This is a genomic window from Modestobacter sp. URMC 112 (assembly GCF_053502575.1).
This window is the reverse complement of sequence record NZ_CP199957.1, coordinates 2,101,454-2,156,620: the sequence shown is the minus strand read 5'-3', so window position 1 is coordinate 2,156,620 and position 55,167 is coordinate 2,101,454. Positions and strand designations below refer to the sequence as shown.

Sequence of the window (55,167 nt, the reverse complement as noted above, 5' to 3'; positions counted from 1 at the left end):
CGGCATGGCCGACAGGTCCTCGGTGGCATAGCCGAGCAGGTCGGCGGCCCGGTCGTTGCTCCAGACCACCGTCCGGTCGCGGTCCACGACCTCGACGACGACCATCGCGCGGTCGCTGACCAGGGCGGTGTGGAACACGGCGGTCAGCACCTCCGGGGACACGGGTCCACCGGCCGGTGCGCTCACCCTCAGGGCCACGCTGCCCACCTCTCCGTCGCGCGCACCGGTGACCCGGTCCGTGCTGCCACCATCGACGGAGGCCGCGGTCCGGTTCACCCGAGCGCGTGGGGCTCACCCCTCCGGGTGGGGAACGGGCGCCACGCCGCGCACGACCCTGGGGATACTCACCGGTAGCCCGTGTGGGATGTTGCCCCCGGACGCCCGGCAGGGCGGTCCGGAGACCGATCGAGACGGCGGCGCCGCCGCAGAGACGAGGCCCGATGCGCTTGCACCTGTCCCCCGAGGACCAGGCCTTCCGGGAGGAGATGCGCACCTTCTTCACCACCCAGGTGCCGCAGTCCCTCCGGGACGCGGTCGCGGCACGCCGCGAGCTGTCCAAGGACCAGATCGTGGAGGCCCAGCGGGTGCTCAACGCCGCCGGGCTGGCCGTTCCGCACTGGCCGGTCGAGTGGGGCGGCCGCGGCTGGACGCCGCTGCAGCGCCACATCTGGCACGAGGAGATGATGGCCGCCTGCGTGCCGCCGCCGCTGGCGTTCAACACCTCGATGGTGGGCCCGGTCATCGCGGCGTTCGGCGACCAGGAGCAGAAGGAGCGGTTCCTCTCGCCGACCGCGAACCTGGACATCTGGTGGTGCCAGGGCTTCTCCGAGCCCGACGCGGGCTCCGACCTCGCCTCGCTGCGGACCAGCGCCGTCCGCGACGGCGACACCTGGGTCGTCAACGGGCAGAAGACCTGGACGACGCTGGGCCAGCACGCCGACTGGATCTTCTGCCTCGTCCGCACCGACCCGACGGCTGAGAAGAAGCAGCGGGGCATCTCCTTCCTGCTCTTCCCGATGGACTCCCCCGGGGTGACGCTGCGGCCGATCGAGCTCATCGACGGCGGTCACGAGGTGAACGAGGTCTTCTTCGAGGACGTCGTCGTCCCGGCGGAGAACCTGGTCGGCGAGGTGAACCGGGGCTGGGACTACGCCAAGTTCCTGCTCGGCAACGAGCGGGTCGGCGTGGCCCCGGTGGCGATGATCAAGCGGCTGCTGGCCTCGGCCAAGGAGCACGCCCGGGAGGTCACCGCCGGCGGGGTGCCGCTGTCCCGCGACCCGCTGATGGCCGCCCGCATCGCGGAGCTGGAGAACGAGGTGCTGGCGCTGGAGCTCACCGCCGTCCGGGTGGTGGCCAACTCCGCCGACGGGAAGCCGCACCCGGCGTCCTCGGTGCTCAAGCTGCGCGGCACCGAGCTGCAGCAGGCGGCCACCGAGCTGCTGATGGACGTCGCCGGCCCGCTGTCGCTGGCCTCCTTCGCCGGCGAGGGGTCACAGGTGCCCGAGTGGGCTCGGGTGTCCACGCCGTCCTACCTGAACTACCGCAAGGCCTCCATCTACGGGGGCTCCAACGAGGTCCAGCGCACCATCATCGCCGGTTCGATCCTGGGGTTGTGACGTGGAGTACAGCTACGACGACGAGCAGATCGCGCTGCGGGAGGCCGTCAACGGCCTGCTGAACCGGGCCTACGGAGGTGGGGACCAGCGGCGCGCCGTGGTGGGCGCCGACCCGGGGTTCGACGAGAAGACCTGGGCCCGGCTGGCCGAGATGGGGGTGCTGGGCCTGCCCTTCGCCGAGTCCGACGGCGGCATGGGCGCCGGCCCGGTCGAGGTCTCGATCGTGGCCGAGGAGCTGGGCCGCGTGCTCGCGCCCGAGCCCTTCGTGGAGTCCGTCGTGCTGGCCGGCGGTCTGGTGTCCGCCGTCGGGACGCCGGAGCAGCGCGCCGAGCTGCTCGGCCCGCTGGCCGAGGGCGCCAGCGTGCTGGCGTTCGCGCACGCGGAGCCCGGCAGCCGGTGGGAGCCGGTCGCCCGCGGCGTGCAGGCGACCTCGGACGGCGACGGGTGGCGGCTGACCGGGGTCAAGGAGCCGGTCCCACACGGTGCCCGCGCCGACGTGCTGGTGGTCAGCGCGGTCGCCGACGGGGCGACCCGGCTGTTCGTCGTGCGCGGCGACGCCGACGGCCTGTCCCGCACCGGGTACCGGACCCACGACGGCGGCCGCGCGGCCAACCTGACCTTCGACGGCACCCCCGCCGACCTGCTCGGCGAGGGCGACGCCGACCGGACGGACGAGGTCGCCGCGGCCCTGGCCCGGGCGATGGTCGCCTACGGCTCGGAGGCCATCGGGGCGATGGAGACCGCGCTGGCCACCACGTCGGAGTACCTGCGGACCCGCAAGCAGTTCGGGGTGACGCTGAACAAGTTCCAGGCGCTCACCTTCCGCGCGGCCGACATGTACGTCTCCCTCGAGCTCGCCCGCAGCACGGTGCTGTGGGCCACGCTCGTCGTCGACGCCGGCGGCGACGTGGTCACCGCGGGCCTCCGGGCGCGGCTGCAGTCCAGCCGGGCCGGCCGGCACATCGGCAAGGAGGCCATCCAGCTGCACGGTGGCATCGGCATGACGGCGGAGTACACGATCGGCCACTACACCAGCCGGCTCACCGCCATCGACCACCAGCTGGGCGACGGCGACTGGGCGCTGGCGCGGCTGGCCGCCGGGGTCGACCGGTACGACACCGTCGACCCGCTGTCCTGACGGGCGGCCCGGACGGCGTCGCCGTCCGGGCCCTCCGTGCGTCAGCAGCCCCCGCCGTCCCCGCCGCCGCAGCCGCCGTCGCCACCGCCCCAGCCGCCGCCCCAGCCGCCGCCGTCCCCGGCGGTGAAGCCCCAGGCGGGGTAGGGGGCGACGTGGACGTGGCCGTCCCGGCGCCGGGCGGACTGGTGCGGACCACCGGAGGCCGCACCCCCGTCCTGCACGCCGAGCAGGGCCTCGCGCAGCACCCGGTCGCCCAGCACCGCCGGTCCGCGCAAGGCCACCGCCAGCGCGTCGGGCGTGCCGACCGCGGGGGGCGGCGCGCTCTGCCACTGCCCCAGCAGCCTGCGGCCGGCCGCCGTCCGGACGAGCCGGGGCCATCCCTCGTGCAGCCGGGCGAGCCGGTTGCGGCGCAGCAGTCCCTCGGCCACCAGCCGCTCGCCGACGGCCACGACGGCCGGGTCGTCGGCCAGCCGCCAGCGCAGCGTGGCCACCGACCGCAGCGGGCGACGCCCCAGGACGGCGAGCACCGCCGCCTCCACGGGGTGGCCCGTGCCCGGGCGCGTCGCCGACAGCCGGCCGGCGGGGTCGACCCGCACCAGCCCACGCGCGGCCAGGACGGCGACGGCCGTGTCGACGACCCGGGCGGGCCCGCCGGCGAGATGGGCGACCTCGTGGAGGTCGAGGTCGGTGTGCAGGAGGGTGCTGGGTCCGGTCATCGTCGTCGGTCCCTTCGATCGGGGCTGGGTGGGGTGCCGCTGCCCGAACGGTGACAGCTCCGCCACGGCGGCGAAAGCATGATTGCAAGATTGCACGGCAGCGGTACCCTGCGGGCATGCTGGACCGGGACTCACCGTCGGTGCGCGAGCGTCGGCTGGCGCGGGAGCTGCGCCTGCTGCGCGAGGCCGCGGAGCTGCACGGCAAGGAGGTCGCGGAGCGGCTGGGCTGGTCGGCGTCCAAGGTGTCCCGCATCGAGACCGGGCGCACCGGCATCAGCGGCGTGGACCTGGAGCGGCTCGTCGGGCTCTACCAGGTGCCGCAGGAGCAGGCCGGCCACCTGCGCCGGCTCGCTCCCTCGGCCCGGCCGCGCGGCTGGTGGGACGCCTACGCCGACACCCTGTCGGCCGGCTACGCGAACCTGATCCGGCTGGAGTCCGGCTCGCAGGCGCTGCGCTGCTACGCCGCACTGGTGCCGCACGCACTGCTGCTGACCACGGACTACCTGCGCGAGCTGATCCTCTCGACCTGGGAGACGCCGTCCCCGGCCGAGGTCGAGCGTCGGCTGCAGATCTGCCGGCGGCGACAGGAGCTGCTCGACCCCACCCGGGCCGACGGCGCCCTGCGGCTGTCCGCGGTGGTCGACGAGTCGGTGCTGCGGCGCTGGGCGGTCCCCGGCGACGCGGAGCGGGACCGGGAGGTCCGGCGCGGCCAGCTCGAGCACCTGCTGGCGGTCGCGGCCCGGCCGAACGTCACCGTCCAGGTGCTGCCCTTCAGCGCCGGCCTGCCGCCGGTGACGGCCGGCTCGTTCTCGGTCCTCGAGTCGATGGCGACCGGGACGCCGGACGTCGTGTACCTGGAGAACAAGACGCGGATCTTCTTCATCGACGCCGAGGCCGAGGTGCACCGCTACACCCAGGCTTGGGAGCTCATCGGCGACACCGCGCTGGACCCGGCGGACTCCCGGGACCTGGTCGAGGCGGCGCTGGCCGACCTCTGACCACGCCGGTCCGGGGCCGCCCGGCGGACCCGGTCCGGCCCCGGCCACGGCTCAGTGCCGGCCGCCCTCCCGGCGTCCGGAGCCGCCCGGCTCGTCGCCGCTGACCGGGAGCACCCAGGCCAGCAGGTCGGAGAAGTGCGGGTGGGTGTCCGGCGGCGGCTTGGGCTGCGTCCGGGCCCGGTGTCGCGGCTCCGCGTGGCCCCGGTGGCCGGTCCGCGAGCACGCCTCGGTGCAGCGCTCGTGGGTCAGGTACTCCGACACTCCCGGCCCGACGACCCGGCGGCCGGCCGCGGTTGCGGCGTGCCGCGCCTCGAACTGGGCCATCAGCTTCTCGGCGGTGGCGAACGGGTTCTCGGTCGACCCGGGCACCCGCGCCTGCGACGATCCCCGGCTGTCCGGAGTGGTCATGACGCCTCCTCACCTGCAGGACACCCGTCATGATCGACCCGCGCGCCACCCCGCGACGAGAGCACAACGACCCTGCCGGGAATGCTCCCGAGTGCCCTGCGGTTCCCCGGTACAGTAGTTGCACTCTCAACCAACAGGAGCGCGAGATGCAGTTCGGTGTGTTCACCGTCGGCGACGTCACCCCCGATCCCACGACCGGCCGGACGCCCACCGAGGCAGAGCGGATCAAGTCGATGGTCGCCATCGCGCTCAAGGCCGAGGAGGTCGGGCTGGACGTGTTCGCGATGGGCGAGCACCACAACCCGCCGTTCGTGCCCTCCTCCCCCACCACCGCGCTCGGCTACATCGCCGCGCGGACCTCGACGCTCCAGCTGTCCACGTCCACGACGCTGATCACCACCAACGACCCGGTGAAGATCGCCGAGGACTACGCGATGCTGCAGCACCTCGCCGACGGCCGGGTCGACCTGATCATGGGCCGGGGCAACACCGGCCCGGTCTACCCCTGGTTCGGCAAGGACATCCGCGACGGCATCCCGCTGGCGGTGGAGAACTACGCGCTGCTGCGCCGGCTGTGGCGCGAGGACGTCGTGGACTGGCAGGGGAAGTACCGGACGCCGCTGCAGGGCTTCACCTCGACGCCCCGGCCGCTGGACGGCGTCCCGCCCTTCGTGTGGCACGGCTCGATCCGCAGCCCGCAGATCGCCGAGCAGGCCGCCTACTACGGCGACGGCTTCTTCCACAACCACATCTTCTGGCCGCCGGAGCACACCCAGCGGATGGTCGAGTTCTACCGCTCACGCTTCGAGCACCACGGCCACGGCTCCGCCGACCAGGCGATCGTCGGCCTGGGCGGACAGGTCTTCATGCGGAGGAACAGCCAGGACGCCGTGCGGGAGTTCCGCCCCTACTTCGACGTCGCCCCGGTCTACGGCCACGGCCCGTCGCTGGAGGAGTTCACCTCCCAGACCCCGCTGACCGTCGGCAGCCCCCAGCAGGTCGTCGAGCGCACCCTGGGCTTCCGCGACTACGTGGGCGACTACCAGCGGCAGCTGTTCCTCATCGACCACGCCGGCCTGCCGCTGAAGACCGTGCTGGAGCAGCTGGACCTGCTCGGCGAGGAGGTCGTCCCGGTGCTGCGCCGCGAGTTCGCCGCCCTCAAGCCCGCCCACGTCCCGGACGCGCCGACGCACGCCTCGCTGCTCGCCGCCCGGGCGCCGGCCGAGGAGGTGTCCGTCCGATGACGACCCGCACGCTCGCCGTGGTGAGCGGCGGGCTCGGCAGCCCGTCGTCCACCCGGCTGCTCGCCGACCGGCTGGCCGCCGCCACCGGGGCGGCGCTGCGCGCCCGGGGGGAGGACGCGACCCTCGAGGTGGTCGAGCTCCGCGAGCACGCCCGCGGCCTGGCCGACCACCTGGTCACCGGCTTCCCGGACCGGTCGCTGCGGACGGCGATCGACACGGTCGTCGGGGCCGACGGGCTGATCGCGGTCACGCCGGTGTTCTCGGCGTCCTACAGCGGCCTGTTCAAGACCTTCTTCGACGTGCTGGACCAGGACGCGCTGACCGGGAAGCCGGTGCTGCTGGCAGCGACCGCCGGGACGGCGCGGCACTCCCTGGCGCTGGAGTTCGCGATGCGCCCGCTGTTCTCCTACCTGCGGGCGGTGCCCGTCCCCACCGGGGTCTTCGCGGCTGCCGAGGACTGGGCGGGCGGCGGCACCGAGCAGGCACTGGCCGCCCGGGTCGACCGGGCGGCGGGCGAGCTGGCCGACCTGGTGGCCGCGCGGCCAGCCGCCGTGCGGACGGCGGACCCGTTCGCCGGCACCCCGTCGTTCGAGGAGCTCCTCCGGGGCAGCTGACCCCGCGCGCCGCCCTCCCCCGACGATCATGGCGCCGGGACCGTGGGTCACCGGCGTGTCGCGTCCGCGGCGCCATGATCGCGAGCGCGTGGATCGCCGGGAACAGCAGCGGGTAGGGGCTGCGGGTGGACGGACTCCGGGGCATGGCCGACGCCGGCCGGGACGAGGTCGGCGCGCTGGTCCTCCCCGCCTGGGACGCGTTCTGCGCCCAGGCGGCGGCGGTGGACCTGCACCGGCCGACCCGGCTGCCGGGCTGGCGGGTGCAGGAGGTGTGCGTGCACCTGGGCGTCTGGCCCGAGCAGGCCGCGCTGGCCGACCTGGTCGCCTCGGCCCGCGACGGGGCCCGCGGGACGCCCCCCGACGTCGAGGCGGTCAACGCCCGGGTCACCGCCGCCCACCGGGACGCGTCCCGCGAGGAGGTGCTGGCCGCGCTGCGCCGGGGCCGGGAGGCCACCGTCCGCTACCTGGCCGACGAGCCGGCCGCACTGGACCGGGCGCCGGCGGTCTCCACCGTCGGCCGGCTGCCGCTGCTCAGCATCGTGCTCGGCCAGGCCTACGAGCTCGCCGTGCACGGGCTGGACCTGGCCGCCGCGGGGGCACCGGCGGTCCCGGCGGACGTGCTGCAGTCCGGGCTGGCCGCGCTGGCCGACGTGACCGGCGCGCTGGCCGCCGCCGCGGGGATCACCGGCGGGGCGACCCTGGCCACGCCGGACGGCGGCTGGCGGTTCTCCGCCGACGACGGCGGTTGGACGGTCCGTCGGGTGGCGGCCGGACCGGTCTCCGGCACCGCGGTCGAGGCACCCGCCGACCTGCTGCTGGAGGCGGCCTCCGGCCGGGTCAACCCGGTCGCGGCGCTGGCCCGCCGGCAGCTGCGGGTGCACGAGCTGGGCGGCCTGCTGCGGCTGGCGCCGATCGTGGCGGCCGCGCCGGCCATCCCCGGGGGGCCGATCCTCCAGCTGGCCGCGCGCAGCCTGGGCGGCGCCGGCGGGCTGGTCGGGCGGCTGTTCCGCGGCTGAGCGGGCACGCTGCGGGGATGGACGTGCTGAGCAGCCGGCTGCTCCTCCGGCCGACCGACTGGCACCGCAGCGCCGCCTTCTACCGGGACACCCTGGGCCTGGCGACCTTCCGGGAGTTCGGCACGCCCGACCACCCGGGCGTGGTGCTCTTCCTCGGCAACGGACTGCTCGAGCTCTCCGGCTCGTCGACCGAGCCGCCGCGCGGCCTGGCCCTGTGGCTCCAGGTCCGGGACGCCGCGGCGGAGCAGGAACGGCTGGCCGGCCGGGGCGTGCCGGTGGTCAGGCGGGCCCGGCGGGAGCCGTGGGGGCTGGTCGAGGCGTGGGTGGCCGACCCGGACGGCGTCCCGGTCGTGCTGGTCGAGGTGCCGGCCGACCACCCGCTGCGCCGCGACCCCCGCTGACCGGGCCGAGGGCCGGTGGTGGGGGTCGGAGAGGCAGGTCGGTCCGGTCAGGCGGGTCGGACCGGTCAGGCGTTGCCTGACTTGCCGGAGCTGCGCGCCGCCACCGGGGCGTCGGCGCCGGCCTCGCCGAGGTGCCGCTCGAACGCCGGTGGCACCACCAGGTCGTCGGGGCTCAGGTCGCGGACCGACCGGTGGCCGAGCCCGGTCAGCGCCGACCCCAGGCCGTCGCGCATCAGGTCCAGCACGTTCTCCACCCCGGCCTGGCCGTTGGCGGCCAGCCCCCACAGGTAGGCACGGCCGATCATCACCGCCCGGGCGCCCAGCGCCAGGGCCTTCGCCACGTCGGTGCCGCGGCGGATGCCCCCGTCCAGCAGCACCTCCAGCTGGTCGCCCACCGCGTCGGCGACCGCGGGCAGCGCCCGGATGCTGGCCGGGGTGCCGTCGAGGTTGTTGCCGCCGTGGTTGCTGACCGAGATGGCGGTGCACCCGACGTCCACGGCTCGCTTGGCGTCGTCGACCCGCATGACGCCCTTGAGCATGAAGGGGCCGCCCCACTGCTCGCGCAGCCAGGCGACGTCGTCCCAGGACGGCATCGGGGACTGCATCCACTGCCCGTAGGCGCCGAAGAACGTCGGTGCCGGGTCACCCGGGTCGGGGACCATGTTGGGGACGGTGAGGTCGGGGATCTTCCCGGTGCGGGCGAAGTCGAGCAGCCAGCGGGGCTTGACCAGCACCTGCGGCGCGTAGCGGCGGGCCGCCTCGAAGTTGATCTTCTCCGGGATGAACGGGCTGCCCCAGTCCCGGCCGTAGGCGAACGACCAGTCCAGCGTGGCGATGAGGCCGACGACACCGGCGCGGCGGGCGCGTTCCATCCGCGCCGCCATCGCGTCCCGGTCGCCGACCCAGTACATCTGGAAGAAGGTCTGCGGGTTGGCCGCGACGACCTCCTCGACCGGCTTGCTGGCGAACGAGCTCAGGCCCATCGCCACGCCGCGGGCCGCCGCGGCCCGGGCCACGGCCACCTCCCCGTCGGGGTGCACCGCCTGGACACCGGTCGGGCTGATCATCACCGGCAGCGAGACCTGCTGGCCCATGATCGTGGTGGCCAGGTCGCGCTCGTTGCTCAGCCCGGCCACGTGCGGGGCGAACCCCAGCTCGGCGAACGCCGCGGTGTTGTCGTCGACGGTGACCCCCCGCTCGGAGCCGGCGACCAGCGCCCCGTAGACGCCCTTGGGCAGCCGCCGCTTGGCCCGCCGCTGGGCTTCGGCCACGGTCTCGAACCAGGCGTTCGCCATCCCGGACCCCCTCCGCACTCGGTCACCGGTGACACTCAGTGCCACCCTAGCGGAGCACCGTGTCGCAGGACACATCTCCGGATGAACGGCCCCGGGGTCAGGAGTCCTTGATCACCGAGACGTCGAACTCGATCTGGATCTTGTCGCTGACCAGCACCCCGCCGGTCTCCAGCGCCGCGTTCCAGGTGAGCTGCCAGTCGCTGCGCCGGAGCACCAGGGCGCCCTCGAAGCCGACCCGCAGGTTGCCGAAGGGGTCCATCGCCGAGCCGCTGAGCGTGAAGTCGACCGACACCGGCTTGGTGACGTCCTTGATGGTGAGGTCGCCGGTCACCCGGTAGACGTCCTCGTCCACCTGCTCGACCCCGGTGGAGGCGAAGCGCACCTCCGGGAAGGTCTCCACGTCGAAGAAGTCGGCCGAGCGGAGGTGGGCGTCCCGGTCGGCGTTGCCGGTGTCGATGCTCGCCGCGTCGATCCGCAGGGTCACCGAGCTGGCGGCGGGGTCGGCGGTGTCCAGGTGGGCGGCCCCGGTGAACGACGTGAAGGCGCCGCGGACGGTGGTGACCATCGCGTGCCGGGCCCGGACGCCGATCCGGGTGTGCGCGACGTCGACGGTGTAGTCGCCGGTGACGTCGGCGAGCGCGCTGGTCGCGGCGTCGAAGTCACTGGCGTCGGGTTCTTGTGCGCGGTGTCTGGCCACGGTCAGCTCTCCTCGGGGAGGTGGTCCACCGCCCAATCCTCGCCGACGGCGGAACGGCACCGGACCGAGGGGGCGTGCCGGGCCCGCGGACGGCGACCGCGGTGACCCGACAGGACCGGGGTCACCGCCGTCCAGCGGCCGGTCAGTACCAGTTGTTGGCCTTCGAGTGCGACCAGGCGGCGCACGGCGACCCGTACCGGCTCTCGATGTAGATCAGCCCGGCGTCGATCTGCCGGTAGCCGTCGGAGGTCTTGGCGATCCCGGTGCCGGCCCACGTCGAGTTGAGGAACTGCGGGATGCCGTAGGCGGTGCTGGTGGGGTTCTGCGCGTTCGGGTTCCACCCGCTCTCCTTGCCCCACAGGCTCTCCAGGCAGCGGAACTCGCCCCCGTCGCCGCCCAGCTTGCCCAGCGCGTAGTCCTGGAAGGACCCCGACCCGGACGACGAGCGGGCGGCCTCGGCGGCGGCCGCCTCCTCAGCGGCGCGGGCCTCCTCGGCGCGGCGGGCCTCCTCCGCCAGCCGGGCCTCCTCGGCCAGCCGGGCCTCCTCCGCCAGCCGGGCCTCGATCGCGGCCCGGTCGGCGGCGGCCTGGGCCTCGGCCGCGGCGGCCTGCTCGGCCTCGCGCTGGCTGCGGGTGGCGGCGAGGTCGCCGAGCCGCTCGCCGAGCTGGGCGTCGACGATGGTGCTGGTCGACCGGGCCTGCAGCTCCAGCTGCTCGGCGACGCTGACCGGCTCGGCGGCGGCCGGCTCGGCGTGGGCGGCGGGCTCACCGGCGGCCACCACCCCGACGACCACGGCGCCGACCGCGGCGGCGGCCAGGTAGCTGACCGGGCGGCGGACGCCCGAGGGGGGACGGCGGTGCCGGCGGGGGGCGTCTCCGGACGGGGAGGTCGTGGCTGCGCTGGGCGCGGGGGTTCGCTGGTCCATGGGGTGCGGTGCTCCGGGGGCTCAGAGGCTGCGGTGGGCACGGCGCCGCAGGGCGGCGTCGTCCACGGCAGGGCGTACGGGATGACGGGGCTGCATCCGGCCGGGGCGCCGCGCGGAGGGGCGGCGGGGGCGTGCGCGCGCTGTGGCGCTCGCGGTCCCGGCGGGCGGCCGGGTCAGGTGTCCAGGTGGCGGGACCGGCCGCGGCGGGGCGGGCTGACCGTGGACGTGCAGGGGTGCGGGCGCGCCATGCGGCGGCTCTCCGTTCTTCCACAGCCGCCTACCGGGTTAGCTGACGGATTCGGGCGGGAAGGCGCCCTACCGGCTCGCGAGCAGGTGCTCGGGAGGCGGATTCACCCCAGTGCTGCGGTGGGTCCCCGGCCCGCCGCACCGGTGGTGCGGCGACTCGACGGCATCAGGCGCGGGCTCCCCGGGCGGGGACCGACGTCCGGCCTGACGTGGTCAAGGTAGAGGCCGTTACACGTCCGTGACAACGTGATGAAGGACATCCGTCCGGATCTGCGGCGTGTCGCGCTTGCGTCCGGACCCTTGGTCAGGGCAGTCGCCAGACCGTCGTCCGGCGCCACCGGTCCTCGTCGACCTCCGGGACGTCGTACTCCGCCACGGCGACGAGCCCTTCTCCGGGGAGGTACCGGCGGCCCGGGTCGCCCAGCAGCACGGTGCGGCCCGCGGTCCACGCCCTCCAGAGCCAGGGCAGCACTCGCTCGGTCATCTCCCGGTCGTAGCAGACGTCCCCGGCCAGGACGACGTCGACGTCCGGCGGCCCGCCGTCCAGGACGTCGCCCACCACCTCGATCCCCGGCACACCGTTGACCTGCGCGTTGAGGACGACGGCGGTGTGCGAGTACGGGTCGACGTCGCTGGCCACCGCGGAGGCGGCGCCGGCGAGCAGCGCCGCGACGGCGACCAGCCCGCTGCCGGCGCCCAGGTCCAGGACCCGGCGGCCGGCGACCACCTCGGGCGAGTCGAGGAGGTGGCGGGCCAGCGCCTGCCCGCCGGGCCACGCGGCCGCCCAGAACGGCGGCGCCTCCCCGGCGCCGCCGCCCTCGGTCTCCATCGCCTCCCACAGCGCGACGACGTCGTCGGCGACGTGCAGCTGCACCTCCGGCACGGCCGGCGGGCGGGCCAGCCGGGTGTGCGCCTCGACGAAGGACGCGGGGACCGATCGGGGGGTGGGCACCCGACCAGTGCACCACCCCGGCCGGTCCCCCGGCCGCCGCCCTCGGGCGGACGGTCCTCCCGGTTCAGTCCTTGCGCTGCGTCCGAACCACGGTCACCGGGCAGCTGGCGTGGTGCACGACCTGGTCGCTGACCGACCCCAGCAGCAGGCCGGCGAAACCGCCGCGCCCGCGCGACCCCACGACCAGCAGGTCGGCGTTCCGGCCCGCCTGGATGAGCGCCTTCACCGGTGCCAGGTGCACCACCTGGCAGTGCACCGCGCGGGCCCGCTCGGCGCCCAGCGCCTCGACGACGTCGGACCTCAGGTCCTCGAGCACCGCCTGCTCGTAGTCGGTCATCGGCGGGACGTAGCCCGGCTCCCAGCTGGCCGGCCGGGGGGCGGTGACCATCCGCCAGGACCGGACGACGTGCAGCGGCCAGTTGGCCCGCTCGGCCAGCGTCGCGGCCCACTGCAGGGTCTCCTGCGAGCAGCCCGAGCCGTCGTGGCCGACGACCACCCCGCCGGCCACCTCGACCTCGGTGCTGACGTCGCTGTCGTCGACCCCCTCGTCGAGGGGGGTCTGGCCGAGCTCCGCGGCGACCACCTCGTCCCGGTCCGTCGACGCTCCCTGCCGGTCGTCCTCGCGTGCGTCGTCCACGTCGCTGCCCTCCTGCTCGCCCACCGCCGGCGCGCGCCGGCGGCGACCCGGTCCGGTGCACGCCGTGCCCGGGTCCGGCCCGAACCTATGCCAGAACGCACCGGTGCAGGACGTGCGTCCGCCCGGCGGCACGTTGATCAACTCGGGTCGCGCGGTCGGGTGCGGTGCTCTTGACTGGGGACGACGGCATCCCGTGCGCCGCCGGGGCCCACCCGGCCGGCCGCGGCCCGACCAACGAGAGGCGAGCGTCCATGGAGCACTTCACGATCGCGACCGTCGCCGAGCAGAGCGCCGACTTCCGTCGCGTGCTGTGGACCGGCGAGCACACCCAGCTGGTGATCATGACGATCCCGCCGGGCGGCGAGATCGGCGAGGAGGTGCACGACGTCGACCAGATCCTCACCTTCGTCAGCGGCACCGCGCAGGCGATGGTCGGCGGGCAGAAGAAGAACGTGGCGCAGGGCGACCTGGTCGTCGTCCCGGCCGGCAAGAAGCACAACTTCGTGAACAACGGGGTCAACCCGCTGGTGCTGTACACCGTCTACGGCCCGCCGGAGCACGCCGACAAGGCCGTGCACAAGACCAAGGAGGAGGCCGACGAGCTCGAGGAGGCCGGCAAGGACGAGCCGCCGACGTCCTGACCTCCCCGCCGGTCACCGCCGGTCGCTGCCGCGCGTGCGACCGGCGGCGACCGGTCACCGGTCCGCTGTCCTCCACCGGCGGGGTCGACCTGATGGTCGGCTTCCGGCCGGAGTGCCGGCGCGACCGGGACCTCACCGGGTTCGTCGACGGCATCCGGCGCGACGTCGCCCACGGCGGGGCACCGACCACGGGACGGCGTTCGTCGGCTCCGCCCACCAGTGGCGGCTGGCCGAGACGCTCCGGCGGATGGCCGAGGCCACCGACGGCGTCCAGGACGGGCACACCGGTTTCCTTCCGCCGCTGACCGGCGCCTACTGCACCTGCCCGCCGATTGACGCGCTGGCCCGGTTCGCCCCGTCCGGGGAGGACCGAGGCGCGCGGGTCAGGCCGCCCGGCTCCGGCGTTCCACGGCGCCGTACCAGCCGGTGAGCAGGTGGCTGCGCACCGAGGCGGGCAGCGCGCCCCAGCGCAGCAGGGCCGCGCGGGCCGGCAGGGTGCTCGCCGCCGCGAGCTCGGCGAGCTCCCGGACCCGTTCGGGACGCGGGGTGAAGGGGCCACGCTCGGGCACACCGGCCGCGAGGTGACTGTCCAGGGCCGCCGAGATGTCGGCCTGGTGCGCGGGGTCGAACCACTGGGGGCTCCGCGGGGAGCCCTGCGGGAGGTCCTGACGGGTCACGTGCCCCTCATCGGCAGCCCCGGGCCGCGCCGGTACCGTCCCGCGGCCGCCGCCGGAGAGCTCAGCCGGGGAGCAGGGCCAGCAGCTGGGTCGTGTGCCGCGGCAGGTGGTCGTCGGTCAGGCCGGTGAGGACGGCCCGCAGCGGCACCGGCTGGTCGACGAGGACCTCGCCGCCGGACAGCAGCAGGGTCGGGACCGCCGTGTCCAGCTCCGCGTCGCTGAGCACGGCGCCGAGGGCGCACAGCGCCTCACCCTGGCGGCGGATGCGCTCCTGGAGGCCGGCGTTCCCGCCGGCGCGGGCGTGGACGCGGCCGGCGGTCCAGTCCTCGAGGGAGAGGCGGTTGTCGTAGGTCGCCGCGGCACCCGCCGCGACGGTGGCCGCGGTGGCGAGGGTGGCGGCGTCGACCAGCGCGACGTGGGCGAGCACCCGGTCGGCGTCCCACCCCCCGTCCGGGGGCTCGAGGGCCTCCTCCGCCCGGGCGGCCACGGCGGCCGCGGCGTGGAGCAGGGTGGCGTAGGCGTCCCGCAGGGGTGCGGTGTCCATGGTCGTCCTCCGTCGGCGTCGTAGGCTCAGTCGTGCACCGGCGACATCTCCCACGGCGCGCGCGGGAGGACCTCCCCGGTCTCGAGCAGCGACTTGAGGTTGGCCAGGACGGCGGGCCAGCCGTGCGAGATCTCGCGCAGCGCGGTCGGGTCGGCGAGCTTCTCGTGGGTGACCGTGAGCCGGACGATGTCGTGGTGCGGCTCGACGAGGAAGGTGACGACCGAGGCGTCGTCGGGCGCGTCGGCGGACTCGCCGAAGGTGACGACCAGACGGGTCGGCGGCTCGGTCTCGAGCACGCGGCCGACGCCGTCGACCTGGCCGGAGCCGTCGGTCCGGCGGTGCTCCCAGCGCGAGCCGGGCTGCCAGTCCGAGACGTTGGCGTGCCCCCAGTAGCGGGCGGTGAGGTCCGCGTCGGTGAGGGCCTGCCAGACCTGCTCGGCGCTCGCGCGGATGTAGGTGACGTAGACGTAGGTGGGCACCGACGGGGCGGTCTCGGTCATGGCGTGCTCCTCTGCTCGGGCCCTGATGGCGCGGAGCGCATCCAGGCGGGGCTTGTCGAAGGTGGAGATCCAGCGCTGCTCGATGTCGTGGACCGGCGCCGGGTTGAGGAAGTGCAGCCGCTCCCGCCCCCGCCGCACGACGGTGACCAGGCCGGCCCGCACGAGGACGTCGAGGTGCTGGGTGGCGGACTGCCGCGCCATCCCCAGGTGCTCGCAGAGCTCCCCGAGCGTCTGACCGTCCTGCTCGCGCAGCCGGTCCAGGAACAGCCGGCGGGTGCGGTCGGCGAGTGCCTTGAACACCGCGTCCATCGACGGCTCCGCGTCCACACGACAACCATGCAGGTGTTTGCCTGCATAAGTCAACAGTCCCGCGCTCCATACGCTGCAGCGGTGGTCCTGGGGCACGCCCTGCTGTCCGTCCAGCCCTCCCGTCGGCCGGGCGCCGCGGCCGCCTTCGTGGGGGCGACCGGGCTGATCTCCGGCATCCCCTTCCCGACCGTCGCGCACTTCAGCCGGTGGTCGGGGTCCCCGTGCCCGCGAGGGAGGACGGCGATCGTGCGCGGTGACCCGGGTGCGCCACCGAGATCGGCGACTTCCTGGTCAGCTCCCGGTCGCGGGTGCCCTGCCCGACCTCCCGTTCCCCGACGGAGCCGTGGACCTCGTGGCCACCGGGCCGGGAGCGGTCCTCCGGGTCGTGCGACGCCGGACAGGACCGGGCGCACCAGGGCAGGGCGACGAGCCCCCGGCTCAGCGCGGCCGCGCCCCGACGACCACGGTGGCGTCCAGGTCGTCGTCCCGCGCCACCCGCACGGTCAGCCCGGCGTCGGCCACCGCCGCCGCGGTGCGGGCGGCCTGGTCCTCACTGGTCTCGATCAGCAGGTGCCCGCCCGGCGCCAGCCACCGCGGCGCGACGGCGGCCACCCGCCGCTGCACGTCCAGCCCGTCGTGACCGCCGTCCAGCGCGACCCGCGCCTCGTGCTCCCGCGCCTCCGGCGGCATGAGCGCGATCGCCCCGGTCGGCACGTACGGGGCGTTGGCGGCCAGCACGTCGACCCGTCCGCGGAGCCCGGTCGGCAGCGGCTCGTCCAGGTCGCCCAGCACCACGCGCCCACCGCGCGGCTCGACGTTGCGCCGGGCGCAGGCCACGGCTCCCGGGTCGACGTCTGCGGCCACCAGCTCGACCCGCGGCAGCTCGGCCAGCAAGGCCGCCCCCACCGCCCCCGAGCCGCAGCACAGGTCGACCACGACCGCGGGGTCGGGCGCCAGCGACACGGCCTGCGCGACGAGGAACCCGGTGCGCCGGCGCGGCACGAACACCCCCGGGGCGACCGCGATCCGCAGCCCGCGGAACTCCGCCCAGCCCAGCAGGTGCTCCAGCGGCAGGCCGGCGGCCCGCCGCGCCACCAGGTCCGCCAGCTCCGCGGGCCCGGCCGCGGCGGCCACCAGCAGGGCGGCCTCCTCCTCGGCGAACACGCAGCCCGCCGCCCGCAACCGGTCGACGACGGCGGCGGGGACGTCGGGCACGCCAGCACGGTAGGCGTCCGCCCCCTGGGCGCGGGATCCTGGAGCGGCACGTGGCGACCGGCGGGATCGGAGGGACATGGCGGCGACCGCCGGCTTCCGGACGTTCGTGGCCGAGCACGAGGGCCCGCTGCTGCGCACCGCCTACCTGCTCACCGGCGACCTGCGGACGGCGGAGGAGCTGCTGGCCGCCGCGCTGGCCCGCACGCACCGCCGCTGGCGGTGGGGAGCCGCCGCCGATCCGGTGGCCGCCGTCCGCCGGGCGATGGTCCGCAACCGGCCGCGGACCCGGCACCGGACGGAGGACGCCGTGCGGGGCGGCGCCGACGCCCCGCCGCTCCCCGCGGAGGTGGAGGCGCTGCGCCGGGCCCTGGTGGACCTCCCGCCCCGGACCCGGGCCGCCCTGGTGCTGCGCCTGCACGAGGGCCTGACCGAGGCGCAGGCCGCCGACGTCCTGGGCTGCCCACCGGACCTGGTGGCCACGCTCACCGCCGAGGGGACGGCCGTGCTGCGCGCCCGGGGCCCGGTCGGGCAGCCGACGTCGGCGTCACCGCCGGGCCCCTCTCCCGCCGGGCCGACCTCCGGCGGCCCGGCGGCGACCGCACCGCCCGAGCCCGACGAGACCGACGACGACGCCATCTACCGGCGGCCGCGGTGACCGGGCCGTCGGCAGCCGGGCCGTCCGGAGCCGGGCCGGACCGGGCGCTGCGGGAGGGCCTGCGCCGGCTGGCCGACCACGCCCCGCCGCCGCGGGGCCCGGACACCGCCGACCGGGCGGTGGCGCACGACCGGGCGCAGCGCCGCCGGTGGGCGGCCTGGACGGCGGCCGTGCTCGCCGTCGGCGCGGTGCTGGCCGCCGTCCCCGCCGCGGTCAGCGGCCTGCCCGCCGACCCGGCCGACGTCGCGGCCGACGGCGCCCCCGCGGACCGGTCGCTGTACGACGTGCCGACCCGGGGCTCGCTGGCCGGCGACGAGGAGTTCCTGGCCGGCCTCCGGACCCTGGAGTGGGGCGGGCCGTCCGGCCCACCGGACGCCGGGGCGTCCGAGCTCCGGCTCCGCCCGCCGGAGGACACCCGGCGGGTGCTCTTCGCCGGCGACGTCCCGGGCGGCTCCCGCTGGGCCCTGGTGATGGGCCGGGTCGAGGACCAGCTCGTGCACGCCTGGTTCACCGGCCCGGCCGGCGCCGCCGCGCAGGAGCTGAGCCTCACCGGAGACCCGGTACGCACCGACGACGGCCGGCCGATCACCCTGATGGACGCCCGGTCGGCGACCGGCCCGCTGGTCGTGGTCGCCCGGCCGGGGCTGGGCGCCGAGTACTCCCCCAGCCTGGACCGGGACGCCTCCGGGCGGCTGCGCCGCGCCTACGTCGAGCTGCCGGTCGTGGACGGGGTGCCGCTCGGCGAGGTGGCCGCCCCGGTCGCCGACGGCTCCGGCCGGGTACGCCTGCTGCGGGACGGCCGGGACGGCACCGCGGAAGCGCTCGTCGTCCTGACCACGCTGGAGGACGTCTCCGCCCCGCGGCAGATCGGCCCCGGCGACCCCCGGTTCTGGGTCCGGCTGCGGGACTGCCTGGCGCCGCTGGGCTTCGAGGTGACGCTCGACCCGGGCGGGAACGGCCTCAGCGTGAGCGGCGGCCCCGCGCTCGCCCCCGACGTGGGCCCGCTGAGCAGCGCGGAGCAGGCGGAGAACGACGCCGCCCGCGACCGGTGCCTGGCCCAGGTGGGCGGGCGGTGAGCCGGCCGACCGGCCGGATCACGGCTGACGGTAGGCGGTGTCGGGCACGTCGGTGACGAACATGTGCCCGGGCGCGTGGGTGATCGCGAACGGCGGGCGGGAGGCCATCAGCGCCGCCTGCGGGGTCACCCCGCAGGCCCAGAACACCGGGACGTCGCCGTCCTCGAGCTCCACGGGGTCACCGAAGTCGGGCCGGGACAGGTCGGCGATGCCGAGCGAGGACGGCGCGCCGACGTGCACCGGCGCGCCGTGCACCTGCGGCATCCGGCCGGTCACCTGGACCGCCGTCGTCACCAGCTCGCCGGGGACCGGCCGCATCGACACCACCAGCGGGCCGGACAGCCGGCCGGCCGGGCGGCACGCCCGGTTCGTGCGGTACATCGACACGTTGCGGCCCTGCTCGATGTTGCGCACCGGCACGCCGGCGTCCAGCAGCGCGGTCTCGAAGCTGAAGCTGCAGCCGATCAGGAAGGCGACCAGGTCGCCGGTCCACAGGTCGGTGACGTCGGGAGGCTCGTCGGCCAGCTCGCCGTCCCGCCACACCCGGTACCGCGGCACGTCGGTCCGCAGGTCGGCGTCCGGGGCGAGCACGGTGCGGTACGAGCCGGCGTCGGTGACGTCGAGCAGCGGGACCGGCCGCGGGTTGCGCTGGCCGAACAGCAGCATGTCGTAGGCCCACTCCCGGGGCAGGACGACCAGGTTGGCCTGGGTGAACCCGGGCGCCTCACCGGAGCTGGGGACGGCCAGCCCGGCCCGGTAGCGCGCCCGGGCGTCGGCGGGCGTCCGGTGCGCGACGGGGTCGGGGACGGCGGTGGTGGTCAACGGACCTCCCTCGTATTGCCGGAGGACGCCGCCGACCCTACGGTCGGCCCCCTCAGGCGAACAGAGCCGTTCCCGGATCCACCGACGCAGGACCCCCGGAGCGCACCATGTCGCACCCCCCGGACTCCCCCGGCTCCGACACCGCGACGGCGCCGCCCGGCGGTCGGCTGGCCGCCAGCACCCGCTCGACGCTGCTCGGCGCGATGTTCCTCATGGCCACCTCGGCCATCGGTCCGGGCTTCATCACCCAGACCACCGCGTTCACCGTCCAGCTGGGCGCCGCGTTCGCCTTCGCGATCGTCATCTCCATCGTCATCGACATCGCCCTGCAGCTGAACGTCTGGCGGGTCATCGGCATCTCCGGGCGCCGCGCGCAGGAGCTGGGCAACCTGGTGCTGCCCGGCCTGGGCTGGGTGATGGCCGCTTTCCTGCTGATCGGCGGGCTGGTGTTCAACATCGGCAACGTCAGCGGCGCGGGCCTGGGCACCGACGCGATGTTCGGGTTGGACCCGAAGATCGGCGGCGGGATCTCGGCGCTCATCGCGATCGGCATCTTCCTCAGCAAGCGGGCCGGGGTCGCGGTCGACCGGATCGTCGTCGTCCTCGGGCTGCTGATGATCGTGCTGACCGCCTACGTCGCCGTCACGTCCGGGCCGCCGGTGGGCCGGGCGCTGCGGAACGTGGTGCTGCCCGAGCAGGTCGACTTCCTGGCCATCACCACGCTGGTCGGCGGCACCATCGGCGGCTACATCGTCTACGCCGGCGCGCACCGGCTGCTGGACTCCGGGGTGACCGGGCCGGCCCACGTCCGCGACATCACCCGGGGGTCGATCACCGGCATCCTGATCACCGCCGTCATGCGGATCGTGCTGTTCCTCGCGATCCTCGGCGTGGTCAGCGGCGGCGCCGCACTGGACCCGGAGAGCCAGGCGGCGTCGGCGTTCCAGCAGGCCGTCGGCGAGGTGGGGCTCCGGGTCTTCGGCGTCGTGCTCTGGGCCGCGGCGATCACCAGCGTGATCGGCGCCTCCTACACGACGGTCTCCTTCGTCACCTCCCGCACCCGGACCAGCGACCGCACCCGCGCGCTGCTGGTGGTCGGCTTCATCGCGGTGACCACGCTGGCCTTCCTGCTGATCGGGACCGCGCCCGCGACCCTGCTGGTCTTCGCCGGTGCGTTCAACGGGCTGCTGCTGCCGATCGGGATCGCCGTGATCCTCTGGGTGGCCACCCGCCGGACGGACCTGCTGAACGGCTACCGGTACCCGCGCTGGCTGCTGGCCGTGGGCTGGGCCGCGTGGCTGCTGACGCTCTACCTGGCGGTCAACTCCGTCCGTCCGGTCATCGACCTGTTCGCGTGAGGGAACCCGGGACCGTGGACCTGAACTCCGACCTCGGCGAGGGCTTCGGCCAGTGGACCCTCGGTGACGACGACGCCCTGCTCGACGTGGTCACCAGCGCGAACGTCGCCTGCGGGTACCACGCCAGTGACGCGTCGATCATGCGGCGAGTGTGCGCGCGGGCCGTCGGCGCCGGCGTGGCCATCGGTGCCCAGGTGGGCTACCGGGACCTGCCCGGCTTCGGCCGGCGGTTCATCGACGTGGAGCCCGACGCGCTGACCGCGGACGTCGTCTACCAGGTCGGCGCGCTGGAGGCCTTCGCCCGGATCGCCGGCGACCGGGTGCGCTACGTCAAGCCGCACGGGGCGCTCTACAACGCGATCGTGCACCACGAGGAGCAGGCCGCCGCCGTCGTGGCGGCGGTGGTCGCCTACGACCGGACGCTCCCGGTGCTGGGGCTGCCCGGGTCGGCGTGGCTGCGGCTGGCCGGCGAGGCCGGGCTCACGGTGGTCCACGAGGCCTTCGCCGACCGCGCGTACACCCCGGAGGGCACGCTGGTCTCCCGCCGGCTGGACGGGGCGGTGCTGCACGACCCGGACGAGATCGCCCGCCGGTGCGTGGCGATGGCCGCCGGCGAGCCGATCCGGGACGTCGAGGGGGGCGAGCTGGTGCTCACCCCCGACTCGATCTGCGTGCACGGCGACACCCGCGGTGCCGTGGACATCGCCCGCCGGGTGCGGGAGGCGCTGACCGCGGCCGGAACGGCCCTGGCCCCCTTCGCACCCTGATGCGGCTGCTCCCCAGCGGCAGCACCGCCCTGCTCGTCGAGCTCGACGACCTCGACGCCGTCCTCGCGCTCTACGCCTCGCTGGCCGGGTCCCCGCCCGAGGGCGTGGTGGACGTCGTCCCCGCCGCCCGGACGGTGCTGCTGGTCACCGATCCCGCCCGCACCACGCTGGACGCGGTGGCGGCGGCGGTCCGGAGCACGACGCCCCGGCCGGACGCCCGGGCCGCCGGCGACGTGGTCGAGCTCCCGGTGCACTACGACGGCGCGGACCTGGCCGAGCTCGCCGGGCTGCTGCGCACCGACCCGGCCGGGCTGGTGCGCCGGCACACCGGGGCGGAGTGGACGGTCGCGTTCTGCGGCTTCGCGCCCGGCTTCGGCTACCTCACCCAGGACGGCGGCGGCTGGGACGTGCCCCGCCGCGCGACCCCGCGCACCCGGGTGCCGCCGGGCTCGGTGGCGCTGGCCGGCGAGTTCAGCGGCGTCTACCCCCGCGAGTCCCCGGGCGGCTGGCAGCTGATCGGCCGCACCGACGTCGACGTCTTCGACCTGGACCGCGACCCGGCGGCGCTGCTGCGGCCGGGCGTGCGGGTGCGCTTCGTGGCGGTGGACGGGTGACCCGGGCGCTCACGGTGCTGGCGACCGGACCGCTGACCACCGTTCAGGACACCGGCCGGCCCGGGCAGGCGGCGCTGGGCATCGGCCGGTCCGGGTCGGCCGACCGGCACGCCGCGGCGCTGGCCAACCGGCTGCTGGGCAACCCGCCGGAGGCGGCCGTCCTGGAGGTGACCTTCGGCGGGCTGGCCGTCCGGGCGGAGGAGGAGCTGCTGGTAGTGACCACCGGTGCCCGCTGCGCCGGCGCGACCGCGCACGCCGCGCCGACCGGGCTCCGGGCCGGCACGGAGCTGCGGCTGGGACAGCCGGCCACCGGGCTGCGGACCTACCTCGGGGTGCGCGGCGGGGTCGACGTGCCGGCCGTGCTCGGGTCTCGCGCCACCGACGTCCTCGCCGGCCTCGGGCCGCCGGTGGTGCGGGCCGGCGACGTGCTGCCGGTCGGCGCGCCCGCGCTGGCGCTGCCCGGCGTCGACCTGGCCCCGGTCGCCGACCCGCCGGGCGGTGAGGTCACCGTGCCGGTGCTGCCCGGACCCCGGGCGGACTGGTTCGGGGCGGCCGCGTGGGACGCGCTGACCGGCAGCGCCTACGCCGTCACCAGCGAGAGCAACCGGGTCGGTCTCCGGCTGGACGGGCCGGTGCTGGAGCGCGAGCGGACCGGGGAGCTGCCCAGCGAGGGGATGGTGCGGGGGGCGTTGCAGGTGCCGCCGTCCGGCACGCCGGTGCTGTTCCTCGCCGACCACCCGGTGACCGGCGGCTACCCGGTGATCGGCTACGTGGCCGACGCGCACGTGGACCGCTGCGCGCAGCTGCGCCCCGGCCAGGTGCTCCGGTTCCGCTCGGGGTGAGCTCCCGGTGTGCGCGCACGCGGCCACCGGGCACCGGAGACCGCGCTGGGCGCACCCCGGCGGGGGCAGTGTCCTGCACCAGCTGCCACCCGAGCCCGCGCGCCGGAGGTGGCCGGCAGGCGCGGGAGCGGAGGAGCATCAGGGCACCCGTGCCCGCCAGGAGGCGACGATGTCCCCCTCCCCCGCCGTCAGCGGCACCCCGACCGCGGTCGCCTGGCCGCCGGGCGCCACGGCCGTGGTCACCGACCTCGACGGCCCCGTGCGGTCGCTGGACCTGGGCGGCCCGCCCGGCGCGCCGGTGGTGCTGTGCGTGCACGGGCTCGGGGGCTCGGCCCTGATGTGGGGGCTGTTCGCGCCGCTGCTCGCCGCGACCCACCGCGTCCTCGCCGTCGACCTGTTCGGTCATGGCGGCAGCGGCGTCCCCACCGGCCGGCGTCCCGACGCGGTGACCGCCGACCGCCGGATGGTCGACCGGTTCGTCCGCGAGGTCGTCGGTGCGCCGGTGGTGCTGCTCGGGCACTCGATGGGCGGCGTCCTGACCGTGCTGCAGGCAGCCGCGGCGCCGGAGACCGTCCGGCAGCTCGTGCTGCTCAGTCCGCCGGTCCCCGGCAGCGCAGGTCGGCTGGACCTGTCCATCGCGGTCAAGCGGGCGTTCCTCCGGACGCCCGGCGTCGCCCGGGCGGTCGCCCGGAGGCTCGCCGCGCTGACGCCCGAGCAGGTCGTCGACCAGCAGGTGCGCCAGGCAACGCCGCACGTCGACCGGCTCGACCCCGAGGGCGTCGCGGCCGTCGTGGCGGAGACCCGCGACCGGGCGGCCCGCCCGGACGCGGCCGCCGCCCAGGCGCAGCAGTGGGCCGCACTGGTCGGCACCATGGCCCTGCTCGCCCGGGCGCGCGCCTGGCGACGCACCATCGCCGGGGTCACCGTCCCGACACTGTGGCTGCAGGGCGGCGACGACCCGCTGGCCCGGCCGGGGCCGGCCCGCGCGCTGGCCGCCACCCGGCCGGACTGGACCTTCGAGCTCCGGCCGGGCGTCGGCCACCTGCTGGCCCTCGAGGACCCGGCCTGGACGGCGGATCGGATCAGGGCCTTCCTCGCCGACCCCGACCCCGACTCCACCCGGGACGCGCGGTGACCGCGCCGGGCCCGTTCCCGGGCCCGGCGCGGCCGCGCGACGTCGGTCAGGCGGCGGGCAGCCCCGCCCGCTGACCGGCCGGCACGGCGAGCCGGTGGGTGCCGGCCCGCCCGGTCGCCAGCACGTACCCGGCCAGGGCGACCTGGACGAGGGCCAGCAGCAGGCCGGCCCACGTGCCGGCCTCCAGCCAGCCGCCCGCACCGGTCCCCTGCCCGGCCCCGTGGCCGGCATGACCGGTGTGGCCGGCCGTCCCGGAGGCGGCACTGAGCAGCAGCAGGTGCACGAACAGCATCCCGCCGTACATCAGCCCGGTGCTCCGCCACACGCCCACCCCCGGACCGCGCCACAGCGCGCGCACGCACCCCAGGCAGACGACCGCCATCGCGACGAACAGGGCGCTCACCACGGGACCGCCGTGGCCGCCGGGGACGGCCACCGCGAGGTGCAGTGCGACGCACACCGCACCGGTCCAGGCGGCCACCCGCCCGAGGGTCGCCACCCCGCGCTGCCCGTCCCCGGCCGTGCTCACGCCTGCCCGACCGGCGGTCCCGCTCCGGGGGACCGGTCCTGCGCGGTCCCCCCGCCGAGACCGCCGTCCGCGTGCGGCGGGATCGGGTCCTCCTCGGTGCTGCCCACCTCGGCCAGCACCTCGGGTCGCCGGGACCGCACCACGAAGTACCAGCCCATCCCCAGCGCCAGCACGGCGACGAAGATCGGCAGCAGCAGGTTGAGCGGGAACTCCGGCACCGGGATGACGTTCTTGTAGAACACGTACAGGAGCGCCGCCACGACGACGACCGCCAGGACGGTCGACACCGGGTTGCCCTCCCCCCGCCGGCGCAGGAAGAACGGCAGGGCGATGGCCATCAGCAGGTAGCCGACCATGTAGCCGAAGGTCCCGACGGTGCCCACGTAGGCGTAGACCTCGAAGGGCTCCCGGCCGCCGATCATCAGCACCAGCGGCACCAGGCCGATGATCGGTGCGAGGACGCCGATCGCCACGTGCGGCGTCTTGTACGAGTGGTGCGCGCGGCCCAGGGCCGCGGGCAGCACGTCCTCCTCGCCCATGGTGTAGAGCACCCGGGACGCGGCGTTGATGCTGGCGATCGCGACCGCGAAGAACGACGCGGCGACCCCGAGGTCGACGATCCAGACGATGCTGCCCAGGCCGTACCGCTCGGCGAGCTCGCTGACCGGCGCGGCGCTGCCGCTCAGCGCCTCCGTGCCGCCGAATCCCATCACCGAGGCGATGGAGGCGAAGACGTACAGCACGCCGACCAGCACCGCGCTGCCGATGACCGCCCGGGGGATCGTCCGGTGCGGGTTCTTCGCCTCCGCACCGAGGCTGGCCGCGCTCTCGAACCCGACGAAGCCGAGCACCGCCAGCACGATCCCGTAGGTGACACCGTCGAAGCTCGTGCCGGAGAAGTCGAACAGCGACGGCGCCGCGCTGTCGCCACCGCGGAAGACCACGACGGCGAGCACCAGCAGGACGGCGGCCACCGAGATGACCTCGAGGACCAGGCCCACCCGGGTGGAGATCCTGATGCCGACGATCGCGAAGGTCGCCGCGGCGACCGTGGAGAGCGCCGTCATCACGATGTACGCGGTCTGCGAGGTCGTCCCCGGGAGCCCCACCTGGCTGAGCAGGCTGCCGAGGAAGGGCCCGATCAGCGTGACGCCGAGCATGGCGATGCAGGCGTAGCCGATGACCAGGCTCCAGCCGGTGGCGAACGCGCCGGTGGGGCCCAGGCCGCGGGCGACGTAGCTGTACAGCGACCCCGACGAGGCGAACCGCCGGGCGAACTGGGCCACGACCAGCCCGACCAGGACGACGATGATCGTCGCCGCCAGGTAGGACAGCCACGCCCCCGGCCCGGCGAACAGCACGATCAGCGCCGGCCCGGTCGCCATGACGGCGCTCGGGGCGATGCCGGCGACCGACTGGGCCATCACCTCGGCCTGGCTCATCGACTCGTGCGCGAGCCCCTTGTCGGAGTGGACCGCGGGACGGTCCTCGGCTGCGCGTGTCACTCGGTCACCTGCGCCTGCGGCACCGGACCCGCACCGTTGCCGTTGCCGTTGCCGCTGGCGTGGCAGGCCGGCGTGGACCGCGGCATGTCCAGCGCGGGGTTGCCGTCGAAGAAGCCCACCGGCTTGAGGTGGAAGCCGATGGTGCTCACCGGCATGACCGGCCAGTCCTCGGGGCGCACGATGTGGTGCGCGCCGAAGGAGTACCAGACGACGACGTCGGTGTCCTCGAGGGAGCGGTCGGCCTTGACGAACTCGGGCAGACCGCCGGGCCGCTGGCTCTGGTTGGGGTAGTCACCGGCGGCGAACAGCTCGCCCTGCTCGTACCGGGTGACCCACAGGTGGTTGTAGGCGAACTGCGCCCGGTCGAAGGCCTGGGAGCCCTCCTGCTGCATCGGCAGCACGTTGTCCCCGGGCATCAGCTTGTAGCCGGCCGGCTGGCCGAGCTCGTTGACCGAGGACGGGTTGACGATCTGCCAGGTCCGGGCGGCGAAGGGGTCGATGCGCCGCTGCGCCTCGCTCTCCCGGGCCAGCAGCGTCTTGTTGGTCACCCACGCGTTGCCGTACGGGTTGTCCGCACCGGGGGGCAGCGGGACGGAGTCGACCTCGTAGACGGAGTTGCCCTCGCCGTCGACCTGCATGTCCATCCGCACGTTGAAGAAGTGCTGGTGGTGCGGTCCGTAGAGGCCGGGGGCGACGAGGGTGCCGAAGCGCGGCTGCTCCCCCACCGGGACGGCGCCGGTGGAGATGACGCCGGTGAGCTTGACCTCGAACTGGATGGTGCCGTCGGTGTAGAGGTACCAGAAGAACCCGTACTCGTAGTTGCCGACGGTGGCGAAGCAGGAGATGACCAGCCGCCGGGACCGGCGGACCTCCATCTTCTCGGTGCGGAAGTCGGTGTGCTTCCAGCCGACGCCGAAGTCCTCCTCGTGCATGCAGATGGCGTTCGGGATGGTCAGCGGCTGGCCGTCCTGGTCGTTGGCGACGGCGTCGAAGTAGTGGATCTCGCCGAGGCAGTCGCAGCCCAGCTGCAGCGGGTTGAGCAGCAGGCCGACGCCGTACTCGCCCTCGTCGAAGACGTTCTTGATCCGGTGGGTCGGGGCCGGGTCGGCGTAGGGGATGTACATCTCCGACAGCGACGCCCGGTAGACGACCGGGCGCACCCGGCCGCGGTCCTCGTAGCCGATCTGGTGCAGGACCAGCCCCTCGCGCGGGGAGTAGCCGACCTGCAGCCGCCACTTCTGCCAGCTCACGGCGTGGCCGTCCACGGTGAAGCTGGGGCCCTCGGGCTGGGTGATCTCGATCGGCTTGACGTCGTCCCGGACGGCGGTGTGCGCCGGGCGGTTGTCGTCGTCGAACATCAGCTCGGGCATGTAGTTGCCGGCCTTCTCCGGCAGCGGGACCACGCCGTGGTCGCGGACGTCGATGACCTCCATGAGGTCGAGGTCGACGAGCACGACCAGCCCCTCGACGGGACGGGCGTAGCCGTTGTCGTCCTCGCGGGACCGGACGAAGGTCAGCGGCCGGATCAGCCGGCGGCCCAGCGGGTCCTCGAGGTCGTAGCCGGCCGCCCACGGGTCGATCATCGCCAGGGAGAAGTCGGTGACCCCGCGCTTGCGCATGGCCTCCTGCCACCGGGGGTCGGCCCGGGTGATCTCCTCGGTGGCGAAGAACTCCTCGAGCATGACGCCGGGCTGGACGCCCTCGACCACCCGCCACGAGGTGACCACGCCCGAGGACAGCGACACCACCGTCTCGATCGTCTGCGACACGCTGCGGTCGTAGAGGACGACGAACGCCGCCCGCTCGGGCGGGTTCGTGTCGCCGCGCTGCCAGGCGAGCACCTCCTCCTTCGGGGGCTCCTGCAGGGTGATGGAGACGAACCGGACCCGGGGACCGAGCTCGCGCTGCTCGCGCAGCACGGCGCTCACCCGGGTGATCTCCTCGGCGCTGAGCGGCTCGAGCGGCGAGCTGTGCGTCGTCGTCCGGATGTCCGGGAACTGGATTGCCACGTGGGACTCCTCGACTGGGTTGCCGAGCCGGGTCGGGTCCATGGGCTCGGTGCCGCGGACCGTATACGGTGCACGGAGCGCAGCCAAGGCCTTGTTGTGCACTCGGTCACACTGCTAGGAATGGTGGCTCCGTGACCGCGAGGCGGGTTCCATGTCCCTGAGCCGCATCCCATGTCCCTGAGCCGCATCGAGACCATCTCCCTCGCCGACCTCGCCTACGAGCGGCTGACCGAGGCGCTGCTGTCCGGGGACCTGGCCCCCGGCGACCGCCTCGTCCAGGACGTGCTCGCGCTGCGGCTGGGCATCAGCCGCACGCCCGTGCGCGAGGCGCTGCAGCGGATGGAGCGGGAGGGCACGATCCGCGCGGCCGCCGGGCGCGGCTACGTCGTCCCGGAGCTGACCCGGGAGGACATCGGCCACCTGTACGAGGTCCGCGAGGCCGTCGAGGGACAGGCCGCGCGGCTGGTCGCCGCCCGCGCCGCCGCCGCGGTCGACCGGATCGAGGCCGAGCTGGGCCGGCTGTCCGCCGCGGCCGGGACCGGCGGGCGAGACGCCTTCCAGGCCAACCGGCTGGCCCACCGGGCGATCGTCGAGGCCGCCGGCAACCGGTTCCTGCTCGAGCTGTTCGACGACCTGTGGGGGCGCAGCGTGACGCTGCAGGCGTGGGGCGACTACTACGCCTCCGCCCCCGCCGGGATCGACCTGGTCACCGACCACGCCGACGTGCTGGCCGCCCTGCGCAGCGGCGACCCCGACCACGCCGGCGCGGTCATGGTCGCGCACGTGCGCGAGGGGCTCACCCGGCACCAGGACCACGGGGCGCCCGACGACCGCGACGAGGACCAGCGGAGCGGATGACCCGCCGCGGCGCCGATGGCCCAGACTCCCGGGGGTGACCGTCGACCCGACAGCGGTGGAGGAACTGGGCCGGGCCACCGGCGCGCACGGCGAGCTGGTCCTGCGCCGGCGGACCGGGGCGGACGCCGACCACCTGGAGCTGATCGTGGACGGCGTCTTCGCCATGGACGACGTCGACACCTCGACCGAGCGGCTGCTGGCCACCGAGGCGCTGCGCCGCCTCCCGGGGGACCGGCTGCGGGTGCTGGTCGGCGGCCTGGGCCTGGGCTGGACCGCCGCCGCCGCGCTCGCCGACCCGCGGGTGGCCTCGGTCGACGTCGTGGAGCTGCAGCCCGCGCTGGTCGGCTGGGCCGCCCGGGGGCTGCTGCCGAGCCTGGCGGGCCTGTCCGACCGTCGGCTGCGGCTGCGGACCGGGGACGTCGCCGCCGCGCTGGCCGCCGCGCCCGGGCAGTGGGACGCGGTGCTGCTCGACGTGGACAACGGACCGGGGTTCCTGGTGCACGGGTCCAACGCGGCGCTGTACGAGCCGGCCGGGCTGGCGGTTGCCCTGGCGGCGCTGCGCCCGGCCGGGGTGCTGGCGATCTGGTCCTCGGACCCGGTCCCGGAGCTGGTCGCCCGGCTGGCCGCGCTGCCCGCGGCGGAGGAGGCCGACCAGGTGGTGCGGCCGGTCGAGCGCGACGGCCGGCGCTTCGACTACGCGATCGCGCTGGCCCGCCGCACCGGCGCGGGAGGTCAGTCCCCGGTGCGCCGCTCGTAGGCCGACCCGCCGCGCAGCCGGGCGCCCACCGCCACCCGCAGCGGCACCGGCACGATGCCGGCCCGGGCCATCCGCGCCCGGACGGAGCGGCGGTGCCGCACCACGCCGACCAGGCCCAGCGCCCAGAACACGTACTGGACGGCGAACGCGGCCCGGAACGCGTCCAGGCCGTAGTCGGTGGAGCTGCCCGGGGTCATCGCGTCCAGCACCGCGCCGATGGCCAGCACCGTGCACAGCGAGGCGACGAAGCCGCCGACGTTGACCACGCCGGTGGCGCTGCCGCTCCGCTCCACCGGGTTCTCCGTACGGGCGAAGTCGAAGCCGATCATCGAGCCCGGCCCGTTGGTGCCCAGCACGAGGACCAGCACGACCAGCAGCCACAGCGGCGCGGTGCCCGGCCACAGCAGGACGACGGTCCAGGTGGCCACGGTCGCCACGGTGATCCCGAAGACCAGGTTGGAGCGGCGCAGCGGCCAGCGCCCGACCAGCCGGCCCAGCAGCGGGCCGAAGCCCATGCCGACCACCACGAGCAGGGTGAGCAGAGTGGCCGCGGTGGCCGGGCTCAGGCCCTGCCCGAGGGTGAGGAACGGGAAGCCCCACAGCAGGCCGAACACCGTGCCGGAGAACTGGGTGACCAGGTGGGTGTACAGGCCCAGCTGGGTGCCCGACTCGCGCCAGGTGGCGGCCAGGTCGGCGCGCAGCTGCGCCATCCCGGCCGGCGCGGACGGCACGGTCCCCGCCGGGGCGTCCTGCAGAGCGACGGCCACCAGGACGGCGACCAGCACGCCGACCGCGGCGGCGCCGAGGAACGTCGCGGACCAGGAGGTGTCCCGCAGCAGCGCGACCAGGGGGTAGGCGGCGACGATCTGGCCGACCTGACCGAGGATGCCGGTGAGCTGGGTGACCACCGGGACGGTGCGCCCGGTGAACCACATCGCGACCACCCGCAGCACGCTGATGAACGTCATCGCGTCGCCCGCGCCGACCAGCACGCGGGCGGCCACGGCGGTCGGCACGTCGGTGGCGAGGGCCAGCACCAGCTGTCCGCCCGCCATGGTGAGCGCGCCCGCGACGATCATGCGGCGGGAGCCGAACCGGTCCAGGGCGAGCCCCACCGGGACCTGCAGCGCCGCGTACACGGCCAGCTGCAGCACCAGGAACAGCGAGATCGCCGACGCCCCGGCGGAGAAGTGCTCCTGGGCCTGGACCCCGGCCACCCCGAGGGACCCGCGGTGGAAGACCGCGACCGCGTAGGCGAGCAGCCCGACAGCCCAGACGACGTAGGCCCGCCGCGGGGTCCCGACAGAGAGGGAGCTCGGCGTGGTCACGCCCAGGTGTGACACCGCAGCGCGCCCGGTTGTTCCGCGGCCGCGGGTGAGGTCCCTCACCGCGTGCCGTCCGCCCCCGGTGGGGGCAGGCTCGCCGCCGGCGCCGGCGGCTACCTTCGCAGCCGTGGCGACGTCAGGTGCACGAGCCAACCATGCGGGGACGGCGACCTCCCCGCATCCCCCGGAGCCACCCGGCCTGGTGCCCGTCCTGCTGTACCTGGTCGCGCTGGTCGCCGTGGTGAGCAGCCTGGGCGCGCCGCTCGTGCCGGCCATCGCGGCGGCCTACGACGTCCCGGTCGCCTCCGCGCAGTGGACCCTCACCGTCACCCTCCTCGTCGGCGCGGTCAGCACGCCGGTGGTCGGCCGGCTGGGCGACGGGCCGCGGCGGCGCACCGTCGTCCTGGTGGTGCTGGCGGCCGTCGTGCTGGGCAGCGTGCTCGCCGCCCTCCCGCTGGGGCTGGGCGCGACGATCGCCGGCCGGGCGCTGCAGGGGCTGGGACTGGGCCTCACCCCGCTGGCCATCGCCACCGCCCGCACCGCGCTGTCCGCCGAGCGGTCCCGGTCGACGGTGGCCGCGCTGTCGGTGACCGTCGCGGCCGGGGTGGGACTGGGCTACCCCGTGACCGGCGCCATCGCCGAGCTGGGCGGGGTGCACGCCGCCTTCTGGTCCGGCGCGGTGGCGGGCGCGGGTGCCCTGGTCGCGGCCGCGTTCGTCTTCCCGCCGGGCGAGCAGGTCCCGGCCCGCCGGCTGGACGTCGCCGGGGCGCTGCTGCTGGGCACCGGCCTCGCCGCCGGGCTGCTGGCGCTGGGCGAGGGCGAGGGCGCCGGCTGGACGTCGCCGGTGGTGCTCGGGCTCGGCGGGGTCGCCGTCCTGGCGCTGGTGGCCTGGGCCGCCTGGCAGCTGCGGGCGCCGGCGCCGCTGGTGGACCTGCGGCTGGCCCGCGGCCGGGCCGCGGCGACCGCCCACGGGACCGCGCTGCTGGCCGGGCTGGCCAACTACCTGCTGCTGGCCTCGGCGCCCCGGCTGGCCCAGACCCCGGAGTCCACCGGCTACGGCTTCGGCGCGGACGTGGCGGTCGCCGGTCTGGTGCTGCTGCCGTTCTCCCTCGCCAGCGTGGTCGCCAGCCGGCTGGCCCGGCCGCTGGACCGGCGCGCCGGCCCGCGGGCGGTACTGTCGCTGGGCGCCGTGGTGCTGGGCGCGGGCCTGCTGCTGTTCGGCCTGCTGCGCGAGGAGCTGTGGCAGCTGTTCCTCGGCTCGGCGGTGTCCGGCCTGGGCGTCGGCCTGCTGTTCGCCGCGCTGCCGGGGGTGATCGTGGCCGCCGTCCCGGTGCGGGAGACCGGCAGCGCGATGAGCCTGAACCAGGTGCTCCGCTACGTCGGCTTCGCGGTGGGCAGCGCGCTGAGCGCGACGCTGCTGGAGGCGGCCACAGCGGCGCGGGCCGCGTACCCGGCCAGCAGCGGCTACACGACCATCGCCCTGGTCGGCTGCGGCGCGTGTCTCGCGACCGCGGTGCTCGGCGCCTCGCTGCCGCGGGTCAGCGGGCGGCGACCCGGTCGGTGAGGGCGAGCACGTGCCGCCAGGCGTCCTGGCACGCCTCGGCCCACTCGTCGAAGGCCCGGTCGAAGAAGGAGTGCGGAGCGCCCTCGTAGACGACGTCGTCGACGTCGGCCCCGGCCGCGCGCATGGTCGCGGCCAGCGCCCGCTGCTCCTCGACCGGGGTGGCCTGGTCGGCGCCGGCGATGACCATCACGGTCGGCCGGCTCGCCCGGGACGCCGCCTCGCCCACCATGCCGGGCCTGCCGTAGAAGCCGGCGCAGCCGGCCACGTCCAGGGTGCCGCCGGACTGCCGCCAGGAGTGGCTGCCGCCGAAGCAGAAGCCGACGGTGACCACCGGCAGGCCCGCCTCGGTGCGGCTGCGCAGGTAGTCGACGGCGGCCGTGATGTCCGCGTCGATCCCGGCCGGGGTGGTCTGCGGGATGTGCTCCTGCCAGCCGAAGTCCTCACCGCGGGTGCCGTTCTCGGCCAGCCCGGCGGTCCGGCCGAACCAGTCGATCGCGACGGCGGGGAGCCCGGCCTCGGCGAACCGCTCGGCCAGCGCGACGTAGTAGGGGTGCAGCCCCCGGATGTCGGGCAGCACGACGACGCCGACCCGGGGGGTGGCGGCCGGCGCGGCGTAGGCGGCGGAGAACTCGGTGCCGTCCGCGGCGGTCAGCGTGAGCAGGCCGCGCTCGGCGACGTCCCCGGAGCGCGGCGGGGCGGGCGGGCGGCTGTCGTGGTCGTGGCACATGTGGCTGTGTCTACCGCCGCCGGCAGTCCGCGGCCCGGCCGGGGGACCTCAGGCGTCGGTGTCGGCGTCGGCGACCGCGGCCGGGTCGCCGCCGAAGACCTCCGCGGCCACCTCGCGGCGCACGTCGGTGGCCCACTCGAACTGGCGGTTGGCCTGGTCGATGAGCCGGTCGAACAGCGCGGCGTCGATCCGGTCGTCGACCTCGGCGACGATGCGCAACGTCTCGAAGCCGCTGCGCTTGCCGCGGACGGCCGAGGCCAGGAACTCGAACTCGATCAGCGAGCTCAGCGGCGAGCGGGACAGCAGGCCGCCGTTGAGCTTGGCGCGGCTGGCCTTCTCCGCGATCCACACCGCCACCTGCTTGTACTGCCGCACCGGGAAGCCGAGCGCCGCCATGGTCTGCTGCAGCGCGGCCCGCTCCTCCCGGAGCTCGCCGAGCAGCTGCCGCAGCGCCGGCTCGTGGCGGTTCCCCCGGTGGGCGCCGATCATCCGGGAGACCAGCTCGATGCCGCCGGTGGCCGAGGCGAGGTGGTCGTTGCAGTAGACGGCGAGCAGCTCAGGGTGGCCGGCGCCGGTGCGGCCGGGGGTGTCGGTCACGGGGTCTCCTCGCGGTGGGGCGGCGCCGGGCAGCGCGGACGTCGGACCATCATGGCCGGTGGCGCCGCCGCCCGGTACACCTGCACCCCCGCTGGAGGGTCCGCACCGGACGCCGGAGCGCCCAGGGCTCAACCCCCGGTCAGTCGGCGAGCAGGACGGCGACGCCCACGCACGCGGCCGCCCACAGCGCGCTGGCCAGGGTGCCGATGATGAAGCGCTCGGCCGCGGCGGGCGCCTTCAGCTCGGCGTACCGGCCCAGGCCCTTCACCGCGAGGACGACGGCCAGCCCCTCGGCGAACCCGCCGAGCAGCGTCGCCGCCACCCCGAGGCGCTCCAGCACCCCGATCCAGGCCCCGCCCCGCAGCACCTGGGGGTCGGCCGGGCCGCCGCTCACCCCGGCCCCGGCCGGGTCGGCCGCCCGCAGCACCGCGGTGGCGACCGGGCCGCCGGCCGCCGCGGCCGCCAGGACGGCGGCGACCACCCCGGCGGCTACGACCAGGTCCGACGGCTCCCCGGCGCGCCAGGCGAGCAGGGCCGCGATCGCCAGCAGGCCCGACAGCAGACCCGCGCCCACGGGACCGCCGGTCCGCTCCGGGCGGAAGGCCAGGCCCGCGCCGACGGCCGCGACGACGACGAGCAGCAGCACGGCGGCGACGGTCATCCGGCGGCCCGGGCCAGCAGCCGCGCCGCGGTGGGGCGCAGGTCCCGCTCCACCTCCCACAGCCCGGCGGCCAGCCGCTGGCCCACGGCCTGCCGGGTGACACCCAGCTCGACGGCGGCCTCGGCCTGGGTGCGGCCGGCCTCGACCAGGGTGATCGCCTCCCAGGCCTGGGCGCTGCGCCGCTGCACCAGCACCGCCAGCGCGGTCAGCACGGCCTGCGCATCGCCGGCCGCGGTGGACGCCGCCCCGCGGACCGCCACCCGGGCCGGCCGGCGCTTGGCCGCCTCGACCGCCGCGCGCGCCGCGACGAACGCCGGCCCCGCACCGGCGCGGGTGCTCGCCGGCAGCGGCGTCTGCACGGGCCCCGCGCCGACACCGACGCTCCAGCCGCCCGCCCGCGCCAGCTCCAGCACCACCGACACCACCACGGCAGGGTCCTCGAGGACGCCCTGGAACTCGTCCCCGGCGGTCCGCTCGAACCGCAGCACGGTCGGCACGCCGGCCAGGTCGTCGAGCACGCCGGCGACCCGGTCGGGGTTCCGGCGGCTCGCCCGCTGGTCGACGGTCAGCACGAAGGGCACCTGACAAGTTCAGCAGCTTGCATCGACATCTGCAAGGTTCAGAGCTTGTCGGTACCCGCGGGAGGGAAGCCACCGGTGGCCACCGGCCCCCACCGCTCGACGGTGATCCGCAGCAGCGACTTGCCCTGCCGCTGCATGGCAGCGCGGTACTCGTCCCAGTCCGGGTGCTCGCCGCTGATCGACCGGTAGTACTCCACCAGCGGCTCGAGGGCAGCAGGCAGGTCGAGCACCTCGGCGGACCCGTCGACCTGCACCCAGGGCCCGTCCCAGTCGTCGGACAGCACGCACAGCGACACCGCGGGGTCACGGCGGACGTTGGCCACCTTGGCCCGCTGCGGATAGGTGGACACGACCACCCGGCCGTCGGCGTCCACACCGCAGGTCACCGGGGAGAACTGCGGACCGCCGTCGCGCCGGCGGGTCATCAGCACCGCGCGGTGCCGGGGGCGGAGGAAGGAGAGCAGTTCGTCCCGGTCGACCCGGTCGACGGTGGCGGTCTTCGGCATGCCCGGCAACCTACGGCCGCCCCCTGACGATCCGTCCGGGCCCCGGGGACAGTGGCGGTCACCACGCGCCGCCGTCCGGTGGCAGGCCCCGAGGTGTGCTGGGATCGACGCATGGTCGACACCCCCGGTACCACCGACGCCCGGCCGCCCGGCGGACCCAGTGGGAGCAGCGTCGTCGGTGTCGACAGCACTCCCGAGGGGGACGCACCGGCCACCCGGGCGCCGGCCCCCGGTCCCGACCGGGGCGAGAAGCTCCAGCGGGCCACCCGCCGGGTGGCCATCGCCTCCGCCCAGCTGCTGCTCATCACCGCCGCCCTCGTCGTGGTCGGCTGGGTGCTGGGCCGGCTGTGGGTGGTGCTGCTGCCCGTCGTGCTGGGCCTGCTGTTCAGCACCGTGCTCTGGCCGGCCACCCGGTTCCTCCGCCAGCACGGATGGCCGCCGGCGCTCGCCGCCGCCGTCGTCCTGCTGGTCTTCCTGGGGGCGTTCGGCGGGATCATCGCGGTGATCGCCCCCCAGGTCGTGAGCCAGGTGGAGGACCTCGCCGACGGCTTCGCCGGCGGGCTCCAGGAGATCCAGGAGTGGATCGCCGGCCCGCCGCTGAACCTCGGGGACGAGCAGATCGGGAACGCCGTCGACTCGGTGATCAACTCGGTCCAGAACAACGCGCAGAACATCGCCGGGTACGCCGTCACCACCGCCACGACCATCGGCAACCTGCTGATCAACCTGGTGCTGGCGCTGATCCTGGCGTTCTTCTTCCTCAAGGACGGCCCGAAGTGGACGCCGTGGCTGGCCGCGCAGACCGGCCCCCGGGCCGCGCCGCACGTGGCGGCGCTGTCGGACAAGGCGTGGTCGACGCTGTCGGAGTTCATCCGGCAGCAGGCCCTGGTCGGCTTCATCGACGCCTTCTTCATCGGCCTGGGCCTGCTGGTCCTCGGGGTGCCACTGGTGCTGCCGCTGGCGGTGCTCACCTTCTTCGGCGCCTTCGTCCCGATCATCGGGGCCTTCGTCGCCGGCGCCTTCGCCGTGCTCATCGCGCTGGTCAGCAACGGCTTCAGCACCGCGTTGATCGTGCTGGGCATCGTCGTCCTGGTGCAGCAGCTGGAGGGCAACGTGCTGCAGCCGATCATCCAGGGACGCGGGCTCAACCTGCACGCCGCCGTGGTGATCCTGGCCGTGACCGCCGGGAGCAGCCTGGCCGGCATCGTCGGGGCCTTTCTCGCCGTCCCGGTCACCGCGCTGATCGCCATCGCCTACCGCTACGCCCGTGACCAGCTGGACGGGCTGTCCCCCGAGGTCGCCGCGGACGGCACCCGGCAGGAGCTCACCGGCGACGCCACCGGCGCGCACCTGGTGCGCGCGCCCGTCTCCGACGCCCCGGTGGCGGAGCAGAGGGACGCCGACCGGGCGGCGGACCCCGACGGTCCGGCGGCGCAGCCCGGCCCCGAGAGCGCGGTCGGCCGGACGCTCGGGAATGCCCGCCGGCGGCTGGGGCTTCACCGCTAGGAGAGAGACGCCGACCGCAGGAGGACACACCGTGCGCCAGCGACCGGAGGACCTCGTCGAGGTGCTCCCCGAGGCCGGGCCGCTGCTCGCCCGCGAGGCGGCAGCGGGGACGGCCGAGGAGCGCCGCGGGCTGGTGCTCGTGCACGACCTGGCCGGGGACTTCGACGCCGCGCACGCCGGCGCGCTGGCCGGCTCGCACCTGCTGGCCACCCTCCCCCACCAGCTGGTGGCCCGCTTCGACGTCGACGCGCTGGTCGACTACCGGGGCCACCGGCCGCGGATGGTCTTCACCGGCGACCGCTACGAGTCGGTCACCGCGCCGCAGATCGACCTGTACGCGGTGGAGGACGACGCCGGCGTCCCGTTCCTGCTGCTGCACGGCACCGAGCCCGACTTCGCCTGGGAGCGGTTCATCGCCGCCGTCCGCCAGCTGGTGGACCGCTTCGGGGTCACCTCGGTGGTGGCGTTGCACGCCATCCCGATGCCGGTCCCGCACACCCGGCCGGTGACCGTGACCGCGCACGCCACGCGTCGTCAGCTGATCGAGAGCTACCCGGTGTACTGGGGCGAGATGCGCATCCCCGGCAGCGCCGGGGCGCTGCTCGAGCTGCGGATGGGCGAGGCCGGCGTGGACGCCCTCGGGGTGGCCGCGCACGTGCCGCACTACCTGGCCTCGGCCACCTACCCGGCCGCCGCGCTCACCCTGCTGGAGCACCTGGAGCGGCTGACCGGCCTGCACGTGCCGACCGAGACGCTGCGGGAGGCCGCCGAGTCCAACCGCACCGAGATCGACGAGCAGATCGCCCGGTCCGCGGACAACACCGCCGTCGTCGCGGCGCTGGAGGAGCAGTACGACTCCTTCACCTCCGCCCGGGAGTCGACCGGGCTGCTCGGCTCGGCCGGCGAGGTGCCCAGCGGCGAGGAGATCGGCGCGCAGATCGAGCAGTTCCTCGCCGAGCAGGACCGCAAGGGCGACTAGGGGGCCGTGCCCCTTGGCCCGCTCCAGGGGCCCGGCCCGAGCGTGCGAGGGTCGGGGAGGAGCGGGTCCTTCAGGCGAAGACGATGGTCTTCTCGCCGTCGACGATGACCCGGTCCTCCACGTGCCAGGTCACCGCCTGGGCCAGCACCTGGCGCTCCACGTAGCGGCCCACCCGGCGCATGTCCTCGACGCTGGCGCGGTGGTCGATGCGCGCCACCTCCTGCTCGATGATCGGGCCGGCGTCGAGCTCGGGGGTGACGTAGTGCGCGGTGGCCCCGATCAGCTTGACCCCCCGGTCGGCCGCCGCCTGGTAGGGGTTCGCGCCGACGAAGGCCGGCAGGAAGCTGTGGTGGATGTTGATCAGCCGCTCGGGGAAGCGGCCGCAGAAGTCCGCCGAGACGATCTGCATGTACCGGGCGAGCACCACCAGGTCGACGTCCCCGATCAGCTCCAGGGCGCGCGCCTCCGCCTCGGCCTTGGTCCGCGGGGTGACCGGCACGTGGTGGAACGGCACGCCGTGTGCCCGGGCCACCGGTCCCAGGTCGGGGTGGTTGGAGACGACGACGGCGATCTCGGCCTGCAGGTCACCGGCGTCGACCCGGTACAGCAGCTCCTGCAGCACGTGGTCGGCCCGGGAGACGAACACCGCCAGCCGGGGACGGCGGGCGGCCTCGGTCAGCCGCCAGGTCAGCTGGAACTCCCCGGCCAGCCCGGCGAGCGCGGTCTCCAGCTCGTCCCGGCGGGCGGGCAGGCCGGCGAGGAAGAACTCCAGCCGCAGGGTGAAGGTCCCACCCTCGGGGTCGGACGAGTGCTGCTGCGAGTCGATGATGTTGGCCCCGGCGCGGGCCATGAGCCCGCTCAGCGCGGCGACGATCCCGGGGCGGTCCGGGCACCGGACCACGAGCCGGCCGACGTCGGAAGGAGCGGCACGGCGATCCGGGGCAGGCACGCCGGGCATCGTCCCAGGCCGGCGACCGCGCCGTTCCTACAGGGTCGCGCCCCAGTGGCTGAGGCCCCGTCGCAGGGTCCCGGCCCGAGCGGAGCGCGGGCTGGGGTCGGGCCCCGTCGCAGGGGCCCAGCCCGAGCGGAGCGCGGGCTGGGGGGCGACGGGGTCCTTTCTCAGCGGGCGGGGAGGACGGCGGGCAGCGTGCCGCGGACGGCACCGGCGACGTCGAACAGGTCGCCGTACTCCTCGACCCGCGCCAGCACCTCCTCGGTCCGGAACCGCAGCGAGCCCGGGTCGGCGTCGCCCACGCGGACCGCGTCCACCTCGTCCCAGCCGATGGGGGTGGACACCGTCGCGTCCGGCCGGGCCCGCAGCGAGTAGGGCGCCACCGTCGTCTTCGCCGGGTTGTTCTGGCTCCAGTCCACCAGGACCTTGCCCGGGCGCAGCGCCTTCTCCATCCGCCAGACCACCTGGTCGGGGGTCTCCGCGGACAGCTCCTGGGCCAGGTGCCTGGCGTAGCGGCTGGGGTGCTGGCGGTCGCTCACCCGGACCGGGGCGTAGACCTGCATGCCCTTGGACCCCGAGGTCTTCACCACCGGGTCCAGCCCGTCGTCGACCAGCCGCTCGCGGAGCCGCTCCGCCACGGCGCAGCACTCGTAGATGCCGGCGTTCGGGCCGGGGTCGAGGTCCAGCACCAGCAGGTCGGGCAGCGCCGGCTGGAGCTTGCTGCCGATCTGCCACTGCGGCACGTGAAGCTCGAGCGCGGCCAGGTTGGCCGCCCAGGCGAGGTCGGCCACCGTCTCCAGCAGCACCATGTCCAGCGTCTCGCGGTCCTTGGAGCTGCCGGGGCTGGGCACGGTGACCCGGCGGACCCAGTCCGGGGCGTGCCGGGCGCTGTTCTTCTCGAAGAACGCCTGCCCCTCCACGCCGTCGGGCCACCGGGTGAACGTCACCGGTCGGCCGGACAGGTGCGGCAGCAGCACCCCGGCGATCCGGACGTAGTAGTCGATGACCTGCGCCTTGGTGAACGAGACGTCGGGGAAGAGCACCTTCTCCAGGTTCGAGACGACCAGCTGCCGGCCGTCGACCCGCACCCGCTGCCGGTTCACCGCGGCCACCGTCCCGGTCGGTTCACCACTCGACCGTCACCTCCTCCGGCTCCAGGTCGTCGCGCAGCCCCCGCCAGGACGGGTGGCGCAGCCGGCCGTCGGCGGTCCACACCGCGTACGCGACCTCGCCGACGTGAGTGGGCTCCACCCAGTGCGCGTCCCGGCTGACCTCCCGGGGGAGGACGCCGTCGAACGGGGAACTGCGCCGCGGGGTGAGCAGGCCCTCGAGCTCGCGCAGCGCCGGGTCGCTGAAGCCGGTGCCCACGTGGCCCACGTACACCAGCCGGCCGTCGTCGTCGGGCACGCCGACCAGCAGCGAGCCCACTCCCCCGGCCCGCCGGCCCTTGCCGGGGCGCCAGCCGCCGACGACCACCGACTGGGTGCGGAAGTTCTTCACCTTGACCCACTCCGGCCCGCGGACGCCCGGCCGGTAGGGCGAGTCCAGCCGCTTGGCGACGACGCCCTCCAGGCCGTTCTCCAGTCCGGCCGCCTGCACCCCGGCGCCGCCGCCGGCGAACCACGGCGTCGCGGCCCAGCGGTGCCCGCCCGGGGCGAGCTCGTCCAGCCGCGCCCGCCGCTCGGCGTAGGGCCGGTCCAGCAGGTCCTCGCCGTCCAGCGCGAGCAGGTCGAAGACCAGGTAGGTCACCGGCTTCTCGGCCGCCAGCCGGGAGACCTCGGGGCCGGTGCGGTGCATCCGGTGCTGCAGCGCGCCGAAGTCCGGCCGGCCCTGGGCGTCCATGGCGACGACCTCGCCGTCCACGACGGCGTCGTGCCCGGCCAGGCCCGCGGGCAGGGCCGCCAGCTCGGGGTAGCGCACGGTGATGTCGGTGCCCTTGCGGGAGCGCAGCTGCAGCCGGCCGCCGGTCAGGTAGGCCAGGGCGCGGACGCCGTCCCACTTGAACTCGTACCCCCAGGCGTCGTCCTCGGCCTCCGGGGGCAGCTCGCCGGGGGTGGCCAGCATCGGCAGGAACCGCTCGTCGGTGACCCGGGCGGGCAGCGCCGGCGGCCCGGCCGGGAGGTCGGCCGGGGGGTCGAGGCGGCGCACGTTCCAGGTGCCGTCGCCCAGCCGGAAGAGCACGTAGCGGCCGGTCAGCCGCCGCCCGTCCAGGACGACGACGACGTGGTCGTCGGCCCACTTCTCGCACGTGTAGCGGCCGGCGTCCCAGATGGCCACCTGCCCGCCGCCGTACTCGCCGGCGGCGATCTCACCGGCGAAGCCGGCGTACTCCAGCGGGTGGTCCTCGGTCGGCACGGCCAGCCGGTTGGTGTCCGGCTCGGTGGGCAGGCCCCTGGGGACCGCCCAGCTCTTCAGCACGCCGTCGCGCTCGAGCCGGAAGTCCCAGTGCACCCGCTCGCCGGTGCGGCCGCGGGGGGTGTGGTGCTCCTGGACGACGAAGGTGTCGTCGTCCCCGGCCGGCAGCGGCCGGCCGGCGGGGGGCACCGGCTCCGCGGTGCGCCTCGGATCCCGCTTCGCCCGGTACTCGGCCAGCGGGTCGGCTCCGCCGCGGCGGCCTGCGCCGCCGCTGGTGCGGGCCCGGTCAGGCACGGGTCAGGCGCTGCGCCGGGCGCGCTTGGCCGGGGGCTTGTCCGACGCCGCCGTCCCGGAGGTCTTCCGGACGGCCGTCTTCTTGGCCGCGGCCTTGCGCGCGGTGGTCCCCGAGCCGGCCGCCTTCGCGGGCGCGGCCTCCTCGGCCGGGTCGTCCTCCGCGGCTGCGGCCTTGCGGGCCGTCGTCTTCTTGGCCGCGGCCTTCTTCGCCGGGGCCTTGCGCGGCGGGGCCGGGTCGCCGTCCGCGCCGCCGGCCGCCGCGCCGCCGCGGGCGCGCTCGACGCTCACCCGCAGCGCGCTCATCAGGTCGACCACCGCGGCACCCGGGTCGGCCACCTCGGGCACCGGCTGGACGTCCCCGCCGGTCTGCTTGGCCTCCAGCAGCGCGGTCATCGCCTCGCGGTAGTCGTCGGTGTAGTCCGCCGGGTCGAAGTCCCCGGACATCGAGCTGATCAGCGCGTCGGCCATCTGCAGCTCCTGCGGCCGCACGGACACATCCTCGTCCAGGAAGCCGAAGTCGGGACGGCGGATCTCGTCGGGCCAGCGCAGCGTGTGCAGCACCAGGATCCCGTCGCGGACCCGCAGGGCGCCCAGCGACTCGCGCTGCCGCAGCGCGATCTTGGTGATGGCCACCCGGCCGGCGTTCTCCAGCGCGTCGCGCAGCAGCACGTAGGGGCGGGTGGCCGGGCCGTCGGGCTCCAGGTAGTAGGTCTTCTCGATCTGGATCGGGTCGATCTGGTCCTGGTCGACGAACTGCAGCACGTCGATCTCGCGGCGGGTGGCCAGCGGGAGCTCGTCGAAGTCCTCGTCGGTCAGGATCACCAGCTGGCCGTCGGGGAGCTCGTAGCCCTTGGCGATGTCGCTGTACTCGACCTCCTCGCCGTCGATCGAGCACACCCGCTTGTACTTCACCCGGCCACCGTCGGTCCGGTGCACCTGGTGGAAGCGGATGTCGTGGTCCTCGGTGGCGGAGTAGAGCTTCACGCCGATGCTGACCAAGCCGAAGGAGACCGCGCCACGCCAGATGGACCGCACGACTGCCTCCTGTCCGCGCGTGCCGCCACCAGCAGCGACACGACAAGATCGCAGGATAGGTCCGGAGGGCCGGGTGCGGCGCGGTGAGCAGCCCGCTGCCCGCCCCGGGCCACCCGGAGGGGTCAGTCGGCGGCCGCGGTCAGGACTCCCCGTCGTCGTCCGAGCGCAGGGCGCCGCTCTGGATGGCGTCGTACACGAACTGCAGGACGTCGGAGCCGGCCACCATCGTCATCGTCAGCGCCGCGAGGCGGGTGGCCCGAGGTGCGGCCACGTAGCCCAGGACGAACGCGGTGCCCACCCACTGGGCCATGCAGAAGGGGCAGGTGAGCAGCTCGCCGACGGCGTGCTTGACCCCGCCGTGCTCGCGGACCACCTCGGCCACCTCGGCCTCCCCGGAGGCCCCCTCGAACCGGGTGAAGGGCGCCCGGATGGGGGCGGTCACCGGGTCCTTGGCGATCCGCCGGGCCAGCCGGAAGGTGCCGACGGTCAGCAGCACGGCGTCACCGAGCGGGATCCGGGTGGGGAGCTCCCTGCCGGAGCGGCGGATCGCCGCCGCGGCGGTGAGCACCAGCCCGCTGTAGATGCCCATGGCGCCGAGGTCGGCGGCGAGCGGCCGAGGTTCCCCCTGCGTGTAGTGGCGCTCCTGCGCCTGTGCCCACTGGAGGACCGGCCTGCCGATCCGCTGTACCCCGTCTGTGACGACCATGGGTCCGCCCGTACCCCTGCCCGGACGTGCCCATGCTCATAACGGCCGGGAACCGGGACCGGATCCGACACCGGCGACCGTCCAGGCATGCCGCGTCGGTCGCCGGGTAGGGCGGGGACACGACACCGGTCATCCGACCGGTCCCCCGTCCACCGGACGGACGAGCGTGCGCGCACTCCGGGCGCACGCAGAACGGAGGCAGCACCATGACCGAACCGGACCCGGACGACCGCGCGGCGATCGACTCCGCACTGAACGACGCCGAGTTCCCGGACGACGAGCGCGGCCTGACCGGGGTGGACGACGACGCCTTCCGCGACACCGGCGCCACCGGCGCCGAGGGGCAGACCGCCCGCGACGTCTTCCCCGAGGACAACGGCGTTCCCGACGTCTCGCAGGACGACTTCCCCACCATGCAGCGCAGCGAGGACCCGCAGTTCGCGCCGGAACCGGGCGACCGGGAGAGCCACCACACCGTCGACTTCGGGACGACGGCCCGCGAGCAGTCCGAGGGCGAGTCCCTCAGCGGCAGGCTGGAGCGCGAGCTCCCGGACGACGCGGCGGACGTCCGACCGGCGGAGGACCCCGACCGGGCGTTCGCCCAGCTCGAGCAGGACGAGGACACCGATCCGCTCAGCGACTCCGGCACCGGCCGCACCGGCGACGACCTGGAGGCCTTCGCGGACGCACCGGTGGGCGGAGAGGGCCCGGAGGAGGCCGCCGTCCACGTCATCGAGTCGAGCTGACCCCGGGCGGAGCACGGGGTCGCGGGACGGCGCCGGACGGGCTCGGATTGGTGCCCTGATCAGCGCTGGCCTACCTTGGGCGGCGCGGTTGAGCAGCCAGCCGCGGGCCCGTCCGCACGCCGGGCGGTCCGTGTCCCGAGCACCACCGTGCCCCGGGCAGCGGACGGCCGGTCAGCGTGCCCGCAGTACGCTGTCCGCCGTACGGGTGTCCCCGAGCACCGCCCCTGAGAGGAGCTGCAGTCCGTGACCTCATCTGAACTGCCCGCCGAAGGTCCGCGCGACGTGTCGGCCCCGTCCGACGGCGGCGAGGCGCCCTTCGACGACGTGATCACCCTGTCGACGTCCTCCGACGGCGACGGCACGGTCACCGTGACGGTGGTCGGCGAGGTCGACACCTTCACCGCCCCGGTCCTCCGGGCGTCGCTGGACACCCAGCTCGAGCAGCAGCCCACCGAGCTGGTCATCGACCTGTGCGGTGTGCAGTTCCTGGGTTCCGCCGGCCTCGCGGTCCTGGTCGAGACCCAGAAGTCGGCCCGTTCGCGGGACGTCGGGCTGCGGCTGGTGGCCAACACCCGCGCCGTGACCCGCCCCTTGGAGGTCACCGGCCTGATCGACCTGTTCACGATCGCCGAGAAGGCCTGAGGAAGGACCCCGTCCCACCCACCCTTCGCAGGCTCAGGGTGGGGCCCTCGACGGGGCCGGACAGACAACGACGACGGGCGCCTCTCTCCGGAGGGGCGCCCGTCGTCGTCGTGGGCTGGAAAGGCTCCGCTGCAGGGGCCCGCGCCGAGCCTGCGAGGCGTGGGGGCAGCGGGGTCCTTACGCGCTGAGCAGGCTGCAGACGCCGAGCTCGAGGGTGCGCTGGGCGGTCCGGTCGTCGTCGGCGCTGGCGGCCTCGGCCAGGGCGTCGGAGATCGTCTCGCCGTGCTCGAACCGGTCGACGACGCGCGGGTCGACGTAGCTGGCCTTGCACACCGCCGGGGTGTTGCCCAGCTGCTCGGACACCTTCACGTACGCCTGGCGCACCACCTTGTTCCGCGCCGTGCGGCTCTTCGGCGGCGGCGACTCGGCGAGGGTGGCGGCCATCATCACCGTCGCCGTCCAGGTGCGGAAGTCCTTCGCGGTGATCTCCGCGCCACTGATCTCCTTGAGGTAGCCGTTGATCTCGTCGCTGGTCACGTCGTGCCAGCTGCCGTCCTCGAGCTGGTAGCCCAGCAGCTCCTCCCCCTGGTCGGCGGGCCGCTCCAGCAGCTGGCGGACCACGGTCGCCGTCGGCCGGTCGACCAGCTCCAGCTCCCGCTCGATGCCGCCCTTGGCGGTGTAGTGGAAGAAGACTCGCTCGCCGCGCACCTCGACGTGCTCGCGGCGCAGCGTGGCCAACCCGAAGGTGCCGTTGTCCTCGGCGTACTGCTCACTGCCGACCCGGAACGCGCCGAGGTCCAGCAGCCGGACGCCGCAGGCCAGCACCCGTTCCCGGTTCAGCCCCCGGGTGCGCAGTGCCGCCACCACCGCGTCGCGGACGTCGGGGAGCTGGTGGGAGATCTCCAGCACACGCTCGTGCTTCGCGGCGTCCCGCTTCACCCGCCACTGGTCGTGGTAGCGGTACTGCCGGCGTCCGGCCGCGTCGGTGCCGACCGCCTGGACGTGGCCGTTGGGCCAGGGGCAGATCCAGACGTCCTTCCAGGCCGGCGGGATGGCCAGCGCCCGCAGCCGGTCGAGGCGGTCGTCCTTGATGAGCACGCCGTCGGTGTCGTAGTAGGCGAAGCCACGTCCGGCTCGCCGACGGGTCCAGCCGGGAGCGCTCAGGTCGCTCCGCCGCAATCTCACGCCACTGGGGTGGGCACCGTACGGTCGGCTCAAACCCTTTGTGCGTCGATGTCGACCTCCGGGGTGCTCGGGGGGCCCGCCGCGTTTGCACCGGTGCGCAGCGGGGCATGACTCCCCTTCCGTGCCTTGCGCGACGACCGGGACCCCTGCCCCCGATGGGGCCCGCTGCCCGTGCGAGCGGTCACGGCCGCACACGGGTGCGCCATGATGGACAGGCCCCTCCCCCGCCCCGGGGGTGGGAGCAGACGAAGGAGCTAACGACGGATGGTCGACACGACGGACGCTCCTGCCGCCGAGCGGCGCGCGGAGCGCCTGGAACTCCGGGTCCCCACCTCACCGACACAGCTGCCCGCGGTCCGGGCCATGACCGGTGACCTGGCGATGCGGATGGACTTCGACCTCGACGCCGTGGAGGACCTGCGCTTGGCGGTGGACGAGGCCTGCGCGACGCTCGCCGCGATCGCCGTCGGCGGGGAGCCGCTGACCGTGGTCTTCGAGGCCAGCCGTGACGCGCTGCGGATCGACGCCTGGGTCCCGACGGCCCCGCACACCGACGTCCCGCGTGACGGCTTCGGGTGGGCGGTGCTGCACACCCTGGTCGACTCGGTCGACGCCGCGCCCGGCACGCAGGCCAAGGTCCCCGCCGGCAACGGCTCGGACTCGCCGGTCGTCGGCATCGCGCTGGTGAAGTACCTGCGGCGCTACAGCCCCGTCGGGCTGGGGACCCCGGACAACGACGTGTCGGTCGCGCGGTGACCCGGGCGGCTGCTGCACACCAGCCGGCCACCGACGACGCCGCCGTCCTCGGAGCCGGAGCCGAGCTGCCCGTACCGCCCCTGCCCGTCCCAGTGGACGACCAGGCGCCGGACAGCACCCCCGATGTCGACGTGGACCCCGACCTGGACGCCGCTGCCCCTGACGGCGGCACCGCGGTGGTCGACGGGCCCGCCGCGACCGACCCCGAGACCGACGCCGAGACCGCCACGGACCCGGCGGTCGCGGTCCCCGTGTCGGAGAACCGCAGCCGGGCCGAGCGCACCGCCCCGCTGTTCGCCGAGCTCGCCACCCTGGAGAAGGGCGACCCGCGCCGGGAACGGCTCCGCGAGCAGCTGGTCGAGGAACACCTGCCCCTGGTCCGGCACTTCGCCCGGCGGTTCAGCAACCGCGGGGAGCCCTTCGACGACCTCCTCCAGGTCGGCACCCTCGGGCTGATCGCGGCCATCGACCGGTTCGACCCCACCCGGGGCGTGGAGTTCCTGTCGTTCGCGGTGCCCACCATCACCGGCGAGATCAAGCGGCACTTCCGCGACCAGGGTTGGTCGGTGCGGGTGCCCCGCCGCCTCCAGGAGCTGCACCTGTCGCTGAACGCGGCGGTCAGCGAGCTGGCCCAGAAGAACGGGCACGCGCCGAACCCCAGCGAGCTGGCCGAGCACCTGGGGATCCCCCGGGCCGAGGTGCTCGAGGGGCTGGCCGTGGCCAACGCCTACCGCAGCAGCTCGCTGGACGAGCGGCTGTCCGGTGAGGAGGACTCCCCCACCCTGGCCGCGACGCTGGGCGAGGAGGACGCCGCGCTGGAGGGCGTTGAGTACCGCGAGTCGCTGCAGCCGCTGCTGGCCACGATCCCGGCCCGCGAACGGCGCATCCTCATCCTGCGGTTCTTCGGCAACATGACCCAGTCCCAGATCGCCGCGGACATCGGCATCTCGCAGATGCACGTGTCCCGACTGCTGAGCCAGACCCTGGCCAAGCTGCGCGAGGGCCTGCTCAAGGACTGAGGACCCCCCTGCCCCCCACCCTTCGCACGCTCAGGGCGGGACCCTGCAGGGGGGCCGAACGGCAGACGGACCAGGACCCTCGGGGTCCTGGTCCGTTCGTCGTCCGCGGCTACTGCTGGAGCTCGGGCGGGCCGGTGCGGACGTCCTCGGTGGCCTGGGTGAGCGAGGGCGGGGTGGGCATGCCGCCCGACGGCAGGCTGGGCTCCACCCCGATGCTGGACAGCTCGATCTTCGCCTCGGGCTGCTCGGCGGCCGGCGGCAGGTTGGAGTCGAACCAGCCGCTGGTGTCCAGCCCGGCGGCGGCCGGGGTGGTGCCGTTGCCGGTGGCCGGGCCGACGTCCAGCCAGGACCGCTCGCCGTCCCCGCTCCCGCCGCCGAGGGAGGCCAGCCCCTCCAGCGCCTTGCTGAACTCGCTGGGCACGATCCACATCTTGTTGGCGTCGCCCTGGGCGATCTTGGGCAGGGTCTGCAGGTACTGGTAGGCCAGCAGCCCCTGGTCCGGCTTGCCGTCGTGGATGGCCTGGAACACCGTCTCGATCGACTTGGCCTGCCCCTGCGCCTGCAGGAACAGCGCGGCCCGCTCACCCTCGGCGCGCAGGATCCGGCTCTGCCGCTCGGCCTCCGCCTCCAGGATCGCCGCCTGCTTCTTGCCCTCCGCGGACAGGATGGCGGAGGCCTTCTGCCCCTCGGCCGTGGTGATCGCCGACTGCCGGTTGCCCTCCGCGGTCAGGATCACCGCCCGCTTGTCGCGGTCGGCGCGCATCTGCTTCTCCATGGAGTCCTGGATGGACGGCGGCGGGTCGATCGCCTTGATCTCCACCCGGGCCACCCGCAGGCCCCAGGGCCCGGTGGTGCCGTCCAGGACCTCGCGCAGCTGCGAGTTGATGCCGTCCCGGCCGGTCAGCGCGCCCTCGAGGTTCAGCCCGCCGACCACGTTGCGCAGCGTCGTGGTGGTGAGCTGCTCCATGCCGGTGATGTAGTTGGCGATGCCGTACACCGCCAGCCGCGGGTCGGTCACCTGGAAGTAGACGACAGTGTCGATGCCGACCTGCAGGTTGTCGGCGGTGATGACCGGCTGCGGCGGGAAGGAGATGACCTGCTCACGCAGGTCGATGGTGGCGCGTACCCGGTCGACGAACGGGACGAGCAACGCCAGCCCCGGGGACAGCGTGCGGCTGTAGCGGCCCAGCCGCTCGACCACCTTGGCCTGGGCCTGGGGCACGATCGTGACGCTCTTGGCCAGCACCACGATCGCCAGCAACGCGATGACGATCAGGGCGATCAGTGCTTCCACGGGTGCTCCTCGACTCGGAGGGGTGCGGACCACCGATCCTGCCCGCGTCGCGGGGCCCGGTCACGCCCCGCGCGCGCGGGTCATCCGATCGTGACCGTCAGACGTGACCGACGTAGGCGACCGGCCCCTCGATCTGCACGATCCGCACCTCGTCGCCGACCTCGTAGGCCTCGCCGTCCAGCTGGGTGCGCGCCGTCCACTCGTCGTGACCCATCCGGACCCGTCCGGCGGTCTCGCTGACCCGCTCGCTCACCACGGCGGTCCGCCCGACCAGGACCGCGACCCCGTCGAGCTGCTCGGGGGTGCGGTCCACCAGGTGCCGCTTGGCGATCGGCCGGATGACGACGAGCAGGCCCGCGGACACGATGACGAAGGCGGCGAGCTGCATCACCACCGGGCCCCCGAGCAGCGCCACGCCCATCCCGCCGAGCGCGCCGCCGGCGAACATCAGCAGCACCAGGTCCAGGCTGGCCATCTCGCCGCCGGCGAACAGCCCCGCGGCGATCAACCAGAGCAACCAGGCAGCCACGTTCCGCAGTCTGGCACGGGCGGCCGCGGTCGTGCCCGTCGCGCGCGACGTCCGGCCGCGGCGCCGCGCGGTGGCGGCGGAGTCGTAGCCTCGACAACCGTGCACGACTACCCCGCCGGCCGTTTCGCCGTCTGGGCCACCGCCTGGCTCACCGGACGCACCCCCTACGACGAGGCGCTGGACGCGATCCTCGGCGACTCCGCCCACCGGGTGGTCGGCCTGCCCGGCACGACCGAGGCCGTGCCGCTGGGCTGGGCGCTGAGCGCGCTGCGCGGCCTCGGCGAGCAGCGGCTGCGGCTGGTGCTGCCGGTGCCCGGCGACGTCCGCGGGCTCCCGGCCGTGCCCGGGCTGGCCGCGCTGGCGCTGGAGGCCGGGCAGGCCGCCGTCGGCGACCGGGTGGCGCTGGTCCCCGAGGACCTGGGCCCGGAGGCGGTGTCCTGGACGGCGGTGTCCCTGACCGGCGCCGCACCCGCGGCCCCGCCGGTCGAGGGCACGCTGCGGTCGGTGTCCGGTCAGCTGGACCTGGCCGTCGGGGACGCCGCCCGCACGCTGGTCGGCCTGGACCTGGCCCGGTGGAACCCCGAGGTGCCGGCGCTGCTGGCCGGCCTGGCGAAGAGCACCCGGGCACCGGGCCTGCCCGCCGACCACGACCCGCTGGCGCTGTCGGTCCTCGGCCGGGCGCAGCGGCTGGCCCGGGTGCTCGACCTCGCGATGGCCGACGCCCCGGGCGCCGCGGTCACCCACGCCCAGGCCGCGGCCCGCGACGACGCCCTCCGCCCGCTCGCCGACGCCGTCCGCGACGCGACAGCGGCAAGCTACAACTGGGTGCCGAGGTGATGCAGGAGCCCGGGTTGCACGTCTTCTGACCGCTTTGCACCCACTGCAACGCGGGCAACGCAACAGGAGACCGTGGAAGGCCGGCTACGCAGACGGCCGCGCCGGGCGCTTCACGAAGCAGCAGGCGGCGGGGCAGTTGGTGCCCAGCCGGGGCTCGCCGCCGGCGCGACGCTCCTCCAGCAGCTCCCGGACGGTGGCCACGAACGCCGGGTGGGTGCCCGCCGTCGCCGCCCGCGCGAAGGCCAGCCCGAGCTCGCCGGCGGTCTCCGCCGCCTCGTTGTCCAGGTCCCAGATCACCTCGAGGTGGTCGCTGACGAAGCCGATCGGGAAGACGACGACCGCCTTCTCCCCCGCCTCGGCCAGGGCCCGCAGGTGGTCGTTGACGTCGGGCTCCAGCCACGGCACCGACGGCGGGCCGCTGCGGCTCTGCCAGACCAGGTCGAAGCCCCGGCCGGGCGCGGCGGCGTCCACGACCCGCTGCGCCGCCGCGGTCAGCTCGGCCTCGTACGCGCCGCCCTGCGGTCCGGCGACGGCGGCCATCGACGTCGGGATGCTGTGCGCCGTCGCCACCAGCCGGGCCCCGTCGCGGAGCCCGGCGGGCAACCGCTCCAGCGCGGCGGTCAACGCCTCGGCGTTGGCCTGCAGGAAGCCGGGCCGGTCGAAGTAGTGCGGCAGCTTCTCCGCCGTCGGGTTCGCGGGGGCGGCGGGGTCGGCGGCCAGCGCGGCCCGGGCCCGGGCGACGTCCTCGTGGTACTGCCGGCAGCCGGAGAACGACGCGTAGGCCGACGTGGCGAAGACGTGGACGTGCTCGATGCCGTCCTCGGCCATCTGCCGCCAGGTGTCCTCGACGTAGGGCGCCCAGTTGCGGTTGCCCCAGTAGACCGGCAGGTCCAGCCCCGCGGCGGCGAGGTCGTCGCGGACGGCCGCGATCAGCGCCTCGTTCTGGGCGTTGATCGGGCTCACCCCGCCGAAGTGGTGGTAGTGCTCGGCGACGGCCTCCAGCCGCTCGCGCGGGATGCCGCGGCCCCGGGTGACGTTCTCCAGGAACGGCATCACGTCGTCGGTGCCCTCCGGCCCGCCGAAGGACAGCACCAGCAGTGCCTCGCGGCGGCCGGACGGCGCGGGTTCGGCGGCGGGGGCGCGGCCGCCGTTGTTGCGGACGGCGAGCGACGGGTCCTGGTCCGGCTGCTGATCGGGTGGGGTGATGGAGGCACCTGCGGGCAGCGGGTGCCGGGGGCGTGCGAGGTCGGTCACCAGACCGTCATACGCCCACGGCGTGGAAGCCGCCGTCGACGTGCACGATCTCACCGGTGGTGGCGGGGAACCAGTCCGACAGCAGCGCGACCACGGCCTTGCCCGACGGCTCGGTGTCGGTCACCGACCAGCCCAGCGGGGCACGCCCCTCCCAGGCCTCCTCGAACTGCTTGGAGCCCGGGATCGACTTCATCGCCATGGTGCGCAGCGGCCCGGCGGCGACCAGGTTGACCCGCACGCCCTCCGGCCCCAGCTCGCGGGCCAGGTAGCGCGAGGTGGCCTCCAGCGCCGCCTTCGCCGAGCCCATCCAGCCGTACACCGGCCAGGCCACCGTCGCGTCGAAGGTCAGGCCGACCACCGAGGCGGTCTCGCCGAACAGCGGCCGGCAGGCCTGGGTGAGCGAGGCCAGCGACCAGGACGACACCTGGAAGGCCGTCGCCGCGTGTTCCCAGGCGACCTCGGTGAACCCGTCGCCCATCGCCTCCTGCGGGGCGAAGCCGATCGAGTGGACGACGCCGTCGAGTGAGTCGACGTGCTCGCGCAGCCGGTCGGCCAGCGTGGACAGGTGCTCGGTGTTCGTCACGTCCAGCTCGACGACGGCGGCCTCCTGCGGCAGCCGCTTGGCGATCCGCTGGCACAGCGACAGCGCCCGGCCGAAGTTCGACAGGACGACGGTGGCGCCCTGCTCCTGGGCGATCCGCGCCACCGAGAAGGCGATCGACTGCTCGGTCAGCACACCGGCGACCAGGATCTTCTTGCCCTCGAGAATGCCCATCAGTGCCCCATCCCCAGTCCGCCGTCGACCGGGACGACCGCCCCGGTGATGTAGCCCGCCTGCTCGCCGGCCAGGAAGCGCACCACGCCGGCGACCTCGTCGGCCGACGCGTACCGGCCCAGCGGCACCTGGCCGAGGATCTCCTGCTGCCGCTTCTCCGGCAGCTCGGCGGTCATGTCGGTCTCCACGAAGCCCGGCGCGACCACGTTCGCGGTGATGCCCCGGCTGCCCAGCTCGCGGGCGATGGAGCGGGCCAGCCCGACCAGGCCGGACTTGCTCGCCGCGTAGTTCACCTGGCCGGCCGAGCCCAGCAGCCCGACGACCGAGGAGATGAACACCATCCGCCCGGCGCGGGCGCGCACCATCTTGGGCGCGGCCCGCTTGGCCACCCGGTAGGCGGCGGTGAGGTTGGCGTCGACGACGTCGGTGAAGGCGTCCTCGCTCATCCGCAGCAGCAGCCCGTCCCGGGTGATGCCGGCGTTGCTGACCAGCACCTCCACCGGGCCCTGGTGCTCCTCGACCTCGCTGAACGCCCGGTCGACGGCGGCGGCGTCGGTGACGTCGCACTGCACCCCGAACAGCCCCTCAGGGGCGCCGCTGCCGCGGTGGGTCACCGCCACGGAGTCGCCCTGCTCGGCGAAGGACCGGGCGATGGCCAGCCCGATCCCCCGGTTGCCCCCGGTCACCAGCACCGACCTGCTCACACATCCACCTCGTCGATCGCCGCGCGTGTCGTCCAGGTGAACCTAGCCGCTGACCTCGCCGCCCACCGCCGGAGCCGCCGGGGTGGTCGGCGGCTCACCCGGGGAGGACCCGGGTCTGCGCCCCGGCCACGGTGCTCCACCAGTGCGCGTACCGCCGGTAGACGTCGGGCTCCCGGTCGGCGAGCAACGCCAGCAGGGACCGGGCCTCGCCGGCCAGCGCCGTCCACACGTCCTCGGGGAGCGGGGAGAAGGCGGTCACCTCGACCGCTCCCCCGGCCGGCCGCCACACACCGGCGACCAGCCCGTCGACGAGCAGGGTCGGCAGCACGTCGCCGTTGCTGCGGGTGACCGTCCGGCGGTGCTCCGGGGGGATGACCCGGCTGCGGTCGGCGTGGGCGAGCAGCACCTCGTCCCACATCGGCAGCAGGCGGGGCGGTGCCGGGGTGTCCTCGTCGGGGAGCGGCGCGCCGGGGACGTCGTACAGCACCGTGCCGTCGGGCCCCCGGTGGAGCTCCAGCTCGCCGGCCAGCGCGTCCACCGCCGCCCGGACCCGGGCCCGCTGCACCATGGCGAACTGCGCGACGTCGGCCACCGACGCCGGGCCGAAACCGGCCAGGTACCGGCGGACCAGGAGCCGCAGCTGCGCCGCCGAGGTGTCGGGGTCCACCGTCGCCGTCCCGGATCGGGCCGCGACGTAGGCCGGCTGGGGCCCGAACGACCACGGCGCGCCGGTGGGCGCGTGCCACAGCGGCGCGTAGTGCCGCAGCGCCCACCAGACCGGCGGCGCCGCCGTCTCCCCGACCCGCGAGGCGAGGAGGGCCTCGACGTCGGCCCGGCCGCGGGGCTGCACGGCGCCGCTCAGCACATCGGGCACGAGCCCGTCCGCGTCCGCGACGGACAGCCCGGAGGAGGTGAAGCGACGGTCCCCCAGCCGGGCGGCCCGCAGGCTCGGCAGCACCGCGGCGTGGAAGGCGGCATGGTCCTCGGCGGCCACCGCGTGCAGCGTGATCCGCATCAGCGTCGCCTTGACCACCGCGGAGCCGACGAACGCGGCGTCGAGCTCGGCCGGGTCGAAGCCCGCCACCCGGTTCCACAGCGCGAGGTAGGGCGAGGCGGGGTGCTGCGCCTGGAGGGCGACCACCCGGCGGACCGCGTCGACGACGCCGATCGGCTCGCGCGCCAGCAGCAGCTGCCGGCCGAGGGTGGCCCGGTTGAGGCCCCGGGCGGTCAGCTGCACGGGGACCGTCAGCGGGCGGCGAGGAAGGCCAGGACCCGCTCGGTGAGCAGCGCGGCGGCGGCCGCGTCGTAGGAGGGCTGGGTGCGGTCGGCGAAGTAGTGCTGGTCGCCGGGGTAGAGGAACAGCTCGCCGTCCTCGGCCTGCTCGACCAGCTCGCGGGCGGCGTCGACGTCGCCCTCACCCACGAAGAAGGGGTCGGCGTCCATGCCGTGCACCTGCACCGGGACCCCGGCGGGCCAGGAGGTGCCGAACTCCGAGACCGGCACGCACGAGTAGCAGAGCAGGGCGCCGCGCGCTCCCGGTCGGGTCTGCGCCAGCATCTGGGCCGGCAGCACCCCCAGCGAGAAACCGGCGTACACCAGCCCGGCGGGCAGCTCCTCGACCGCGCGGGCGCCGCGCTGGAGCACCTCGCCGAAGCCGACGTCGGCCACGTGGGCGAGGCCGTCGTCGAGGGTGCCGAAGGTGCGCCCCTCGAACAGGTCGGGCGTGTGCACCGTGTGCCCGGCCCGGCGCAGCTCGTCGGCGAAGGCGACGACGCCCGGGGTCAGCCCCAGCGCGTGGTGGAACAGCACGACCTCGGCCATCCGCGGGTCCTCCCGGTGCTCGGCGCGACGGACGACCCGGACTCTGGCCGATCCCCCGGCGGCGGGGCAACCCCGCCGGCGGTCAGGACGACGGTGCGCCC

The 55,167-nt window shown here is 75.2% G+C and carries 61 protein-coding genes and 1 riboswitch (2 of these 62 only partly in view); of the genes, 25 read left to right on the top strand and 36 right to left on the bottom strand.

The window, feature by feature from the left end; all coding sequences use genetic code 11:
• Positions 1-198: the 5' end (the start) of a putative bifunctional diguanylate cyclase/phosphodiesterase gene (locus tag ACWIX6_RS10110; RefSeq protein WP_448616715.1), read on the bottom strand. It extends 1,875 nt beyond the left edge of the window; the window shows 198 of its 2,073 coding nt (coding positions 1-198); its start codon is at positions 196-198; its stop codon lies beyond the left edge, outside the window.
• Between the two features lie 242 nt (positions 199-440).
• Here ACWIX6_RS10110 and ACWIX6_RS10105 point away from each other — a divergent pair, with 242 nt between their 5' ends.
• Together ACWIX6_RS10105 and ACWIX6_RS10100 are read left to right on the top strand one after the other, a co-directional pair.
• A complete protein-coding gene (locus ACWIX6_RS10105) occupies positions 441-1,616 on the top strand; it encodes an acyl-CoA dehydrogenase family protein (protein ID WP_448616714.1) in 1,176 nt (391 codons plus the stop codon).
• Position 1,617: 1 nt separating this feature from the next.
• The gene (locus tag ACWIX6_RS10100) at positions 1,618-2,754 is read left to right on the top strand and encodes an acyl-CoA dehydrogenase family protein (RefSeq protein ID WP_448616713.1); all 1,137 of its coding nucleotides are present in this window, start codon (positions 1,618-1,620) and stop codon (positions 2,752-2,754) included.
• A 41-nt stretch (positions 2,755-2,795) separates the two neighbouring features.
• On the opposite strand, the gene ACWIX6_RS10095 is transcribed toward ACWIX6_RS10100, so the two are convergent.
• Positions 2,796-3,470, bottom strand: coding sequence for a TIGR04222 domain-containing membrane protein (locus tag ACWIX6_RS10095; RefSeq protein ID WP_448616712.1), 675 nt, complete (start codon positions 3,468-3,470; stop codon positions 2,796-2,798).
• A gap of 116 nt (positions 3,471-3,586) precedes the next feature.
• Here ACWIX6_RS10095 and ACWIX6_RS10090 point away from each other — a divergent pair, with 116 nt between their 5' ends.
• Positions 3,587-4,468, top strand: a complete 882-nt coding sequence (locus tag ACWIX6_RS10090; RefSeq protein WP_448616711.1) for a helix-turn-helix domain-containing protein — start codon at positions 3,587-3,589, stop codon at positions 4,466-4,468.
• Between the two features lie 51 nt (positions 4,469-4,519).
• Here the strand turns inward: ACWIX6_RS10090 and ACWIX6_RS10085 are convergent, their stop codons facing one another.
• Positions 4,520-4,876, bottom strand: a complete 357-nt coding sequence (locus ACWIX6_RS10085) for a hypothetical protein (protein ID WP_448616710.1) — start codon at positions 4,874-4,876, stop codon at positions 4,520-4,522.
• 146 nt (positions 4,877-5,022) lie between these two features.
• Here ACWIX6_RS10085 and ACWIX6_RS10080 point away from each other — a divergent pair, with 146 nt between their 5' ends.
• From ACWIX6_RS10080 to ACWIX6_RS10065, 4 genes are all read left to right on the top strand, one after another.
• Positions 5,023-6,120: an LLM class flavin-dependent oxidoreductase gene (locus tag ACWIX6_RS10080; protein WP_448616709.1), complete on the top strand. Its 1,098-nt coding sequence runs from the start codon at positions 5,023-5,025 to the stop codon at positions 6,118-6,120.
• The gene (locus tag ACWIX6_RS10075; protein ID WP_448616708.1) at positions 6,117-6,734 is read left to right on the top strand and encodes an FMN reductase; all 618 of its coding nucleotides are present in this window, start codon (positions 6,117-6,119) and stop codon (positions 6,732-6,734) included. Before ACWIX6_RS10080 ends, ACWIX6_RS10075 begins: the two co-directional genes overlap by 4 nt.
• Positions 6,735-6,859: 125 nt before the next feature.
• The gene (locus ACWIX6_RS10070) at positions 6,860-7,750 is read left to right on the top strand and encodes a maleylpyruvate isomerase N-terminal domain-containing protein (RefSeq protein ID WP_448616707.1); all 891 of its coding nucleotides are present in this window, start codon (positions 6,860-6,862) and stop codon (positions 7,748-7,750) included.
• 17 nt (positions 7,751-7,767) lie between these two features.
• Positions 7,768-8,151, top strand: a complete 384-nt coding sequence (locus ACWIX6_RS10065) for a VOC family protein (protein ID WP_448616706.1) — start codon at positions 7,768-7,770, stop codon at positions 8,149-8,151.
• Positions 8,152-8,216: 65 nt separating this feature from the next.
• Here the strand turns inward: ACWIX6_RS10065 and mftD are convergent, their stop codons facing one another.
• From mftD to ACWIX6_RS10040, 5 genes are all read right to left on the bottom strand, one after another.
• On the bottom strand, positions 8,217-9,446 hold the full coding sequence (gene mftD / locus ACWIX6_RS10060) for a pre-mycofactocin synthase MftD (protein ID WP_448616705.1): 1,230 nt from the start codon (positions 9,444-9,446) through the stop codon (positions 8,217-8,219).
• Positions 9,447-9,543: 97 nt separating this feature from the next.
• Positions 9,544-10,143 (bottom strand): YceI family protein, encoded by a 600-nt coding sequence (locus ACWIX6_RS10055; protein ID WP_448616704.1) that lies wholly within the window; start codon positions 10,141-10,143, stop codon positions 9,544-9,546.
• A gap of 142 nt (positions 10,144-10,285) precedes the next feature.
• Positions 10,286-11,068 (bottom strand): aggregation-promoting factor C-terminal-like domain-containing protein, encoded by a 783-nt coding sequence (locus ACWIX6_RS10050; protein ID WP_448616703.1) that lies wholly within the window; start codon positions 11,066-11,068, stop codon positions 10,286-10,288.
• Between the two features lie 259 nt (positions 11,069-11,327).
• Positions 11,328-11,479, bottom strand: a riboswitch (cyclic di-AMP (ydaO/yuaA leader).
• 139 nt (positions 11,480-11,618) lie between these two features.
• Entirely contained in the window at positions 11,619-12,266 is a 648-nt protein-coding gene (locus ACWIX6_RS10045) for a class I SAM-dependent methyltransferase (RefSeq protein WP_448616702.1), read from the bottom strand.
• 64 nt (positions 12,267-12,330) lie between these two features.
• Positions 12,331-12,903, bottom strand: coding sequence for a universal stress protein (locus ACWIX6_RS10040; protein WP_448616701.1), 573 nt, complete (start codon positions 12,901-12,903; stop codon positions 12,331-12,333).
• 251 nt (positions 12,904-13,154) lie between these two features.
• Between ACWIX6_RS10040 and ACWIX6_RS10035 the strand changes: the two genes are divergently transcribed.
• Complete coding sequence (locus tag ACWIX6_RS10035) at positions 13,155-13,544, top strand: cupin domain-containing protein (protein WP_448616700.1); 390 nt, start codon at positions 13,155-13,157, stop codon at positions 13,542-13,544.
• 383 nt (positions 13,545-13,927) lie between these two features.
• Here ACWIX6_RS10035 and ACWIX6_RS10030 read toward each other — a convergent pair whose 3' ends face one another.
• The 4 genes from ACWIX6_RS10030 to ACWIX6_RS10015 form a co-directional block, all read right to left on the bottom strand.
• Positions 13,928-14,221: a hypothetical protein gene (locus ACWIX6_RS10030; RefSeq protein WP_448616699.1), complete on the bottom strand. Its 294-nt coding sequence runs from the start codon at positions 14,219-14,221 to the stop codon at positions 13,928-13,930.
• 61 nt (positions 14,222-14,282) lie between these two features.
• Positions 14,283-14,765, bottom strand: a complete 483-nt coding sequence (locus ACWIX6_RS10025) for a hypothetical protein (RefSeq protein ID WP_448616698.1) — start codon at positions 14,763-14,765, stop codon at positions 14,283-14,285.
• 26 nt (positions 14,766-14,791) lie between these two features.
• Entirely contained in the window at positions 14,792-15,592 is an 801-nt protein-coding gene (locus ACWIX6_RS10020) for an ArsR/SmtB family transcription factor (protein WP_448616697.1), read from the bottom strand.
• Positions 15,593-16,012: 420 nt separating this feature from the next.
• Positions 16,013-16,789 carry a putative protein N(5)-glutamine methyltransferase gene (locus ACWIX6_RS10015; protein ID WP_448616696.1) on the bottom strand — a complete coding sequence of 259 codons (777 nt, stop codon included), beginning with the start codon at positions 16,787-16,789 and terminating at the stop codon, positions 16,013-16,015.
• A gap of 76 nt (positions 16,790-16,865) precedes the next feature.
• On the opposite strand from ACWIX6_RS10015, the gene ACWIX6_RS10010 reads away from it, so the two are divergent.
• Together ACWIX6_RS10010 and ACWIX6_RS10005 are read left to right on the top strand one after the other, a co-directional pair.
• The gene (locus tag ACWIX6_RS10010) at positions 16,866-17,444 is read left to right on the top strand and encodes a sigma factor-like helix-turn-helix DNA-binding protein (RefSeq protein WP_448616695.1); all 579 of its coding nucleotides are present in this window, start codon (positions 16,866-16,868) and stop codon (positions 17,442-17,444) included.
• Positions 17,441-18,520, top strand: a complete 1,080-nt coding sequence (locus ACWIX6_RS10005) for a hypothetical protein (RefSeq protein ID WP_448616694.1) — start codon at positions 17,441-17,443, stop codon at positions 18,518-18,520. The genes ACWIX6_RS10010 and ACWIX6_RS10005 overlap by 4 nt, the downstream gene beginning before the upstream one ends.
• 18 nt (positions 18,521-18,538) lie before the next feature.
• On the opposite strand, the gene ACWIX6_RS10000 is transcribed toward ACWIX6_RS10005, so the two are convergent.
• A complete protein-coding gene (locus ACWIX6_RS10000; protein ID WP_448616693.1) occupies positions 18,539-19,342 on the bottom strand; it encodes a putative hydro-lyase in 804 nt (267 codons plus the stop codon).
• A 107-nt stretch (positions 19,343-19,449) separates the two neighbouring features.
• Between ACWIX6_RS10000 and ACWIX6_RS09995 the strand changes: the two genes are divergently transcribed.
• The 5 genes from ACWIX6_RS09995 to ACWIX6_RS09975 all read left to right on the top strand — a co-directional run bounded on the left by ACWIX6_RS09995 (position 19,450) and on the right by ACWIX6_RS09975 (position 24,058).
• Complete coding sequence (locus ACWIX6_RS09995; protein ID WP_448616692.1) at positions 19,450-20,700, top strand: NRAMP family divalent metal transporter; 1,251 nt, start codon at positions 19,450-19,452, stop codon at positions 20,698-20,700.
• Complete coding sequence (locus tag ACWIX6_RS09990; protein WP_448616691.1) at positions 20,697-21,467, top strand: LamB/YcsF family protein; 771 nt, start codon at positions 20,697-20,699, stop codon at positions 21,465-21,467. The genes ACWIX6_RS09995 and ACWIX6_RS09990 overlap by 4 nt, the downstream gene beginning before the upstream one ends.
• Positions 21,467-22,081: a 5-oxoprolinase subunit B family protein gene (locus ACWIX6_RS09985; protein WP_448616690.1), complete on the top strand. Its 615-nt coding sequence runs from the start codon at positions 21,467-21,469 to the stop codon at positions 22,079-22,081. The genes ACWIX6_RS09990 and ACWIX6_RS09985 overlap by 1 nt, the downstream gene beginning before the upstream one ends.
• Positions 22,078-22,923 carry a 5-oxoprolinase subunit C family protein gene (locus ACWIX6_RS09980; RefSeq protein WP_448616689.1) on the top strand — a complete coding sequence of 282 codons (846 nt, stop codon included), beginning with the start codon at positions 22,078-22,080 and terminating at the stop codon, positions 22,921-22,923. Before ACWIX6_RS09985 ends, ACWIX6_RS09980 begins: the two co-directional genes overlap by 4 nt.
• A gap of 169 nt (positions 22,924-23,092) precedes the next feature.
• Positions 23,093-24,058, top strand: coding sequence for an alpha/beta fold hydrolase (locus ACWIX6_RS09975; RefSeq protein ID WP_448616688.1), 966 nt, complete (start codon positions 23,093-23,095; stop codon positions 24,056-24,058).
• Between the two features lie 46 nt (positions 24,059-24,104).
• On the opposite strand, the gene ACWIX6_RS09970 is transcribed toward ACWIX6_RS09975, so the two are convergent.
• From ACWIX6_RS09970 to ACWIX6_RS09960, 3 genes are read right to left on the bottom strand one after another with little or no spacing between them, the layout of a single operon-like run.
• Positions 24,105-24,587, bottom strand: coding sequence for a hypothetical protein (locus ACWIX6_RS09970; RefSeq protein WP_448616687.1), 483 nt, complete (start codon positions 24,585-24,587; stop codon positions 24,105-24,107).
• Positions 24,584-26,092 carry an APC family permease gene (locus ACWIX6_RS09965; RefSeq protein ID WP_448616686.1) on the bottom strand — a complete coding sequence of 503 codons (1,509 nt, stop codon included), beginning with the start codon at positions 26,090-26,092 and terminating at the stop codon, positions 24,584-24,586. Before ACWIX6_RS09965 ends, ACWIX6_RS09970 begins: the two co-directional genes overlap by 4 nt.
• A complete protein-coding gene (locus ACWIX6_RS09960) occupies positions 26,089-28,101 on the bottom strand; it encodes a primary-amine oxidase (protein ID WP_448616685.1) in 2,013 nt (670 codons plus the stop codon). The genes ACWIX6_RS09965 and ACWIX6_RS09960 overlap by 4 nt, the downstream gene beginning before the upstream one ends.
• Positions 28,102-28,272: 171 nt before the next feature.
• Here ACWIX6_RS09960 and ACWIX6_RS09955 point away from each other — a divergent pair, with 171 nt between their 5' ends.
• Positions 28,273-28,959 (top strand): GntR family transcriptional regulator, encoded by a 687-nt coding sequence (locus tag ACWIX6_RS09955; RefSeq protein ID WP_448616684.1) that lies wholly within the window; start codon positions 28,273-28,275, stop codon positions 28,957-28,959.
• 34 nt (positions 28,960-28,993) lie between these two features.
• The gene (locus tag ACWIX6_RS09950; protein WP_448616683.1) at positions 28,994-29,716 is read left to right on the top strand and encodes a spermidine synthase; all 723 of its coding nucleotides are present in this window, start codon (positions 28,994-28,996) and stop codon (positions 29,714-29,716) included.
• Here the strand turns inward: ACWIX6_RS09950 and ACWIX6_RS09945 are convergent.
• Entirely contained in the window at positions 29,692-31,044 is a 1,353-nt protein-coding gene (locus tag ACWIX6_RS09945; RefSeq protein WP_448616682.1) for an MFS transporter, read from the bottom strand. The genes ACWIX6_RS09950 and ACWIX6_RS09945 overlap by 25 nt on opposite strands.
• Positions 31,045-31,243: 199 nt before the next feature.
• Between ACWIX6_RS09945 and ACWIX6_RS09940 the strand changes: the two genes are divergently transcribed.
• Complete coding sequence (locus tag ACWIX6_RS09940) at positions 31,244-32,605, top strand: MFS transporter (RefSeq protein WP_448616681.1); 1,362 nt, start codon at positions 31,244-31,246, stop codon at positions 32,603-32,605.
• On the opposite strand, the gene ACWIX6_RS09935 is transcribed toward ACWIX6_RS09940, so the two are convergent.
• From ACWIX6_RS09935 to ACWIX6_RS09915, 5 genes are all read right to left on the bottom strand, one after another.
• A complete protein-coding gene (locus tag ACWIX6_RS09935) occupies positions 32,580-33,332 on the bottom strand; it encodes a dienelactone hydrolase family protein (RefSeq protein WP_448616680.1) in 753 nt (250 codons plus the stop codon). The genes ACWIX6_RS09940 and ACWIX6_RS09935 overlap by 26 nt on opposite strands.
• Before the next feature lie 48 nt (positions 33,333-33,380).
• The gene (locus ACWIX6_RS09930) at positions 33,381-33,929 is read right to left on the bottom strand and encodes a hypothetical protein (protein WP_448616679.1); all 549 of its coding nucleotides are present in this window, start codon (positions 33,927-33,929) and stop codon (positions 33,381-33,383) included.
• A gap of 139 nt (positions 33,930-34,068) precedes the next feature.
• Positions 34,069-34,590: a hypothetical protein gene (locus ACWIX6_RS09925; protein WP_448616678.1), complete on the bottom strand. Its 522-nt coding sequence runs from the start codon at positions 34,588-34,590 to the stop codon at positions 34,069-34,071.
• On the bottom strand, positions 34,587-35,171 hold the full coding sequence (locus ACWIX6_RS09920) for a hypothetical protein (protein ID WP_448616677.1): 585 nt from the start codon (positions 35,169-35,171) through the stop codon (positions 34,587-34,589). Before ACWIX6_RS09920 ends, ACWIX6_RS09925 begins: the two co-directional genes overlap by 4 nt.
• A 38-nt stretch (positions 35,172-35,209) precedes the next feature.
• Positions 35,210-35,677, bottom strand: a complete 468-nt coding sequence (locus ACWIX6_RS09915) for a PPOX class F420-dependent oxidoreductase (protein WP_448616676.1) — start codon at positions 35,675-35,677, stop codon at positions 35,210-35,212.
• Between the two features lie 111 nt (positions 35,678-35,788).
• Between ACWIX6_RS09915 and ACWIX6_RS09910 the strand changes: the two genes are divergently transcribed.
• Positions 35,789-37,183, top strand: a complete 1,395-nt coding sequence (locus ACWIX6_RS09910) for an AI-2E family transporter (protein WP_448616675.1) — start codon at positions 35,789-35,791, stop codon at positions 37,181-37,183.
• Positions 37,184-37,214: 31 nt separating this feature from the next.
• Positions 37,215-38,162, top strand: coding sequence for a proteasome assembly chaperone family protein (locus ACWIX6_RS09905; RefSeq protein WP_448616674.1), 948 nt, complete (start codon positions 37,215-37,217; stop codon positions 38,160-38,162).
• A 70-nt stretch (positions 38,163-38,232) separates the two neighbouring features.
• Here the strand turns inward: ACWIX6_RS09905 and purU are convergent, their stop codons facing one another.
• The 5 genes from purU to ACWIX6_RS09880 all read right to left on the bottom strand — a co-directional run bounded on the left by purU (position 38,233) and on the right by ACWIX6_RS09880 (position 43,504).
• Positions 38,233-39,111: a formyltetrahydrofolate deformylase gene (gene purU, locus ACWIX6_RS09900; RefSeq protein WP_448616673.1), complete on the bottom strand. Its 879-nt coding sequence runs from the start codon at positions 39,109-39,111 to the stop codon at positions 38,233-38,235.
• Between the two features lie 170 nt (positions 39,112-39,281).
• Positions 39,282-40,217, bottom strand: coding sequence for a non-homologous end-joining DNA ligase (gene ligD, locus ACWIX6_RS09895; protein ID WP_448616672.1), 936 nt, complete (start codon positions 40,215-40,217; stop codon positions 39,282-39,284).
• A gap of 22 nt (positions 40,218-40,239) precedes the next feature.
• The gene (ligD, locus tag ACWIX6_RS09890) at positions 40,240-41,763 is read right to left on the bottom strand and encodes a non-homologous end-joining DNA ligase (RefSeq protein ID WP_448616671.1); all 1,524 of its coding nucleotides are present in this window, start codon (positions 41,761-41,763) and stop codon (positions 40,240-40,242) included.
• A gap of 3 nt (positions 41,764-41,766) precedes the next feature.
• Positions 41,767-42,798 (bottom strand): non-homologous end joining protein Ku, encoded by a 1,032-nt coding sequence (gene ku, locus ACWIX6_RS09885; RefSeq protein ID WP_448616670.1) that lies wholly within the window; start codon positions 42,796-42,798, stop codon positions 41,767-41,769.
• 139 nt (positions 42,799-42,937) lie between these two features.
• Positions 42,938-43,504, bottom strand: coding sequence for a DUF1360 domain-containing protein (locus ACWIX6_RS09880; protein WP_448616669.1), 567 nt, complete (start codon positions 43,502-43,504; stop codon positions 42,938-42,940).
• A 206-nt stretch (positions 43,505-43,710) separates the two neighbouring features.
• Between ACWIX6_RS09880 and ACWIX6_RS09875 the strand changes: the two genes are divergently transcribed.
• Both ACWIX6_RS09875 and ACWIX6_RS09870 read left to right on the top strand, forming a co-directional pair.
• Positions 43,711-44,250 (top strand): hypothetical protein, encoded by a 540-nt coding sequence (locus tag ACWIX6_RS09875; protein ID WP_448616668.1) that lies wholly within the window; start codon positions 43,711-43,713, stop codon positions 44,248-44,250.
• Between the two features lie 243 nt (positions 44,251-44,493).
• The gene (locus ACWIX6_RS09870; protein WP_448616667.1) at positions 44,494-44,892 is read left to right on the top strand and encodes an STAS domain-containing protein; all 399 of its coding nucleotides are present in this window, start codon (positions 44,494-44,496) and stop codon (positions 44,890-44,892) included.
• Positions 44,893-45,069: 177 nt separating this feature from the next.
• Here the strand turns inward: ACWIX6_RS09870 and ACWIX6_RS09865 are convergent, their stop codons facing one another.
• Positions 45,070-46,077, bottom strand: coding sequence for a DNA topoisomerase IB (locus tag ACWIX6_RS09865; protein WP_448616666.1), 1,008 nt, complete (start codon positions 46,075-46,077; stop codon positions 45,070-45,072).
• A 264-nt stretch (positions 46,078-46,341) separates the two neighbouring features.
• Between ACWIX6_RS09865 and ACWIX6_RS09860 the strand changes: the two genes are divergently transcribed.
• Entirely contained in the window at positions 46,342-46,833 is a 492-nt protein-coding gene (locus tag ACWIX6_RS09860) for an ATP-binding protein (protein ID WP_448616665.1), read from the top strand.
• Positions 46,830-47,852: an RNA polymerase sigma factor SigF gene (locus ACWIX6_RS09855; protein WP_448616664.1), complete on the top strand. Its 1,023-nt coding sequence runs from the start codon at positions 46,830-46,832 to the stop codon at positions 47,850-47,852. Before ACWIX6_RS09860 ends, ACWIX6_RS09855 begins: the two co-directional genes overlap by 4 nt.
• 109 nt (positions 47,853-47,961) lie before the next feature.
• Here the strand turns inward: ACWIX6_RS09855 and ACWIX6_RS09850 are convergent, their stop codons facing one another.
• Positions 47,962-49,146, bottom strand: coding sequence for an SPFH domain-containing protein (locus ACWIX6_RS09850; protein WP_448616663.1), 1,185 nt, complete (start codon positions 49,144-49,146; stop codon positions 47,962-47,964).
• Positions 49,147-49,243: 97 nt separating this feature from the next.
• Positions 49,244-49,675, bottom strand: coding sequence for an NfeD family protein (locus ACWIX6_RS09845; RefSeq protein ID WP_448616662.1), 432 nt, complete (start codon positions 49,673-49,675; stop codon positions 49,244-49,246).
• A gap of 99 nt (positions 49,676-49,774) precedes the next feature.
• On the opposite strand from ACWIX6_RS09845, the gene ACWIX6_RS09840 reads away from it, so the two are divergent.
• Positions 49,775-50,512, top strand: coding sequence for a hypothetical protein (locus ACWIX6_RS09840; RefSeq protein ID WP_448616661.1), 738 nt, complete (start codon positions 49,775-49,777; stop codon positions 50,510-50,512).
• Between the two features lie 84 nt (positions 50,513-50,596).
• Here ACWIX6_RS09840 and ACWIX6_RS09835 read toward each other — a convergent pair whose 3' ends face one another.
• The 6 genes from ACWIX6_RS09835 to ACWIX6_RS09810 all read right to left on the bottom strand — a co-directional run.
• Entirely contained in the window at positions 50,597-51,766 is a 1,170-nt protein-coding gene (locus ACWIX6_RS09835; protein WP_448616660.1) for a ferrochelatase, read from the bottom strand.
• A 7-nt stretch (positions 51,767-51,773) separates the two neighbouring features.
• A complete protein-coding gene (fabI, locus tag ACWIX6_RS09830; protein WP_448616659.1) occupies positions 51,774-52,541 on the bottom strand; it encodes an enoyl-ACP reductase FabI in 768 nt (255 codons plus the stop codon).
• Positions 52,541-53,245, bottom strand: coding sequence for a 3-oxoacyl-ACP reductase FabG (fabG, locus tag ACWIX6_RS09825; protein ID WP_448616658.1), 705 nt, complete (start codon positions 53,243-53,245; stop codon positions 52,541-52,543). Before fabG ends, fabI begins: the two co-directional genes overlap by 1 nt.
• A gap of 94 nt (positions 53,246-53,339) precedes the next feature.
• Positions 53,340-54,482, bottom strand: coding sequence for a winged helix DNA-binding domain-containing protein (locus ACWIX6_RS09820; protein WP_448616657.1), 1,143 nt, complete (start codon positions 54,480-54,482; stop codon positions 53,340-53,342).
• Positions 54,483-54,490: 8 nt separating this feature from the next.
• Complete coding sequence (locus ACWIX6_RS09815) at positions 54,491-55,066, bottom strand: dienelactone hydrolase family protein (RefSeq protein WP_448616656.1); 576 nt, start codon at positions 55,064-55,066, stop codon at positions 54,491-54,493.
• Between the two features lie 82 nt (positions 55,067-55,148).
• Positions 55,149-55,167: the final stretch of a SpoIIE family protein phosphatase gene (locus ACWIX6_RS09810; RefSeq protein WP_448616655.1), read on the bottom strand. Its footprint extends 2,144 nt past the window's final position; the window shows 19 of its 2,163 coding nt (coding positions 2,145-2,163); its start codon lies off the right edge, out of view; it ends in the stop codon at positions 55,149-55,151.

Excerpts from the sequence above, each read along its gene's own strand:
- ACWIX6_RS09880 (WP_448616669.1), bottom strand. The coding sequence starts at position 43,504 with ATGGTCGTCACAGACGGGGTACAGCGGATCGGCAGGCCGGTCCTCCAG.
- ACWIX6_RS09935 (WP_448616680.1), bottom strand. The coding sequence starts at position 33,332 with ATGTGCCACGACCACGACAGCCGCCCGCCCGCCCCGCCGCGCTCCGGG.
- ACWIX6_RS09815 (WP_448616656.1), bottom strand. The coding sequence starts at position 55,066 with ATGGCCGAGGTCGTGCTGTTCCACCACGCGCTGGGGCTGACCCCGGGC.
- ACWIX6_RS09910 (WP_448616675.1), top strand. The coding sequence starts at position 35,789 with ATGGTCGACACCCCCGGTACCACCGACGCCCGGCCGCCCGGCGGACCC.
- ACWIX6_RS09985 (WP_448616690.1), top strand. The coding sequence starts at position 21,467 with ATGCGGCTGCTCCCCAGCGGCAGCACCGCCCTGCTCGTCGAGCTCGAC.
- ACWIX6_RS09860 (WP_448616665.1), top strand. The coding sequence starts at position 46,342 with ATGGTCGACACGACGGACGCTCCTGCCGCCGAGCGGCGCGCGGAGCGC.
- ACWIX6_RS10035 (WP_448616700.1), top strand. The coding sequence starts at position 13,155 with ATGGAGCACTTCACGATCGCGACCGTCGCCGAGCAGAGCGCCGACTTC.
- ACWIX6_RS09955 (WP_448616684.1), top strand. The coding sequence starts at position 28,273 with ATGTCCCTGAGCCGCATCGAGACCATCTCCCTCGCCGACCTCGCCTAC.
- ACWIX6_RS10080 (WP_448616709.1), top strand. The coding sequence starts at position 5,023 with ATGCAGTTCGGTGTGTTCACCGTCGGCGACGTCACCCCCGATCCCACG.
- ACWIX6_RS09925 (WP_448616678.1), bottom strand. The coding sequence starts at position 34,590 with ATGACCGTCGCCGCCGTGCTGCTGCTCGTCGTCGTCGCGGCCGTCGGC.
- ACWIX6_RS09875 (WP_448616668.1), top strand. The coding sequence starts at position 43,711 with ATGACCGAACCGGACCCGGACGACCGCGCGGCGATCGACTCCGCACTG.
- ACWIX6_RS09995 (WP_448616692.1), top strand. The coding sequence starts at position 19,450 with ATGTCGCACCCCCCGGACTCCCCCGGCTCCGACACCGCGACGGCGCCG.
- ACWIX6_RS10050 (WP_448616703.1), bottom strand. The coding sequence starts at position 11,068 with ATGGACCAGCGAACCCCCGCGCCCAGCGCAGCCACGACCTCCCCGTCC.
- ACWIX6_RS10025 (WP_448616698.1), bottom strand. The coding sequence starts at position 14,765 with ATGGACACCGCACCCCTGCGGGACGCCTACGCCACCCTGCTCCACGCC.
- ACWIX6_RS10095 (WP_448616712.1), bottom strand. The coding sequence starts at position 3,470 with ATGACCGGACCCAGCACCCTCCTGCACACCGACCTCGACCTCCACGAG.
- ACWIX6_RS10065 (WP_448616706.1), top strand. The coding sequence starts at position 7,768 with ATGGACGTGCTGAGCAGCCGGCTGCTCCTCCGGCCGACCGACTGGCAC.
- ACWIX6_RS10010 (WP_448616695.1), top strand. The coding sequence starts at position 16,866 with ATGGCGGCGACCGCCGGCTTCCGGACGTTCGTGGCCGAGCACGAGGGC.
- fabI (WP_448616659.1), bottom strand. The coding sequence starts at position 52,541 with ATGGGCATTCTCGAGGGCAAGAAGATCCTGGTCGCCGGTGTGCTGACC.
- ACWIX6_RS10090 (WP_448616711.1), top strand. The coding sequence starts at position 3,587 with ATGCTGGACCGGGACTCACCGTCGGTGCGCGAGCGTCGGCTGGCGCGG.
- ACWIX6_RS09915 (WP_448616676.1), bottom strand. The coding sequence starts at position 35,677 with ATGCCGAAGACCGCCACCGTCGACCGGGTCGACCGGGACGAACTGCTC.
- ACWIX6_RS10085 (WP_448616710.1), bottom strand. The coding sequence starts at position 4,876 with ATGACCACTCCGGACAGCCGGGGATCGTCGCAGGCGCGGGTGCCCGGG.
- ACWIX6_RS10105 (WP_448616714.1), top strand. The coding sequence starts at position 441 with ATGCGCTTGCACCTGTCCCCCGAGGACCAGGCCTTCCGGGAGGAGATG.
- ACWIX6_RS09975 (WP_448616688.1), top strand. The coding sequence starts at position 23,093 with ATGTCCCCCTCCCCCGCCGTCAGCGGCACCCCGACCGCGGTCGCCTGG.
- mftD (WP_448616705.1), bottom strand. The coding sequence starts at position 9,446 with ATGGCGAACGCCTGGTTCGAGACCGTGGCCGAAGCCCAGCGGCGGGCC.
- ACWIX6_RS10075 (WP_448616708.1), top strand. The coding sequence starts at position 6,117 with ATGACGACCCGCACGCTCGCCGTGGTGAGCGGCGGGCTCGGCAGCCCG.